Here is a 57,671-nt window from a genome sequence, read left to right on the forward strand (position 1 = left end):
TTCAGTACAGTGAATGTTCTGAAAACAACAAAGATTGGGATGAATTGGAGAAGACATTGTTAAATGTCTAAGTTATAATAAAACTAAAGGAGTGATTTGTATGCAAATAGATTCAACAATGATAAGTATCATTGAAGATATTTGTACTAATGGAAGCCTAAGCATCTTGGAACTGGAATCAAAATATAATTTTACAAAGAGACAGCTCAGATATTGTATAGAAAAGATAGATGAATATTTAATGTCAGAAGGATTTAATTTGATAGTAAATGATAGTGAAGGATTTTTCGCAATTAATCATGAAAGATGTAATGAGCTCATGGGAAAGATAAGCAGTATCAAAGTCAAAAATTATTATTTCAGTAAAGAGGAAAGAATTAGGCTTATAATACTTTTTATTATCAGTAAAGAAGAGGAATTATCACTCCAGCATTTTATTAGTGCCTTAAAGGTAAGCAAAAATACAATATTAAATGATATCAAGGCTGCTCAGCAAAAAGCTTTTCGTGGTTAATCTTCCATTAACGCAAAACGGGAAAAACAAGCTCAGAAATATGGTTACGAGAGAAGTATATGGCAGCAGTTCAGTTGTACTGAACGTAGATAGAATATTAGAAATAATCGATGAAAGCTCTGAAATAAAGGACAGAAAAAAACTGAAAGCAGATATAAAGAAATATCTATTTGATGAATTAGGTGCGGAGGACGTTTCTGCAGAGGAAAACGAAACCCCCAATTTATCAGGTTTTATAACAGATAACCATATACAAATAACAGAACAGGTTATAGATTGGAAGCAGGCTATAGAAATTGCATCTATGCCGTTGTTAAAAGAAGGTTACATTAATCAAAGTTATGTACAAGCAATGCTCGATCAATATAGTTGGGATAGCCGCACAGTGATATGGGGATATGATATGGCTTTGGTTCATTCTAAGCCAAGTGCCGGAGGAAACCGGGTAGGTATGGCATTGCTTAAACTGAAAAAAGGGGTTGCCAGGTCCCATATATGATATTGCCGTACCCCATACTGATCCCGATTATGTTGTTAAACCGTTTATAGCAGTTGCAAGAACAAAGGAAGGAATTCCCTTTGTACAAATGGGAACCAGAGATTTACACCTTAAGACAAGGATAGTTTTTGTTTTGGGTTTTAAAACAGGCAAATATCAAGTAAAAATTTTGCAGACCCTTGTGGACTTGTTCATTCAGGGAACCATGGCTGAAGAATTTATGAAGGTTAATGACGAAGATGAAGCTTTAGAATTATTAAAAAATATAAAAATCGAGGGAAATTAAAAAGGACTCTATTATAAGCATCTTTTAATGCTTGATTATAATAAATAGTACGGCCGTACAGGAATTGTTTAACAAGCTTAGGAGTAATGCCCATATAGATATATAAATTCAGGAGGTGTTAATTGTGAAAAAATTTATTGTTGCATGTAATAATGGAGTTGCTACATCACAGACAATTGCCAGTAAAGTCAATAGCTTGCTGGAAGAGAGAGGAGTGAAAAATGCAAGGGTTGAAGCTGTAGATATAAAATCAATTGATACCTATTTATCTACTGCAGATGCTTATATCTGTGTTATAGCTCCCGATAAGGAATATGATTTGCCTGTAATTAACGGAGTTTCATTTTTAACTGGTGTGGGAGCTGAAGAAGAACTTCAGAAATTAATTGATATAGCAAATAGTTAAATAAAAAACCGTTTATGAGATATGATTGATGATTATTAAATTACGAAGGGAGTGTATTTAATGAGTACTATTATCAATATTTTTAATTTTATAGTAAACGATCTGGGTTCAACTTTGTTCTTACCGGCTTTAATGATGATTTTAGGATTGTGTATGGGAATGAAGGTTAAGAAAGCCTTTTCAGCAGCTATTACCTTTGGCGTGGCTCTTGCTGCCATGTCTTTGGTTATAGGTTATATGACCGGTGCAATTTCACCTGCAGCCCAGGCTATGTCAAAGACTGTAGGTAAAACGTTTGATGTGGTAGATGGCGGCTGGGTGACATTAGCCTCAATAACATGGTCATGGAAGTATGCATTTTTACTTTTCCCATTTCAAATTGTAATAAACCTATTGATGTTTTTCATGGGTAAAACAAAAACTATAAATGTTGACCTGTGGAATGTCTGGGGAAAGGTATTTCAAACTATAGTTATTAAAGCTATCACAGGGAGCATATTGTTAGGTTTAGTTGTGGCTGCATTGAGAATAGTTCTTGAATTGATACTCGGTGATGCATTACAGCCTAGGGTTCTTGAAAAGTCAGGAGTTCCCGGAGTTACTTGTCCTCATAGTTTATTTTTATTCGGCAGCGTTATATATCCTATAGATATGCTTTTAAGAAAAATTCCGGCTTTAAGCAGGAGAAAGTTTGATGCCGCATATTTAAAGGAAAAGATAGGGATATTTGCCGAAAACCATGTAATGGGATTTATTTTAGGTGTTCTTTTTGGACTAGTTGCTAAGTACAGTGTTGTTAAGTCTTTAACTTTGGGGATCACCTGTGCCGCCGCTATGACCTTATTGCCAATGGCCACAAAGTTATTTATGCAAGCCTTGGCTCCTATATCGGACGCTTGCACATCTTTTATGAAGAAGAAGGTTAAAGGCAGAGAGGTATTTATTGGTCTTGATGCACCTATAATCTTAGGTAATCCCGAAATCTGGGTCTCATGTATGATTACCATACCGTTTCTTTTAATCTGGGCAGTAGCATTACCTCAGAACAGGATGCTTCCTTTTGCAGGGATAGTTAACTTAGCATTGGCATTATGTGCTTTCTATGTTTGTGACGGGAATCTTGTCAGAATGTTGATAATAATGTGCGGTGTCGGCGCTCCGATATTCCTTCTTTGCGGTACTGCTATGGCTCCTATGATTTCCGAACTTGCTGTGCAAAATGGGTTCATTGCTGCCGGGACACTTGTTTCTAACTCTGCTTTAGATGCACCGGTCTTTTGCTATGCGTTCTCGTTTATATGGAAGATTACGAAAGGTAATTTATTACCGTTAATCTGTGTAATATACTATATTTTCGGATATATATTGATGATCCGTGATTTAAGAAAAACTTATGCTAAACAAGATTCAACCAATGTAGTAAGTGATTAAAAAATGCAAGTAATATATAAATTTATCAGAAGTTTCGCAGCTAAATTCCAGTAAAATTTCATTTTTACTGGAATTGCCAATTCTTACATTCATTTAAATGACTGGTAATGCCGCAGACCAATAAGTCATGATAATGAATATATCTTCCCCTTACCCCAAAATTTATTCATATTTATTTTTCCAGTTCAAATCATAGTCATCCCGTTTCAAATATGGGATTTATCCAATTATTTATTATGACAAGTTCATCTTTTATATCTTCAATAAAATCTATTTGAAGCAAATGTTTCTTCCTAAAGTTTCTTATACATCTAAAAAAATATAACTGCATTAAATTAAAAGCAATGATTATAAACATTAATACCGTCTCAACTCCTGTAGAGCTATGAAGAAAGCAATAATCCAAATGCCATTCAGTTTTCAATTGGTGAAATGCATTATTTTCGATATGCCATCTATTATGTATTATTTTCCATAGAGTCTCTAATGGTGTAAATTTGTCTGTTGTTATAATCCATGTTTCTTTGAATTCTATTTTATCCCCGGTATGGATTTCTTCTACAAACTTTAAAAATCTAGCTTTAATATTCGAATCTGACATTTCAAAGTTATCTTCATCCCAGACTTTAATTATCGTATATTTTTTATTACCTTGTTTTATAAGCAATTCTTTATCTGCCTCACGGCATTTAAATAAGGCTAATGCATCTTTAATAATATGGAGTCTTTCTTCCTTAACTCTTATAACTGCATCCATGCCTATTGAAAGGACCTCTTTAATCCAAGTAGATTTACAATATAAAGCGTCAGCAACAATAATGTCAGCAAAGTGATGGAACTCTCCATATAGTTTTTTTATAAGTCTTTTTGCACCTGTAATTTCACCTTCGTTTTTATCTGAACTATCTTTCTTTGGGTTCAGCATTTCTTGCCCCATAATAATATGTGGATCGGAGCCTACTGCAGCACATACAATGGATGTATGAAAATAATGCTTGGTTCCATTTTTATCATTACGCGTAAGGCATTTATCGCAACATTTTTTAGTACTTTCAAATAGTTCTGTCCCGTCTATTGCAACTACCTTTAGGCCATCAATAGTTCCATTCCTGAAAACTTTATTTTTAATAGTATTTTTTACTATATGACTATGAAAATTCTTTAATCCATCCAACTCGAAATCACTAAGTGATCGTCTAACTGCATCAATGTAGGGCATTTTTGTTTTCTTAGGCAGCAACTTTTTAAATCTATTTCTTTTAAGCAAGTGTTCTAATCTATTAAAACTTCTAATTTGAATCATAAATCCAAACAATACGATAAATGAAATAGTAGAAATTTTCACTGGCGATTTGTTTTTATTTTTCAAGCTATTGATTTTTTCACCAACATCGTATACATTATTAATGTAGGTGAGAATTTGTTTCAAACAATTTCTTCCCATATTTAAGCATCCTTTTATTTTTAGTTTGTAGCAAAACCATTATAGAAAGGATGCTTTTATTATGCAAATTTTTTCTCTATAATTTCCAGTAAAAATCGGAATTAATCACTTTTTCTAAACCTGATACAAATTCTTATAAATCAACGGACTATCGTCCTAAAAAATTTTTAAGTGCGAAACTTCTGATGTATCAGCTCTATTATGATATTAAATATCGTCCCAATATAGTTGAAAATGCAGAATCATTGTTATTTATTCCGGATTTGTTCAGCTATGCCCTCACAGGGAAGAAATACAGTGAATATACAATAGCATCCACATCTCAAATGTTAGATGCAAGAAAGAAGGACTGGGCAAGGGAATTACTTGAAAAAATTAATCTCCCGGTAAGATTATTACAGCCGATTATTGAACCGGGAAGGGTGTGGGGAAATCTTAAAAAGGAGATTCAGGATGAAGTGGGACTGCCCTCTATACCTGTAATTGCCGTAGGAAGTCACGATACGGCATCTGCTGTTGCCGCCACGCCGTTAAATAGTAAAAACAGCGCCTATTTAAGCTGCGGAACTTGGTCTTTATTAGGGATGGAATTGGATAAGCCGATAATTGATAAGGATTCCTATAGTTATAATTTTACCAATGAAGGTGGAGTTGAAGGAAAGATTAGATATTTAAAGAATATAACAGGACTTTGGATCATTCAACAACTTAGAAAGAAATGGCTGCATTTTAATCCGGATATAGATTTTAAAGAAATAAGCAGAATCGCCAAAGAGTCAACATGTGATTATATGATCGAACCAAACCATGAATATTTTGTGTCACCTTTTGATATGGAAGATGCGGTTATAAAATATTGTGAAGAAAAATTGAATAAAAGACCGGAGACTATAGGAGAAATAGCCAGAGCATCTTATAATGGAATTGTAACAGAATATAAAAAGGCTGTGAAAGCTATTGAAAAGACCTGCGGAAAAACTATAGATTGTATTAATATGGTAGGTGGGGGAATACAAGACGAATTCCTATGTCAATTGACAGCCAATGTCACTGGGAAACCCGTAGCGGCAGGTCCGGCAGAGGCTTCTGTATTAGGAAATATATTAATGCAGCTCAAAGCATTAAATTATATAGAGAATCTGGATCAGGGAAGAAAGATAGTCAAGGATTCCTTTGAAATTAAGGAGTATGAATCCAAATAAAAAATATATGAATTAGAATACCGTCAGTACTTTGCGTAGAATAAATACAATATTTTTAAATCGCATATGACAAAAAGGTAAAGAAACAGTTCTCTACATTTATGATATTAGCAAATGCCTCATAAATTAATATTTAGTCGGCGCAGAGTACTGATTTTATTCATTTATATTCGAATCCTTTTTCAGCTTTCTTATTTTCAGATTGAATCTTAAAAGATTTATAACCAATAATATTTCAGCAATTCCGAGAACTATTAAAGAAATTAATTTGTTTGTTTCGGCGTTCAAAAAAGATGATCCTGATTGAGAACCAAAATTTACAACAATCATCATTACTCCTATAAAAATTAACATAGAAATGGTGGGTTTTCTCATAATCTCCAAAGCATTAATTTGGTCTTTAATATTTGTATAGATTTCAAAAGGACCGTCATTTCCTTTTTCCAATATTAAAAATTCTTTTTTTATCATTCCCTTTGAGGTTGCTAATTTTCCTCCCTTGTCAGCATAAGGCCTCCACCTTATGTTTCCGAAAGAAATTTTTCCTACGCTTCCCGGTTTTTCTATATACCTTATGTTTGAGCCTTTTAAAAATCTCTCATAATCATTTAAACTTTCATATGATCGATTTGCAACATAATCCACGGCATATCTGTATTTGCCTCTTTCACATTCTTCAAAGTAAAAGAATGTATTATCCACTTTTATCAATCTGTAACCTTTATCCGACATTTTATTTAACCACTTGGTTAATCCATCAATTGGATTAAAAAAGAATTTAAATTTTCTAATCATAATTAATTCCCCTTTTCTCTAAAACTTTGACCCCTATATCATAGACTTCTTTTAATCTTGAAAGTTCTTGTTTTACTTGGTTTAGTCCATCTTCGGTTATAACATAATCCTTTTTTCGTTCTTCCGGATCAGTTGGATAAGGTTCAATCCATCCTTTTCTATGGAGGTTATTTATTGCACCATAAAGTGTACCCGGACCCAAGATAACCCTGCCTTTAGTCTTTTCCTCTACGAATTGCATTACCCCATAACCATGATTTGGTTCAATCATAGCTAATAATATTAGAAAAGCAGCTTCGGTTAAGGGACTGTTTGTTTCTAATTTTTTCATCATTTGTCTCCTTTTTATATCTATTTCAAATCAGCAATTTTCTCATATTTAATTATATCGCCTTACGTACTACGTTTCAAGTAGTAATTTGATAAATTTCTTCGTTTAAGCCCGGCTGATAAAATGTACTTTCCTGTTTTAGCCATAATGTTTAAATTGCAACATATCGAAGGAATAGATTCAATATTTACTATATTGTTTTATAGCGATTATAATGTAATTAAGTTCTGATGATATCTACTATACAAATTATACAAAACGTTATTCCTATAGAATTTTTAAAGAAAACGGTTAATTGAAAATAAATAATAAATTTATTTAAGGTGAAAGGTGAAATAATATTAAGATGGAACGAAAAAGTTTTACTGGAAATTAAGAAGCTACTCCATATAAATATTAAATTACAAGGGTGATAACATGAAAACACTTACTGAAAGGCAATTTGAAATTTTATCGTTTCTTATTAATAAAGAAAAACCTGTCTCAGCAAAAAATTTAGCAAAAAAATTTGGGGTTAGCACAAGAACTGTTAGATATGATCTTGATGACATAGAGTACTTCTTAAAGGGAAGTACAGTTAAATTGCAAAAAAGAAACAAGGTAGGTATTTGGATTGATAGCCCAAAAGAAGCAAAGAAAATGTTTTTATTGGAGGCACCTCGGGAAGAAAAAACCTTATGGAAAGTGGTATCTAAAGAGGACAGAAAAAAAGGTATCATTGAAACATTGTTAAAGTGCGAAGGTTATACTACAATAAGTGAGCTGTCGAATATTCTTGAAGTAAGCTATTCAACAGTTAGAAAGGATTTAAATGAAGCTGATAAGTGGTTTGAGCAAAGAGAAATAAAGATAATCAGAAAGAAAAAACATGGTATTTGCATTTCAGGAAATGAATCAAATGTAAGAAAAGCAATATCCGAAGTTCTGGAATATAGAAATTTGGAAGATGCGGAATTCAAGATTTTTGACGAATGGTTATTTTCTGATGTTTCCATAAACGTATTATACAATTATATAAATAAAGTGAGCAAAGAACTTAAAGTAATTTATTCCGACGAATTTTCAACAAAGTTATTAATTCATATAGGTATATGTATAAAGAGATTGAGACAGGGAAAGAAAATAAATGTGAAAAAAGAGGATATAGATGTATTAAAAGACACTAAGGAATTTATTGCAGTAAAGAAATATATTCCTGATATTGAAATGTATCTCGGATTCAGAGTACCCATCGGAGAAATATGGTATATAACAACTCACGTAATTTGCACTAAGATTATTGAAACCTACAGGGATAAAAACAATGCTTCTTTATATACAAAAGAAGAATTGGAAATTACTCAGAGATATATTTCAAAGATTAGTGATGCTTTATCACTAAACTTAAGAAAAGACAATATCCTTATAAAAAATCTTTTAATGCATATCAAACCTACTTTAAATAGGTTAAAATACAAAATGCCTATAGAAAATCCGATTTTAGAGGAAATTAAGAGATGCTATCCTAAAATTTTTGGACTAGTAAAAAAAATATCAAATGAAATATCTGAAGAGAAAGGGATAATAATAAATGATGATGAAATAGGTTTCATAGTAATGCACATATGTGCATCTGTAGAAAGAGTACAAAAAAATATGAATAAAAAGAAGTTTCGAATTTTGGTTGTCTGCGGCGGGAGTATTGGTACCTCTAAACTATTATCTTCCAGACTGAATAGTGAGTTTGAAGAATTAGAAATATCTTATGAGATCCCGGTTAGTCAAATTAGCAGTTATATAAATGGCAGCATTGATTTTTTAATATCAACTGTTCCGATAGATGAGGTCCTTATAAAACCTGTTATAACAGTTAGCCCCCTTTTACCGGAAGAGGATATTGCTAGAATAAAAAGCCTAATGAAAGTTTTGAGAGGAGAAAAAATAAAAACAGAAAACCAAACAGTAGATGAAATCATGTTTATTATTAATCAATTTTGTAATGTTGAAAACACACATGAGCTGAAAAATGCATTAGAAAAATCCTTTGATGAAAAATCAAATTATTATAAAAATATCGAGGAACAAAAATTGTTAACAGAAATGATTGACTTAAAGAGAATCGAAGTAAAAGTAAAATGCAGCGATAAATATGAAGCAATAAGAAAAGTAGGTAGTATGCTCCTGAAAGAAGGATATATAGAGGAACCTTATATTGATGCCATGATAAAGTTATGCGAAGAGTTAAATTCATATATAGTTATAGCACCAAAGGTGGCGATGCCTCATGCAAAACCGGAATCCGGAGCAAAAAAAACAGGGTTTTCGATAATTACATTAAAAGAACCGATAGTTTTTGGCCATAAGAAAAATGATCCTGTTAGCTTGGTGATAGGGTTTTCGGCAATAAACAATACGGGGCATATTAAAGCCATGCGAGAGTTATTATCTATGCTCTGTGAGAAAGAAACGATTGAAAAAGTTATAAATAGTACTTCGAAAGAAGAACTTTATAAGAATATTCAGCAATTTGAAAAGGTTTATCTACAGTAAGTGAATTTATAATTATTAAAGAAAGAAGGTGAAAATATGGCTAACAAAAGACTTACGGTTCTTACGGTTTGTGGTGCAGGAATAGGTTCATCATTAATGGTTAAGATGAATGCGGAGGATGTGTTAAACAAGCATGGTATAAAAGCTAAAATAATTAATTCCGATGTTACAAGTGCAAAGGGGAATAAAGTTGATGTAGTAATAGCAACATCAATGGATATTTGTAAGCTTATTAAGGGAATAGATGCAAAGCAAATAGTTGTACTTGATAATCCGGTTAGTATGAAAGAATTAGAAGAAAAACTTATTCCCGCTTGCAAAGAAATAATATCCCAGGAATAAAGAGTATTTCTAATTAAGGGTGTGATTTAGAAGATTAGAAATAAATAAATGATATTTAAAAAATATTTAAGGAGGAATGAGAATGGGAGTTATAAACTTTATTTCTACACAGATTTTTGGAAATGCAGCTTTTTTATTTGGAATTATTTCCTTGATAGGCTTACTATTACTCAAAAAATCATTTGAAGATGTAATAACAGGCACTGTCAAAACTATAGTGGGAGTTCTGATACTTTTTGCTGGATGTGATGTACTTTCTGCTTCTGTTACTCCCTTAGGTGAATGGATCAAATCCGTTCTTGGAGTTCAAGGAGTTTTACCTAACGCACTTATGATGATGAGTATGGTCATGTCCAAATATGGGGCAATTTTGGGAGCAGTAGTTGTTGTGGGATTTTTAGTTAATATCATTATGGCAAGGATTACAAAATTGAAGTATATAGCTTTAGTAGGTCACTTGTTTTTAAATTGGGGTGCATTTGTAGTAGGAACGTTGGTAGCATTAAATGTTTCTCCTGCCAAAATTATTTTAATAGGTGGAATATTTTGTGGGATATATTTTTGGTTATGTACGGCGGCAACCCACCATTTTATGAAAAAGAATGAGAACCTTACCAAAGATTTTGCTTTGTATATTCCGGAAGCAACGGGTATTGCATTTACAAGTTGGTTTTCATCAAAAGTAGGAAATAAAGAAAATCGTTGTGATGATATAAAGGTTCCTGAAAAACTTGAATGGTTAAGGGATAATGTGGTTGGTATTGCAGTTTTAGGAGCAATTTTATGGGTTTTATTCGGTATTTTAGTTGGAAAAGATGTCATTGCTAAGAGTGCCGGTAGTACAAACTGGATATTATACTTGGTTACATTAGGAATTAAATTTTCAGTAGGACTTAGCATTGTGCTTTATGGTGTAAGAATGATGCTTGCAGAGATTGTTCCGGCATTCAGAGGTATAGCTACTAAAGTTGTACCGGGAGCTATTCCCGGACTTGATTATCCGACGATATTTCAATTTTCACCCAATGCAGTATTTGTTGGATTTATAGCTAACCTAATTGGTGGAATATTAGGAACGTTAGTACTTGTTTACCTTAAAGCTCCGGTTGTTGTTATACCTTCGGTTTGGACAAACTTCTGGATGGGCTCTGTCCTTGGAGTTTTTGGTGACGCATATGGAGGTAGAAGAGGAGCAATATTATCAAATATAATAGTAGGTTTCGTAATAACATTCCTTTGGGCTGTTGCTTACCCGATGTCAGGATGGTGTACTACGACGGGGCTGTTACCTGATTATACGGATTATGGAGTTATAGGAACAATATTTGAATTTATTGCAAAATTAATAGCTAAATAATTGACTTAAGCAATATAAGAGACTTGTAAAAAATATATACAAGTCTCTTGAATTTTATCAAGTAAATTATTTATTATTTTTCTTTTCTTGATATTTAATATATTACCCGATGCTTTATATCTGTTGCCCTGCAATAATTATTTTAACACATAAGGAAAATATATGCCTGTTTTGCAACATTTATAGTGAAACGAAATCAAGTTTACTTGCTTATTGAACTGAATATATAATTAAGATGAAATATAAGTTATTAAAAAATTTAGAGAAATGATTATTGTCTTATATCAGATATAAGATAATAAAAAAATTAATTTATAAGGATATGGAGGAGAACAATTGCTAACAGATATGATCAGCTTAAATAGGATTGCAGTGAATGTTGCCTGCAAGAATAAGGACGAAGCTATAAAGGTAGCAGGTAAACTGCTGTTAAAAGACGGCTATATAAAAGAAAATTATATTGAGAGTATGATAGAGCTTTCAGAAGAATTAAATGCTTATATAGTTTTGATACCAAAAGTTGCTATGCCCCATGCAAGGCCGGAGGACGGAGCATTAAAAACAGGATTTTCTATAGTAACTTTAAAAGAACCTGTTTGCTTCGGTAACAAAAAAAATGATCCTGTATACTTGGTAATAGGTCTTTCGGCAGTTGACAATGTAAGTCATCTTGAAACTATGAAACAGTTATCAATGATGCTTTGTGATGATGACGTGGTTAATAATATAATTAAAAGTCAATCATGCGAGGAATTGTATAAGTATATTGAAGACTTTGAGAAGAAGACATTGAAGTGTTAAATTAGTAAATTAATAAAATATTTTTATGTTGTAGATAAAAGGAGAAATCTTAATGAAGAATTTTAAACTGTTGATAACATCTCATTCTTTTGGTAGCTGTGAGAAAGAGGTGTTTACAGAATTAGAAAATGCAGGAATATCGTACAATTTAATAAAAAGTAATACAATTTTAAAAGAAAATGATTTGATTGACGTTATAGGCGATTACGATGCTGTAATTGTTGGAGCGGACATAATATCCGAGAAAGTCATTGATGCGGCAAAAAATTTAAAAATCATATCAAAACATGGAGTAGGTTTAGATAATATTGATTTGGAAGCTGCAAAGAAAAATGATATAAAGGTTACTGCAGCTAAAGGGTCCAATAGTTTAGCCGTGGCAGAATTAGCGGTTTCAATGATGACTGCATTAGCCAGAAATATAACTCAATCCACTGATGAAATTAAGAAGGGAATTTGGAACAGGAAAAAAGGAACGGAATTGTCCGGCAGAACCTTAGGAGTTGTAGGAACCGGTGCTATAGGAAAGAAAGTTATTGAACTTTTGTATGGATATCACATGAATATATTAGCATATGACCTTTATCAGGACAATAAATTTATAGATAGTCATAACGGAAGATATGTCAGCTTGGATGATTTATGTAGGGAATCAGACTTTATAACTTTACATTTACCTCTTATGAAGGATACAGAAAATCTTATAGACGAACGCAGGTTTAGTCTTATGAAAGACGGTGTATTTTTAGTAAACGCTGCAAGAGGAGGGCTTGTAGATGAAGCCGCGTTATATAAATTTTTGCAGTCCGGTAAATTAGCCGGAGCAGCTATAGATACTTTTGCAGAAGAACCTCCTGATAAGGACAGCCCTCTTCTTAAATTAAACAATTTAATTTGTACACCCCATATAGGAGCTTATACCTATGATGCTATAAATAAAATGAGTAAGTACTCTGCAAAATCGGTAATCGAGTTTAAAAAACAGCTTTACAAATAATATTTATGAGAAAGACAATAAAGAGAAATTTTGGGGAGGCGGCAAATGGCAACGTTAAGTTCAGAGGAAATATATAGTATTGTTAAAGAATCATTGAGAGCCGTTGGTACTAGCAAAGCTGCTGCGGAAGCAGTAGCTGAAACAACATGCCAAGCTGAGCTGAGAGGCATATCTTCACATGGATTACAGATGATACCGGTATATGTAGAAAGAATCTTAGAAGGAGGAATTCAGGGTAAGGCAGAACCAACTGTTTCAACTGGTGGGGACAATATCCATATAATTGACGGTAATGGATGCTGCGGTCAGCTTGCGGCTAAAAAAGCTATGGAACTGGTTATTGAAGAAGTTAAAAAAAACAGAGTATCAGTGGTAGGAGTTAAAAATACTAACCATTGCGGTATGCTGGCGTATTATACTGAAAATATTTCTAAAGAATACTCTATAGCTTTTATGTGTACCAATACAAATCCAAATGTCGCAGCATTTGGAGGGGCAGAGAAAGTTTTAGGAACTAATCCCTTTTCTGTGGCATTACCGTGGGATAAGGAATCTATAGTTATAGATATGGCTACGACTTCCATTGCCAAAGGGAAAATATATGAGTATGCGATGAAAGGGATAAGTATTCCCGAAGGATATGCCTTAGATAAAGACGGCAAAGCTACTACAGATGCAAATGAAGCTTTAAATGGAACATTGCTTCCCTTTGGAGGTCATAAAGGTTATGCATTATCTATTCTTGTAGAGATATTGGCAGGAGTTATTACCGGCGGAGGATTTTCTAAAAATGTATTTTCACTGCACTCAGATATAAGTAAACAACAGAATGTCGGAATGTTTCTGATGGGTATACCCATAGAGCCTTTAATGGGAGAAAAAATGTATAAGGAAAGAATCAAGGAATTTGTATCGATAATTAAAGGAAGCAAATTGGCAGTAGGATTTAATGAGATATACATGCCGGGAGAAATTGAGGCAAATAGAAGAAAAGATAGACTTCGTAATGGAATTGAAGTCAATGATGATATCATAGAAAAACTGAAACAAATAATAAATAGCAAAAAAATACTGTAAAATAGGGAGGATGATTATTATGTATAAAATGAAGGGATGTATTCCGCCTATGGTAACTCCTTTTAAGGAAAATGGTGATTTGGACAAGGAATCCTTAGAAAAATTAGTAAGCTTTCTGTCGGATAATGTTCAGGGGTTGTTTATTAACGGCTCTTATGGAGCGGGAGCTCTTATGACTTTGGAAGAAAGAAAGGAAGTAGCAGAGATTACAAAGAAAACAGCAGGCAATAAAGTTCAGGTTGTTGTACAAGTAGGAACAACTTCCAACAGAAGTTCGGCTGAGCTTGCATCTCATGCAAACAGTATAGGAGTCGATGCTGTAGCTGCGGTCGGTCCGTATTACTATAAGTATAATGACGATAGCATTTTATATTTCTTTGATGATATTATAAAAGCTTCAAAGGGTACACCGGTGTATGTATATAACAATCCGCAGTTTCAAGGTTATCCCATGTCCTTAAATCTTATAAAAAGACTTAGAGATATAGGCGTTCACGGCATTAAAGATGCTACTTTTGATATTATGACCCATGCACAATATCATAGAATTTTAGGGCCCGATGGTTTTGATATAGTTTTAGGTACCGAGGCAATGTGGCTTTCGGCTTGCGCTTTAGGGACCAAAGCCTTTATACCCGGGTTAGCTAACGCATTTCCGGAAATAAACGTTCAGATGTACCAAGAAGGCATAAACGGAGAGTTTGATAAATGCAGGAATACACAGTTTAAGATTAATAAGATGAGAGATATTATGTATTTGGCGGGATCCACACAACTGGCTATATATGCCATGTTAGAGATTAGGGGAATAATTAAAGCTTATCCCCGTGCACCGTTTATTCCTGCAGGAGAGAAAGAAAAAGAGGCTATCAAGAAAGAACTGATTAAGTTAAACGTGCTATAAACTAATTATACGAGGCCTATAAATAAAAATATAGGCCTATTTTTCAATATGGAGGCTATATAGATGAAAATACATGATATATCGGTAAAAATAGAAAAAAACATGATGAAATATTATTCTTTGAGAGATGTGATTCATACTTTCGAAAGGGATTATTCGAAAGGTGATAATATGTCATTATCATCGATTTCTATGCAAATGCATTTGGGTACCCATTTAGATTCGCCATATCACTATATTAAAGAAGGAAAAAGAATTGATGAAATACCTTTGGAAAAATTTTGCGGAAAAGTACAAGTTATAGAAATAAATGAAAAAGAAATAAAAGCAGAAGATATTAAAACCAAAGGGATAAAATGTGATAAGCTGTTGTTTAAAACCCCTTATTCAAAGGATCTGAACAATAAAAACAAAGATGCATCTCTCAGCTATTTTTCTGAAGATGCCGCCGATTATTTAGCTGATACAAATGTGGATTTAATCGGAATAGACAGTTTTTCTATTGACAGAAGCGGTGCTAAAGAGAAATATGTTCACAAGAAGATATTAGGTGCAGGTAAGATTGCTTTAGAGGGAATCAATTTATATGATATAGATGAAGGATTTTATTATTTATATGCCTTTCCTCTAAATATAAAAGGTGCCGAAGGGGCACCGTGCAGAGCAGTGCTTATAGAAGGAGAGATATTATGAAGGTTTTAATAACGGGAGCAACAGGACTTTTCGGAGAGGACATAACAAGGGTATTTGCCGAAAAGCATGAAGTTATTGCGGTAATGGGGAAAAAGGAATTAGATATTACCAATGCCCAAGAAGTGTTTTCTTATATTGAAAAAGCAGAACCCGATTTAGTTATTCACAGTGCAGGATTTAGGATGGTGGATGAAGCTGAAAAAAATCCGACTAAGACAATTGCGATAAATTCTTTGGGGACTAAAAATGTGGCGCTGGCAGCTTCGAGATGCGGTGCAAAACTTATATATATAAGCAGTGATTCGGTTTTTGATGGAGAAAAAAATACTCCTTATAATGAATACGATAAAAGAAATCCGGTAAATGTGTATGGTTATAGTAAGCTTATGGCAGAAGAGGAAGTAAGGTGTTATAATAAAAAACATTTTATTGTAAGAGTACCGCTACTTTTTGGCGCATCGGGGCATAGGGAGAATAATTATATTTATATTATGCGAAATAAAATATTGAATGGACAAACATTGGAATATACAACCGATCAAATGTGTTCGCCGACTTATACGACAGATGCGGCAAAAGCTCTTTTGGATATGGCTGATACAGAATTCTACGGAGTATATCATATAGCCAATGAAGGCAAAGCATCAAGATATGAATTTTATAAAAAATGTGCTGAATTATTGGGGTTGAATACACAAAATATTATACCTGTGTTACAAAGTGAAAAGGCTGTAAGAAGGCCTAAAAATACCATGTTTGAAAGTATTGCATATAAAATGACTTACAACACTACGCTGAGAAAATGGGAATATGCCCTTGAGGATTGCATAGAGGAAATAAAAAATAATATTAAAAAATAATATTAAAAAATAATATATCCCTACCTTAAAAAAGTAGGGATATATTATTTTTTGCATCCTTGACATTATAACAATAAGTAATATAATATATCGTATAACGATTATATCTATATAAGATATATTTAAGGAGGTCAATATGGATAAAGAAGAAAAGATACAAAAAATAATTCGATATAAAAATAAAATCGATACTCTTATGCATGAGAAATATCATAAATTGGCCTATAAATACGGATTGAGCTTAGGGCAGTACCATCTATTAATAGAATTGGATGAACTTATGCTGGACGTTGATGACGAGCTTAAAGGGCCTACTGTCGGAGAGATAGCAAAAAATATCAATAATTCACAAAATACAATGTCGGAAAAGATAACAAGGCTTGAAAATAGGGGGCTTGTAAAGAGAATAAAGGATAGTGAGGATAGAAGAATAAGCAGAATTGTTTTAACTGAAGAGGGAAGGAATTTAATTGATTCAATAGATAAGGAAGCAAACAGCAAATTCTTATTTAATTCGATATCTAAAATGGAAGACAAAGATATAAATAATTTGCTCAGCTGTTTAGAAAATCTTATAGAGCAGATGAATGGCATTGAATAAAATTGTATAAAGGAGAATATTATTATGGATTTCAATAAGATTAATTTATACATTAACGATATATACAAGAAAAGTACAGAACTGACTAAAAGGGAATTTATCAATAAAACCCAATTAAAGGATTTTGTACCCGTTATTGATGATGATGTCGCAAGATTTCTGAAATTGATAATTAAGATTACGAAACCGGAGAACATCTTGGAAATAGGGACGAGCATAGGATATTCAACTACATCAATGGCTCAAATAGTGAAAGAATACGGAGGGAAAATAACTACCATTGAATATGATGAAAAAGTCGCGGCTCAAGCTAAACTAAATTTTATTAGTGCAGGTGTGGAAGATTTTATTGAATTGAAAATCGGAAATGCAGAAAAGATAATCCCCGATATGGAAGAAAAATTCGATTTGATATTTCAGGATGTAGATAAGAGGCTATATCCATTATTATTTGATGATTGCCTAAGGATTCTAAAGACAGGAGGACTTTTAATAGCTGAAGATACTCTTTTCCCCGTATTGGACTTGGATGAAAGATGGCATTGTTTGATTGAACCAATCGAACAGTTTAATGAATTAGTCGTTAACTGTTTAAAACTTGACAGTACTTTCTTGCCTATTGGAGACGGGCTTATTGTTGCAGTAAAAAAAGATGGGAGGCGGCTTTAATGAAAAATTATGTTTTGGGAATACTGACGGAGAACTATGCTAAGGAGATTTGTGATTGGAAATATGAAGGAGATTATTCCGTTTATAATTTTTCGGATTGGGGTACTGTAGTTAAAAACGGTTGGGACTTATCTTTAAGAGATAAAAGAGAAAAAGAATTTTTATCCATATTGCTTGATGGAGAGCTGATTGCTTACGGAAGGATAATTGAAGATAGGGGAAAGACATTTATCGGCGTTGGATTAAAGCCATCCTGGTGCGGAAAAGGATACGGAAAGGACATTATGAACTTATTGATTGAAGAATGTAAAAAAAGATTTCCGGATAATCCGATAGCCCTTGAAGTTAGGATTTTCAACAAAAGAGCAGTTAAATGCTACCAGACCGTAGGGTTTCGTATTAAAGATAAGTATATAAAAAATACTTTCAATGGTAAAGATGAATTTTATTATATGGAGTATGAAAAAGAGCCTGCAAGAAAATTTGTGTAAACAGTATAATAAAATAATGCTCTTCTTTAGCTATAATTGTTATAAATAACAACCAATAGATTATAGAAAGAAGAGCATTTATTTTCACAAAAGCACAGATTATTTTACACTACTTATTCTTCTAATTCTTTTATTTGTTCCTCATTTAAACCAGTTGCTTCCATTATCTGTTTTAAGGGAATATTCATTTTTAGCAGTTTTTTTGCTATTTCTGTTTCTTTTTGTTTCATGCCTTGTTTCATGCCTTGTTTCATGCCTTGTTTCATGCCTTGTTCCGTTGCTTTCCTTTCCGCATATTTAATTCTTGATATTTCGTCCAACCTTGCTTTCTCTCTTGCCCATGCTATTTCTCTCATTCTATCGTCTTCACTTATTTTCCCTAAATTTTCTACTGCGTCCTTCATAATATCACTCCTTTCCATCAATTCTTTTATTTTCTTTTCGCTTCCTTCTTTGCCTGCTTCCTTTAAAAATTCCGCCCACAATTCTATTCCGCTTAATTCTTTTATTTCCTTTTGTTTTAACTTCGGCAGTTCCAAAAAGTGAATCTGAAGGTCTTCCGTCAGCGGAAAATATTCGCCCTTTTCCAATATCTTAAAACTGCTGTGAAGTTTTTTACTTTCAGGAATCGCATTGTAATCCGTTATATTCACGGATATTGTTTTCTTTAAAGCAGAATAATCTTCCGATTTCTTTATTGTTTCCCCATAAATTTTTGACCAATAATATAATATCCTTTTTCTGTAGTTATAATCATTTTTGACCTGCACCTCTACATTTATTAATTCTTCTTTTTCCGTTTTTGCCTTTATGTCCAATATAGACAATTTATCATCCATAAAGTCCCTATAGTTGAATGGATTCAAATATGTTATGCTCGTTATTCTGTCCTCTCCCGCACTGACGAATATGTCATTTAACAGGGATATCAATAATTTTTTGCTTATATTGTCTTCTTTCCCGAATAAAGCCTTAAAGACAAAATCAAGCATTGGGTTTAACATCTTCAAATACATCATCCTCCATTCATATTGTTATTTCTTTATATATATTTTATCATATTATTCAGAATTTTTATATTGAAGTTTTTATATAATAAATTTTAGAATTATGAATAGAATACAAGAACCCTTTTTTATAATTGAATATTGTTTACAGTTATAATATAATATGAACTAACTCTATAGTTAAATGAGGTGTAAAATTATGAAAAGCGTTAAGCCGGGCCGTGGACCTTCCGGGATGTCCTTTATAGGGTCCATATTTGCGGTGATATTTGGAATATTTTGGACTGCTATAGCTTTTAGTATGACCGAATCAATTTTATTTCCTATGTTTGGAGTATTGTTTATAATAATGGGAATTATTCAAGCTGTTTATCATTTCAAAAATGCTACGGGAAAAAATCGATTTTCGGAATTCGATATAACCGATTCTTCCGAAGAAGAAGATCCCATGGGAAAATGGGTGGATAATAAATCGAAAATATTATATTGTCCTTATTGCGGAGCTAAAATAGATAAAGAATTTTCATTCTGTCCTAAATGCGGTAAAAAATTGGACAATATTAAATGAAAGTGGTGTGGAAATGGTAGGAATTTTATTTTCTCTCCTTACGGGGATATTGGTAAGCCTTCAGGTAGTATTTAACAATCGCGTAAGTGACAAAATAGGGTTGTGGGAAACGACCGTAATTGTTCATGCTGTGGGACTTATTTTCGGAATTATACTTATGGCTGTCTTTGGCGACGGGAATTTAGGCAAGATAGGTGAGGTAAAAAAGCTGTACTTAATAGGCGGAATGTTTGGAGTAATTATAGTATACAGTTCTATGGTAGGAATAATCCTATTGGGAGCTGCTTTTTCGACTTCGGTGATGCTCATAGCTCAATTGATAGTGGCAACAGCTATTGATGCCTTCGGACTTTTTGGAGCATCTCGGATAGAATTTGATTTTACAAAGCTATTGGGAGTTTTGATTATGATAATTGGGATTATCGTATTTAAATTGAGAGGATGAAAATAAGGGAAACAGAGAAACTAATTAGTTTCTCTGTTCTTTTCCTATATCTTTTCTGTAAGCCATGTTTTCAAAATGTATTTTGTCTATATTTTTATATACTTTATTCCGTCCTTCATTGAAATTGCCTGCAAGAGTGCCTACAGTGAGGACTCTTCCTCCGTTTGTAACTATTTTATCGGTTTTTTTCGTTCCCGCATGGAATACCAATATGTCCTTATCCAATGAATCCAGTCCGTATATGGCGTTTCCCTTTTCGTAGAATTCGGGATATCCGCCTGAAGTCAGAACAGTACAGATGCATACTTTATCTGTCCATTTTAAATCCTCTTCCGAGATGGTTCCGTCTATAGTCTTTAAAAATATACTGAACAGATCACTTTCCAATCGGGGGAGAAGAACCTCCGTTTCCGGGTCCCCAAATCTCACATTAAATTCTAAAACTTTTACATCATCCGATGTAATCATAAGGCCCACATATAATATTCCTTTATAATAAATTTTTTCTTCGTGAAGACCTATTAGTATCCTGTCTAATATCTCGGTTTTTATTTTATTCATTAACTCTTCGTTTAATATTTTATTGGGGGAAATAGAACCCATTCCTCCGGTATTAAGGCCCTTGTCATTGTCCAATGCTTTCTTATAATCCTTGGCACTCTCTAAAGGTATAATCTTTTTGTTATCAACCAAGCACATAAGAGATGCTTCAGTTCCTTTAAGATATTCCTCAATTATAATTTCATTTCCCGAATCGCCGAATTTTTTATTTTTGAGGATATCTTCAATTGCTTTTTTAGCATCATCAATATTTTCGCATATAATGACACCTTTTCCTGCCGCCAGACCGTCGGCTTTTATTACTAAAGGAAAGGCAAATTGACTTAATCCATTTATTGCATCTTCTGCTTGATTGTATGTGGAATATCTTGCTGTAGGTATTTGATATTTTTCCATAAATTTTTTGGCATATTTTTTACTTCCTTCGAGCATTGCACCTTTTTTATTCGGACCAAATATCTTCATACCATTTTCAGTAAATTTATCTGTTATTCCCAATACTAAAGGTACTTCCGGACCGACAACCGTCAGATCTATTTTTTCTTGGATTGCAAAGGATAAAAGAGTATCAATGTCATTGGGATTTATATTGACGCATTGGGCAAGTTGAGCGATACCTTCATTTCCGGGAGCACAAAATATTTTTGATACATTGGGACTTTGAGATAATTTCCAAACGATGGCATGTTCTCTTCCGCCTCCGCCTATAACAAGAACTTTCATGTTTTTACCTCCATCTATCTTAATGTTTGAAATGTCTCATGCCTGTAAATAGCATTGCTATTTTATACTTATCAGCCATATCTATTGAATCCTTATCCCTTACTGAACCGCCTGGCTGAATAACTGCAGTGATTCCGGCTTTTGCGGCTGCTTCAATACAGTCGGAAAAAGGGAAAAAGGCATCCGATGCCATTACACTTCCGCGAACACTTTCTTCACCTTGCTTTATGGCGTTTTCCAATGCCCATATTCTGCTGACCTGTCCGGGGCCTACAGCTACGGTTCCTTGATTTTTAGCCAATACTATGGCATTTGATTTGGTATTTTTGACTACCTTCCATGCAAACAATAAATCCTTCAATTCTTCATCGGAAGGTTTTCTTTGAGTAACTATTTTTAAATCCTCATACATTTTTCCCTGATTTCTGTCTTGAAGGAGAACTCCTCCCAATATTTTTTTCATATCATAAGTTGAATATTTGTTATAGTTTATATGAGGCAATCTTAATAATCTGATATTTTTCTTAGCTTCTAAAATTTCCAAAGCAGATTCAGAATAAGAAGGTGCTATAACAACTTCTATAAAAATATCTTTTATCATCTTTGCGGTATCAACATCTATTTCATCATTTGCGGCTATTATTCCTCCAAATATAGACTGTTTATCCGATTCGTAGGCTTTTTTAAATGCTTCGGCTATATTTTTTCCGCTTCCTACTCCGCATGGATTGGCATGTTTTACGGCTACAACGGTTGGAAGGGTAAATTCCTTAAGGATTTCCAATGCTCCGTTTCCATCACCGATATTATTGTAGGATAATTCTTTCCCATGAAGTTTAACTGCTTCCGAAAGTGTACCTGTGGTTTCCAGTTCTTCAGTATAAAATGCAGCCTCTTGATGAGGATTTTCTCCGTATCTCAAATCCTGTTTTTTTTCAAAGGTTAGAGTTATAGTATCTGGGAATTTAATATTCGTTTTTTCATTAAAATAGTGAGAAATCAATGCATCATAGTTACTTGTATGCTGAAAGACTTTGGCGGCAAGATATTCTCTTGTTTTATATGATACTTCGCCTTTATTTTCAAGCTCATCTATTATTGTATTATAATCCTTCGGATCTACTATTACCGTTACGAATTTATAATTTTTTGCAGCAGCTCTTAACATGGAAGGTCCGCCTATATCAATATTTTCTATTATATTTTCATGAGTCGATTCTGTCTTTAGAATGGTTTCTTTAAAAGGATATAAATTATTCACCACCATATCTATAGGCTTTATGTCCAATTCTTTCATAGTCTTTAAATGGTTTTCATCATCCCTTAATGCTAAGATACCACCATGTATTTTAGGATGAAGAGTTTTTACCCTTCCGTTAAAACATTCAGGAAAGCCTGTAACATCTGAGACATCAGTGACTTTTAGTCCTGAATCGGAAAGAATCCTTGATGTTCCTCCCGTAGAAATAATCTCCCATCCCATATGGGAAAGCTTTTTAGCAAATTCTATTATTCCTTTCTTATCATAAACACTTATCAATGCCCTTTTCATATTTTCACTCCTTTATCGATACTTTTCTTCCGTCTATGGTTATTCTGCCTTCACAATATAATTTTACTGCTTCCGGAAGAAGTGTATGTTCTATTTTTAATACTTTATTTTGAAGAGAACCTACGGTATCACTTTCATCTATCATCACCGGCCTTTGAAGTATTATAGGGCCGGCATCTGCTTCTTCGTTTACAAAATGGACAGTAGCTCCTGTAACTTTTGCTCCGTAATCCAACACAGCCTTATGGACCTTTTCTCCATAGTAGCCCTTTCCGCAGAAACTTGGGATTAAAGAAGGATGGATATTTATTATCTTATTTTTGTATTCATTAATAAATTTGCTGCTCAAAATTTTTAAATATCCTGCCAATACAACAAGGTCCACATCTCTTTTTTTAAGCTCATACATAATCGCCCTGTTGAATTCTTCTTCATCTTTAAAGATTTTTTTGTCGATATAAGCGGTATCTATTCCGTTATTTTTAGCCCTTATAAGCCCGTAAGCATTTTTTCTGTTGGATATGACTACTTTGATTTTTGCGTTTATGTTTCCGGCATTTATATGGTCGATTAACGACTGGAGATTCGTTCCGTTACCGGATATGAGTACTCCCATACTTACCGGCGACATATTGACAGACCCCCGTTTCCTTCAATAACGCTTCCTATTATATAGGCCTCTTCATTTTTACATTTTAAAAATTTTATTATATTGTCAGCGTCTTTTTCGTCAACTGCCATTACTATTCCTATTCCCATGTTGAATGTGGAATACATCTCATCGATATCGATATTTCCAAGTTCTTGGATGAGTTGAAAGATAGGAGGGATACTGACATGGTTTCTGTCTATAAAGCCTGTCAATCCTTCAGGGAACATTCTCGGTATATTTTCATAGAATCCTCCTCCGGTTATATGGCTGATTCCCTTTATATCGAATTTATCATTCAGTTCCGTTAAAGGGTCATAATATATTCTTGTGGGCTTCAGGAGTTCTTCTCCCAAGGTGGTACCCAAATCCTCTATATATTGATCAATTTTATATTTTTTAATATCAAAGAACAGCTTCCTTACCAAAGAAAATCCGTTACTGTGCAATCCGCTGGAGGGAAGGCCTATAAGAACATCACCTTTCTTAATTTTTTCTCCCGTTATGATTTTTTTCTTGTCCGCTATTCCTACGGCAAATCCTGCCAAATCATATTCGTCTTCTTTGTACAATCCGGGCATTTCCGCTGTTTCTCCTCCTATAAGAGCACATTTTGCCTTTATGCATCCGGTGGAAATACCTGATACTATTTTTTCTATTTTTTCGGGATTTAATATTCCTGAGGCTACATAATCCAAGAAAAATAGCGGCCTTGCTCCTTGACACAATATATCGTTTACACACATGGCCACACAATCCTGTCCAATTGTATCATGCTTATCCATCATGAAAGCAATCATCAGTTTGGTTCCCACACCGTCGGTGCCTGATAACAATACAGGTTCTTCAAATTCATTTTTATTTAATGCAAACATTCCGCTGAATCCGCCTATGTCCGACAAAACTCCTTCCGTAAATGTGCTGTGTACGTGGGCTTTCATGCGTTTAACTGCTTCATATCCCGCATTTATATTTACTCCCGAATCCTTATAAGTCAGTCCTTTATTATTCATCTAATTCCAACCCCTCTCTTGGTATTTCCATAGGATAATCTCCGTTGAAGCAGGCAGAACAGAACTGGTCGCTTTTCCCCGTGGATTTAATAAGACCTTCTTGAGATAGAAATCCTAAACTGTCCGCATTAATCATTTCACATATTTCATCAGAGGTCTTATTTGCACCTATCAGATATTTTCTGTAAGGAGTATCAATGCCGAAATAACAAGGGTATGATACCGACGGAGAGCTTACTCTTAAGTGAACTTCTTTAGCTCCTGCTTTTTTAAGCATATTTACGATTCTTTTACTCGTTGTCCCTCTTACGATTGAATCATCTACAAGAACTACCCTTTTTCCTTCAATATTTTCTTTTATAACATTTAATTTTATTTCTACTCCTTTTTCTCTTGCCTTTTGATTTGGACTTATAAATGTTCTTCCTATATATCTGTTTTTTATTAAGCCTATGCTGTAGGGTATGCCTGATTCTTCCGCATATCCTATGGCAGCGGGAGTACCGGAGTCCGGAACGGAGATTACCACATCGGCGTCTACCGGATATTCACTTGAAAGTATTTTTCCGGCTTCTTTTCTTGCGGAATAAACGTTTATACCGTCTATTATACTGTCAGGTCTGGCAAAATAGATAATTTCAAATATGCATAATTTTTTTCTGTTCCATTTATCGTTGAATATACTTCTTATGCCGTTTTTATCTATTATGACTATTTCTCCGGGTTCAATATCCCTTACAAGTTCCGCTCCTATAGCATCCAACCCGCAGCTTTCCGAAGAGAGAACGTATCCGTCATCTGTTTTTCCAAGGCAGAGAGGCCTTATACCCTGATTGTCTCTTACACCTATGAGTTTATCTTCCGTCATTATTATAAGGGCGTAAGAACCTTTTACTATTTCCATTACTCCCTTTATGGCTTTTTCTATATCATCTTTATAATACCTTGCTATCATATTAGCCATGACTTCACTGTCGTTTGTGGTTTGAAAAGACACTCCTTCTGATTCAAGGATCTTTCGTATACTTCCGGCATTTACTATATTACCGTTGTGAACCAGTGCCATTTCTCCGTTTTTACATTTGACAATCAGAGGCTGAGCATTTACCGCTAAACTTTCTCCTGTTGTAGAATATCTTACATGACCTACCCCTATATTTCCCTCTAATCTTTCCAATTTATTTTTATCGCTGAATACCTGAGATACAAGGCCCATATCTTTATAGCAGTCTATTTTACTATCTTTGCTTACGGCAATTCCGGCACTTTCCTGACCTCTGTGTTGAAGGGCATAAAGACCGTAATAGATCATATGGGAAACATTTTGCACTTTTGAATATACTCCCATAACTCCGCATTCTTCTTTTAACTTATCTTCATCCATCAAATCGAAACCCATTTTATGTTCCTCCTGACTGCTGCTTCTATTTAGATAACCTGGATAATACTTCCTCATAGGCTTCCTCCACATTTCCCAGATCTCTTCTGAACCTGTCTTTGTCTAATTTTTCATTAGTCTCAACATCCCAAAGTCTGCATGTATCGGGAGATATTTCGTCTGCAAGAATTACTTTTCCGTCATATAATCCGAATTCCAATTTAAAATCAATTAACTTCATCTTTTTTTCTCTGAAAAATTTAATCAATATATCGTTAATTTTAAAAGCGTAATCTTTTATTATATTCAACTGTTCATCCGTTGCAAGTTCCATGGCTTTTATGTGATAATCATTAACAAGGGGATCTCCGAGTTCGTCGTTTTTGTAGCTGAATTCAAGAACGGTACTTTTTAATTCGGTCCCTTCCTTAAGTCCGAGCCTTTTTGACAGAGAACCTGCCGCAACGTTTCTTACTATAACCTCCAAAGGAAGTATTTTTACGGCCTTCACGAGCATTTCCCGGTCGCTTAAAAGTCTTTCAAAATGAGTGGGGATATTTTCTTTTTCAAGGAGTGTAAATAATTGAGCCGACATTTTATTGTTTATTACTCCTTTTCCTACTATGGTTCCTTTTTTTACTCCGTTGAAAGCAGTAGCATCGTCTTTATATTCTACAATATACTTTTTATCATCATCGGTTTTAAATACCTTTTTAGCTTTACCTTCATATAACATTTCAAGTTTTTCCATCCCGACTACCTCCATTAAATTAATTTTTGTTGAATTTCTTTATCTTTTTCGTTGATTTCTTCCGCCATTTTTTTTCTGTATTCTCTAAGTTTTATTTTTAAATTTTCATCCTTTACGGATAATATTTGAATTGCTAAGAGAGCAGCATTTTCCGCTCCGTCTATTGCCACGGTAGCCACGGGAATACCTTTAGGCATTTGAACCGTAGATAACAGAGAATCCAGTCCGTCCAAAGTCGATGATTTTATCGGCAATCCGATAACCGGTACAATACTTACTGCCGCTATTATTCCTCCAAGATGGGCAGCCTTTCCTGCAGCCGCTATTATTACATCAAAGCCGTTTTTTTCTGCATTTTTTCCGAATTCAACTGCTTCATCCGGAGTTCTGTGAGCCGATATAACTCTTACTTCCGTGCCGACTCCGAATTCCTTTAAAATTCTAAAACTTCTTTCCACTACGGGAAGATCAGAATCACTTCCCATAATTATTGCGACTTTCATAATACTTCCTCCCTTATTTAAAATAGCTGATTCCGGCCTCAAACAATCTTTGATCCGATTTGCCGGCGATGTTTTTATATAGATGCTTTCCTATTCTTTCCGAATGTCCCATCTTGCCTAATATTCTCCCATCAGGGCTGGTTATTCCTTCTATACATTGGAAAGACCCGTTGGGATTGAAGCTGCCGTCATAATTGGCGTTTCCGTAGAAGTCAACGTACTGAGTAGCTATTTGCCCATTTTTTGTCATTTCTTTAAATATTTTTTCGTTTGAGATCAATCGTCCTTCTCCATGGGATATAGGAATGGTAAATATATCTCCTACTTTTACATTGCTGAACCAAGGAGAAAGATTGGAAACCACTTTTGTTTGAACCATACGGGATATATGCCTTCCGATTTTGTTAAAGGTCAATGTAGGAGATTCCTCATCCATTTCTCTTATTTCCCCGTAAGGAAGGAGGCCTAACTTTATAAGGGCCTGAAATCCGTTACATATTCCCAATATGAGGCCATCTCTATTATTTAAGAAATTAGTTACTTCTTCTGCTATATATGGATTTTTGAATACAGTTGCTATAAATTTTCCGGAACCGTCAGGCTCGTCTCCTGCACTGAATCCTCCAGGCAGAGCTATAATTTGGCTGTTTTTGATCTTTTCTGCCATTGATTTTATAGAGTCCTTTATATCCTGAGGAGCTAAATTTTTGAATACGAAGATGTCAACATCGCCTCCCGCCTTTTCAAAAGCTCTTTTCATATCGTATTCACAATTTGTTCCGGGGAATACGGGGATGAAAACTTTTGGCTTTGATGTTGAAAATTTTGCCTTAAATGTATTCTCCCTTTCATAGCTGATATTTTCAGCACTATCATTTATGCTTCTTCTTATGGGAAATACATTGTTTAAAGGTTCTTCCCATTTTTTTATGGCACATTCCAAGTCTATCTTGGTGCTATTTATATTTATTACCGAATTTTTATTTGTACGTCCGATTATTTCATATTTTAAATTTCCCAATAGTTCATTTAAATTTTCTTTTTCATCTATTTCCAAGATTATTGAGCCGTAGTCGGGAGAAAATAATTTTTTTCTTGTCATTTCACGGGTAAATACCATCCCTATCTTGTTTCCGAAGGCCATTTTGCTTATTGATGCAGCTATTCCGCCGATCCCTATGGTATAAGCCGAGAGTATTTTTTTATTTATAATCAATTCATGTATTGCCGAAAAATTTTTATTGAGTGTTTCAAAGTCCGGCAACTGATTTTCTTTTCGCGGAGATTTGATTATAACAATTTGACTTCCGACTTTTTTAAACTCCGGCGATATTATGTTTTTCGCATTGCCTACACATACGGCAAAGCTCACTAAGGTAGGAGGAACATTTAAATCGTTGAAACTTCCCGACATGCTGTCCTTTCCTCCTATGGCTGCAACTTTAAGATTTTTCTGTGCTTCGTAAGCTCCCAATAGAGCAGACAGAGGCTTTCCCCATTTTTTATCATCAGTTAATTTTTCAAAGTATTCCTGAAAGGTAAGTTTTATATTTTTGTGATTTCCTCCCATTGCCACAATTTTTGCGACTGAATCAACTACCGCATACATTCCGCCATGGAATGGACTCCAAGTGGAAAGTTCGGAATCGAATCCGTAAGCCATGAGGGTACATGTATCTGTATATCCTCTTAGAACGGGAATTTTAGCCGTCATTCCCAAAGAAGGGGTGAGCTGATATTTTCCTCCGAAAGGCATCAATATAGTACCGGCACCTATGGTGGAGTCGAATCTTTCGACTAATCCCTTTTGGCTTGCTACATTGATGCTTTTTAAATTATCTATAAAAGCAGTTTTTAAAGAATTTTTATTTAAACATTCGGGGATTGTATTAAAATAATTTTCAGAATCGGGTTCTTCCACATAGACATCAGTGTTTTGCTGAGCGCCGTTGGTATCTAAAAATTTTCTGTCTATATCCAATATTTTTTTGTTTTTCCACATCATCTTTAATCTGTTGTCGTCCGTTACTTTTCCTACTATTGTTGCTTCGAGATTTTCTTCTTCCACATATTTTTTCATCAATTCTAAATCTTCTTTGTTTATTACTACTGCCATTCTTTCTTGAGATTCGGATATGGCAAGTTCGGTTCCGTCAAGACCTTCATATTTCTTCAATACATTATCCAAATTGATTTCTATACTGTCAGTCAGTTCCCCTACAGCCACCGAAACTCCTCCGGCTCCAAAGTCATTACACCTTTTTACTATTTTACTGAATTGAGGATTTCTGAATAATCTTAACAGTTTCCTTTCTGTTGGAGCATTTCCTTTTTGTACCTCTGAGCCGCAGGTCAATATGGATTTGTCCGTATGGGATTTAGACGAACCGGTAGCTCCGCCGCAACCGTCTCTCCCTGTTCTTCCTCCTATTAAGATGATTAGATCTCCTGTTTTTGGCTTTTTTCTTATTACATTTTCTTTTTTGACAGCTGCTATTACCGCTCCTATTTCCATTCTCTTTGCTACATATCCTTCGTTGTATATTTCAGATACATGACCTGTAGCTATGCCGATTTGATTTCCGTAGGAGCTGTATCCTCTGGCGGCTTCCGTAGTTATTTTTCTTTGGGGAAGTTTTCCGGGAAGAGTGTCTTCTATACTTTTTCTCGGATCTCCGCTTCCTGTAACTCTCATTGCCTGATATACATAGGCTCTCCCTGATAGGGGGTCTCTTATAGCTCCTCCCAAACATGTTGCAGCGCCGCCGAAAGGTTCTATTTCGGTAGGATGATTGTGAGTTTCGTTTTTAAACATTACAAGCCATTTTTCTATTTTACCGTCTACATCCACATCTACATTTATACTGCAGGCGTTTATTTCGTCGGAATCGTCCAAATCATTTAACAATCCTCTTTTTTTAAGTTCTTTCATTCCGATAACTGCAATATCCATCAGACAGACATTTTTTTTACTGTTGCCGTAAACATATTCCCTTGTACTGAGATATTCTTCATATGCTTTTTTGATAGAATCACAATAAAAGCCCTTATCGAAATTTACGGAATTTATTTTTGTCTGGAAGGTGGTATGCCTGCAGTGATCCGACCAATAAGTATCTATGACTTTTATTTCAGTTATAGTGGGATTTCTCTTTTCCGTGAGCTTAAAATATTCCTGGCAGAACTTAATATCCTCGATGCTCATGGCAAGACCCAAAGTATTTTTAAATTCTTCCAACTCTTTGGGGGATTTTTCGATGAACCCGTCTAATGTTATTACATTGTCGGGAGAAATTATTTCATTTTCCAGATTATCAGGTTTGGTTAATTCTGCTTCTCTGCGGTCTACAGGATTTATACAATAATGTTTAATCTTTTTAAATTCTTCATTTGTAATATTTCCCTTAAGAATTATTATTTTTGCCGTATTTATAATCGGTTTTTCTTTTTCCGTCAGTATTTCGATGCATTGGACGGCAGAATCCGCTCTCTGGTCGTATTGACCGGGCAGATATTCTATCCCAAATATTTTCCATTCATCTTTTGTTTCTATTTTTTCTTCATATACCGTATCCACATTTGGTTCAGAGAATATGGTTTTTAATGATTTTAGGTATGCATCATCGGAAATTTCCTGGATATCATATCTGTTTAAAATTCTTACTTCTTCCAATCCTTTTATGGATAAATTTTGTTTTAAATCATTATATAGCCGTTCTGCTTCTATGTTGAACTTTCTTTTCTTTTCTACAAATATTCTTCTTACCGGACTATTCACAATTATACCTCCTAAAAAATAATAAACCCAGGCAGAGTAAGATCACTACAAGTGAAACCTACCCCCTGGGTTTTATCCTGAAGGCATTACATAAGCAATACAAATAAGCACCTTCGGAATCCTAAGTGCATTTTCATTCATAGTCAAGTAATTTACGGTCACTTGGTAGAGACTTCTCAGCCATATTGTGAGATTTATATGAACGTACATTATATAAAATTGTCTTACAATGACATAATATCAGTAAAAAAAAGATAAGTCAATAGAAAATTATTCATATAATAATAAACAATAAAAGTTTTTTTATATTTATTGTTTTTTTATTGACAAGAAATCCGTATACCTCTAAAATTAGAGATGTATATTGGATATATTGATTTTAATGTTTTTTATCTTCACTTTAAGTTAAGGTAAATAGGTTAAGCTGTGGGAGCATATCGCCGGTTAAACAGGTGATATGAGGGGAGAAGTATTACTGCTTATTGATGAAGTTCTCATATAACTTAATTTTGGAGGAAATGAGTATGAATTTGATGGAATATATGAATGGTGGAATTGAACGAATTGTTCGGAAGGCATTAAAGTCGTCTTTAAAAAATCCTCGTGAAAGTGCTTTTCTCTTAAGATATATGATTGCGCAGAAAGATGCCGTAAAAAAACGTAATCAGTTGGAATCACAAGGTACACATATTCCGTCTTTTCTGATTGCAAGTATTACGACACAATGTAATATGTTTTGTAAGGGGTGTTATGCAAGGGCAAATCAATCCTGCAGTACTTACCCTCAACAAGAGAAGCTGACTTGTGATCAATGGAAACGAATTTTTCAGGAAGCCAATCAGCTCGGGATCTCGTTTATTCTTCTTGCAGGAGGAGAACCCCTTTTGTCCAGATGTATTATAGAAACAGCAGCTGAATTTCCCGATGTTATTTTTCCTATATTCACGAATGGAACTATTATGGATGAATCGTATATTGATTTATTTGACAAGAATAGAAATCTTGTTCCGGTCTTCAGCATGGAAGGCGGCCTTATTGAAACGGATAAAAGGCGGGGAGAAGGAGTATATACGTCATTGGTCGGGAAAATGAAGCAAATGAATACTCGGGGAATATTTTATGGTACTTCTATTACCGTCACTATGGAAAATTTGGATGTTGTAACGAGTAAGGAATTTATCGACACATTATATAAAGAAGGATGCGGCGTTGTATTTTATATTGAATATGTTCCGGCTGAACCTTCAACTGAAAATCTTGTTTTGACCGAAGGAGGAAGAAAGATCTTAGAAGAACGGCAGGATATTTTAAGAAAACAGTACGAAGATATCATCTACTTATCATTTCCGGGAGATGAAAAATACATGGGAGGATGCTTGGCCGCAGGCAGGGGATTCTTCCATATAAATACTGCAGGCAGAGCAGAACCTTGTCCTTTTTCTCCTTATTCTGATATGAATTTAAAAGATTGTTCCTTGTTAGAAGCACTTCAATCTCCCCTTTTTCAAAAGCTGAACACCCAAGGATTGATGAATGAAGAGCATGAGGGAGGTTGTGTACTGTTTGGGAAACAGGATGAGATAAGGAAATTGCTGGGATATAACGACACAAATATAAAATAAATCTTATCAATAAAAAAGAAGTATCTTAATACTTCTTTTTTTAGATATCTTGAGATGCCTTTATTAGCCTGCCGATGTTTTGGCTTGTTGTTTCAACATTTTGAGAACCGTCTTTAAGAGCATGTTCTAATGTGGTGACTTTGGAGAGTATATTAAATATTGCCGTTATGCCGTGATCATACAGTTTTTCATATCCCTTTCCGATTCTGCCCGCAAGGACTATGACGGGAACATTGTATTTCTTTGCCACGGAAGCTACTCCAAAAGGGGTTTTCCCAAAGAGAGTCTGAGAATCTATGCTGCCTTCTCCCGTAAATACAAAATCTGCATCTTTTATATGAGATTCCAAATTGGTGTAATGAATAATGAGATCTACTCCCCTGACCAATTTTGTATCGAGAAAAGCTAAAAGGCCTGCTCCTAATCCTCCTGCTGCCCCTGCTCCGGAAATATTTTCAACATCCTTTCCGATTTGTTCTCTTATCACTTTAGCATAATGTTTTAAATTATTATCCAATTCTTTCACCATTTCTTCAGTTGCCCCCTTTTGGGGACCGAATATATAGGAAGCCCCTTCTTTTCCTGTTAAAGGATTGGTTACATCGCAGGCAACTTCTACTTTGACCTTTGATAATCTGGAATCTAAATTGCTTATATCAATTTTGTGAATTAAATTCAAATTTTTCCCGCCTCTTGGAATTTCCTCATTATTTTTCGTCAGAAACCTTACGCCGAGAGCCTGAAGCATTCCGGCGCCTCCGTCATTAGTTCCGCTTCCTCCGATTCCGATTATCAGATGATTTGCGCCTTTCTCAAGGGCGGCTTTAATTAATTCGCCGGTACCGTAAGTAGTGGTTACAGATGGATTTCTTTTATCTTGGGGAACCAATTGGATACCGCTGGCTGATGCCATCTCTATTACAGCTGTCTTTTTGTCTCCAAGGATTCCAAAGTTTGCAACAACAGGATTTCCTAATGGATCCGTAACTGATACATTATAAATTTTTCCCGATGTTGCTTCAACTAAAGATTCAACTGTGCCTTCTCCTCCGTCAGCCATTGGGATTTTTATATACTGGGCCTGAGGGAAAACAACCTTTAATCCTCGTTCCATGGATTCGGCAACTTCCTTAGCACTCATGCTTTCTTTAAAAGAATCCGGAGATAATACAAATTTCATCTATTTATTTCACATCCTTTTTCGTCATTCTCTATTCTTTTCCGCAATATTGCTTTACTTGTCGCATAATTTATACAATTATTATATAATATTACTGAAGTAATGTCACTTAAAACAACAAAAGTTTTAAAGTGATGGACTGCTGCTTAGTATTACAATTAAGTTATATTATAATATAATTTGATATTATTAAAAATTAATAGTATATAACTGATTTAAAAATTTTTGATATTAAATATATAATATTAAAATTAGGAGGTAATATTATGGTATTTGACGGACATTCGGATATTCTAACAGATGTAGCTATTAAAAGGCTTAATGGTGAAAAAAATGTTTTTAGAAATCATCATCTTGAAAGATTAAAAAAAGGGGAAGTGAACGGAAGCATATTTGTAGTTTGGGTAGATCCTCCTTATACGGACGAAAATCCCGCTTGGAGAATGCTGGAGATTTTAGGAGCACTGTCCGAGGAAATTAAAGATATGAAGGATTATGCAGAGATCGCCCATAATTATGAAGATATGAAGAGGATACAAGACCAAGGAAAATTTGCGATAATTCTTGGAATAGAAGGAATGAGCGGGCTTAGAGGAAATACAAGTTTAATAACAATGTTATATGAATTTGGAATAAGACACGGGATGCTTACTTGGAATGAAGAAAATGAGTTTGCTACCGGAAGCAACGGAAATCCTGAAAGGGGCATAACCCAATTGGGAATTAAAGCACTTCATAAGATGGAGGAACTGGGAATGATAATTGATGTATCCCATGGAAATGAGAAAACTTTTTGGGATATATGTAATCATACACGAAAACCTTTTATCGCTTCTCATTCTAATGTTTATAATTTATGCCAATCCAAAAGAAACTTAAAAGATGACCAGATAAAAGCTATTGCGGAACGTAATGGAGTTATAGGAATGAATTCATGGCCGGACTTTATAGATAAAAAAAATCCGACGGTAGAAAGATTGGCAGATCATATAGATTATATAGTAAATTTGGTAGGAATAGATTATGTCGGATTCGGATTTGATTTTTGTGACTTCTTATCTGGAGATACCACCAATAGTTTTCAAGAAAGTGAAACTACAATGGCAAAGGGAATCGAAGATGCATCAAAGATACCCCAACTGATTAAGATATTATCAGATAGGGGATATGGTCAAGAACAGATAGAGAAGATTACCCATAAAAATTTTGAAAGAGTAATAAAGGAAATACTGAAATAAACTATTTATAGTAGTTAAATATTATAGTGTAAATTTTAAAAGTATATCTTCTTTTCAGAAAGGATAGAATTCCGATAGTTTAAATGAAATATTTTGTGCTATAATATATATAAATTATGAATAATTTTTTTAGTAATATTTTTTAGAAAAATATTACTAAAAAGGGAGGGAAAAAGGCATGACCCTTGAAAAAAAAATTGAACAAATATTAAAAGACGAATTGAGGCCGGAGAATATTAAAACCATTATTGACATGGCTGAATTTCTAAAATTTAAAGAGACTCAGGATAAATGGAATGAAATAAACGAACAGGAGCATGAATATATAACTGAAGAAGAACGTCTTCAGTTAGAGAAGATTAAATTAAAAGGTGAATTTATCGATCAAGATGACATTTTAAAAGAATTAAAGGTTAATAAAAATGAGATATAATATTAAATATGAGAAAAATTGTCTCAAGTATCTAAAAAAATTAGATAAAAATACACAGTTAAGGATAATTAAATCTATAAATCAGCTTCCATTTGGAGATGTTAAAAAATTGCATGGGAATATGGAAGATTACAGATTGAGAGTTGGTAAATATAGAATTATATTTAGCAAAGATGAAAAAAATTTAATCATAAATATTATTCAAATTGCATCTCGAGGAGAAGTTTACAGTAAATTATAAATTAATTTTCTGTTTCTTAATAATATTGCAATAAGAGCAGTAGGTTTTATGTGGAAAAGCTTACTGCTTTAATTTTTATATTATTTATTGAAGAATGTTGTTAGGTATGACATACTATAGTTAAAATGAATTTGAATAAAATTAAAGGGGAGGGTTAAAAATGATTCGTGATTTGATATTAAAAAATCGTTCTTATAGGAGATTTTATCAGGATGAAAAAATTGAAAGAAAAACTATTGAAGAACTAATCGATTTGGCCAGATTATCATCTTCAGGAGGAAACCTCCAGTCTTTAAAGTATATTATTTCCTGTGACGATGATAAGAATAAAATCGTATTTTCCCATTTAAAATGGGCGGCATATTTTAAAGATTGGGAAGGGCCGGAAGAAGGGGAAAGACCTTCGGCATATATTATAATGCTGAGGGATAATAAAATCAGTAATAATCAACTTTGGGATCATGGAATTGCTTGTCAGAGCATACTTTTGGGAGCAGCTGAAAGAGGGCTTGGAGGCTGTATGTTTGGTTCGGCAGATAAACAAGGATTGAGAAAAGATCTCCGTATACCTGAGGAATATGAAGTATTGCTTGTGATTGCTTTAGGAAAGCCGAAGGAAAAGGTTGTTCTCGAGGAGCTGAGGGAGCCTAATGATGTTAAATATTGGAGGGACGAAAATCAAGTTCACCATGTTCCAAAAAGAAAATTGAAGGATATAATATTGGATTAACACAAGGGGACGGTTCTTTTGTGCTGTTCTTATTTAGGAAAAGAGGTCATCCACGGAACTCTTTTCCTATTTTTTTCTTTGACATTATAGAAATTAAATAATATTATGTATTTGAACATTTTCTATTACAGAAAGGGGAATAATTGTGAATAAAACAGCAATTATAACAGGAGCATCTAAAGGAATCGGAAAACAGATGGCGAAAACTTTTGCTGAAAACGGATATAACTTATTAATAAATTACAATAATTCTAAAAAAGAAGCGGAAGAACTGTGCCAGCAATTGAATTCAAAAGGAATAATAGCTTATGCTTACAGAGCCGATGTTTCAGATAGAAAACAGGTGGATTCCATGGTTGAATTTTGTATAAAAAGATTCAGAAACATAGATTTACTCATTAATAATGCAGGTGTTGCTCAATCTATACTTTTTACAGATATTACTCAGGATGATTGGAAGAGGATGATTGATATCAATTTAACCGGAGTTTTTAATTGTACTCAAAGTGTGGCTAAATATATGATATCCGAGAAAAAAGGAAAGATCATTAATATTTCTTCCATATGGGGAATGGTAGGAGGATCATGTGAGGTTCACTATTCCACAGTAAAGGCAGGAATTATAGGATTTACAAAAGCATTAGCTAAAGAACTCGGCCCTTCTAATATTCAGGTTAATTCCATAGCTCCGGGAGTAATACAGACCGATATGTTAAAAGGGCTAAATGATAAGGATTTGGAAGAATTAAAATATGATACGCCCCTTATGAGACTGGGAACGGCTGATGATATTGCAGAATGTGCTTTGTTTTTGGCATCCGATAAAGCGGATTTTATAACAGGCCAGGTAATAAGCCCTAACGGAGGATTTGTAATATAATACACCAGCAAATCCTATTTTTTCCTTAATATAATTTCACCATAAGCGAATTTCCAAAAAGGCCTCCTTATTATTAATTTTTAATAGAAGTTTTTTTTATAAAAATATAAATATTTTTGTTTACAAATATAAATATTGTGATATAATTAACAATAAGAAATAGTTTATTATTTATCAAAGTATTATGGTTAAGAAGGATTATGTTTATTATTTTTTTAGAAAGCAACCTTAAGTATTAGAAGGTATTTTGAAAAAAACTTATTCTTTAATATCAGGTATTCAGATGTAGTCTGGAAAGATTATCTTATAGCATATGGGACTTATTCGGTCCATATATGGATATATTTTTTCCGATTTATAGTTTGTTATTTAACAATCTAATACTAAAATTTATTGTTGAGGTGAATGAGATGGAAGTTAAAAATAAGGAAGAATTATTACAAAAATTAAAAGAAGTGAAAAAAGCTCAAAAACAATTTTCGCGTTTTACTCAGGAACAGGTGGATGAAATATTTTTTAAAGCTTCCATAGCTGCCAATAATAAAAGAATTGAATTGGCAAAGATGGCTGTAGAAGAAACAGGAATGGGGGTAGTTGAAGATAAGGTTATTAAAAACCACTATGCTTCGGAATATATTTATAATACTTACAAAAACGAAAAAACCTGTGGGATAATAGAGGAAGATAAATTTTTCGGTACTGCAAAAATAGCAGAACCTCTTGGGGTCATTGCAGCTATAATACCTACAACTAATCCTACTTCAACAACGATATTTAAAGCATTGATTGCCCTAAAAACTCGAAACGGAATAATTTTTTCTCCCCATCCGAGAGCTAAAAAATCTACTATAGCCGCGGCTAAGTTAGTTCTTGATGCAGCAGTTAAGGCAGGAGCGCCTGAAGGAATTATAGGCTGGATAGATGAACCTTCCATTGAACTTTCCCAGTTATTAATGAAGGAAGCTGATTTTGTTCTTGCAACGGGAGGACCTGCAATGGTTAAAGCTGCTTATTCATCAGGAAAACCTGCAATTGGAGTAGGACCTGGGAACGCTCCTGCGGTTATTGACGAAACTGCTGACATTAAAATGGCCGTGAGCTCAATTCTTATGTCAAAAACTTTTGATAACGGCGTTGTATGCGCATCGGAACAATCTGTAATAGTAGTCGGTAAAATATATGATGAGGTTAAAGAAGAATTTAAAAGAAGAGGAGCTTATATATTAAATAAGGAAGAAATTGACAAGGCAAGAAATATAATCTTAAAAAACGGACAGGTAAATGCAGATATAGTTGGGCAGTCGGCATATAAGATTGCCAATATGGCAGGGATAACAGTACCAGAAGAATCCAAAGTACTTATAGGAGAAGTAGAATCTGTAGGAATAGAAGAACCATTTGCCCATGAGAAACTTTCCCCTGTATTGGCAATGTATAGGGCTGAAGATTTTGAAGATGCTGTATCAAAGGCTGAAATACTGGTGGAACACGGAGGATTCGGACATACTTCTTCATTATATACAGATCCCATAAAGTCCAAGGATAGGATAGAAAAATTCGGGCTGCTGATGAAAACGGGGAGAGTCATAGTTAATATGCCTTCTGCCCTCGGAGCCATAGGAGATATATATAATTTCAAACTTACCCCTTCATTGACCTTAGGATGTGGATCTTGGGGAGGAAATTCCGTATCTGAAAATGTTGGTGTAAAACACCTGCTTAATATTAAGACTGTTGCAGAAAGGAGAGAGAATATGCTTTGGTTCAAAGTTCCGGAAAAAATTTATTTTAAATATGGCTGCCTTCCCGTAGCATTAAAAGAATTAAAGGACATGAATAAAAAAAGAGCATTTATTGTTACTGATAAAGTTATTTATAACCTTGGATATACCTCTGAGATTACAAAAACTTTGGAGGAATGCGGAATCAGTTATGACATATTTTATGATGTTAACCCTGATCCTACATTGGAAACAGCAAAAAAAGGTGCTGAAAGAATGAAAGATTTTAAACCGGATGTGATAATAGCATTGGGAGGGGGTTCTCCCATGGATGCGGCAAAGATTATGTGGGTTCTGTATGAGCATCCGGAAGCAGAATTTGAAGATCTGGCCATGAGATTTATGGATATAAGGAAGAGAGTATATAAGTTTCCCCACATGGGAGAAAAGGCAACTATGGTGGCAATACCCACATCTTCCGGAACAGGATCGGAAGTAACTCCTTTTGCTGTAATAACTGATGAAGAAACAGACATAAAATATCCTCTTGCAGACTATGAATTGACTCCGGACATGGCAGTAATAGATACAAAACTCATGATGAATATGCCGAGAGGTTTGACGGCGGCTTCGGGAATAGATGCATTAACTCATGCTATTGAAGCCTATGTTTCTGTTTTATCTACGGAATATACCGATGGATTATGTTTGCAGGCTATTGATTTGATATTTAAGTATCTTCCCATTGCTTATAATGAAGGGCCTTCTAATGTGGAAGCGAGGGAAAAAATGGCTCATGCATCAACTATTGCAGGAATGGCCTTTGCCAATGCTTTCTTAGGTGTATGTCATTCTATGGCTCACAAGTTAGGTTCAATGCATCATGTGCCTCACGGTATTGCCAATGCACTGCTGATAAATGAGACAATAAAATTTAATAGTTCAGATGCTCCAAGAAAACAGGCATCATTTCCTCAGTATAAATATCCACATGCTAAGTCTAAGTATGCTCAGATATCGGATTATTTAAAATTGGGAGGAAATACTGAAGAAGAAAAAGTAGAACTTTTAATTAAAGCAATAGACGAATTAAAGAAAAAAATAGGGATTCCTAAATTTATCTGTGAATTTGGGATATCCAAAGAGAATTTTTACAGTACTTTGGATGAAATGTCGGAAAGAGCTTTCGATGACCAATGTACGGGCTCCAATCCGAGATATCCTCTAATAAGTGAAATAAAACAAATGTATATAAATGCTTTTGAATAAGGGCTAGCATATGCTTACAGCTCAAAAAAATAAAGGCAGAATTTAATCTGCCTTTATTTTTTTGAGATATTCTATTTTAAAACGGTGAAAACTATATCTACATTCATACTTTTCCCATTTCTTATAATATTTAAACTTGCCTTGTCGCCTTTATTGTATTTATAAAGTATTTTTTTCAGCTGACTCATATTTTCTACTTCCTGATTGTCGATTTTTGTTAACACGTCTCCGTTTTCAAGCCCTGCTTTTTTTGCAGGAGAACTGGGATCTATTTCTAAAATTATTACACCCTTGTCTACATTTAAATTTACTCCTAACTGAGCTTCATATTTTTCTACTTCCACTCCGGTTATTCCCATGTAGACAATTTTATAGGATCCATCTTTTATTACTTGTTCGATTATAGGTTTTGCCACATTAATTGGTATGGAAAATCCCAATCCCTCTGCTGTTTGAATCTTTGCAGTATTTATACCTATTACCTGCCCTTTTTCATTTAACAGAGGACCTCCGCTGTTTCCAGAGTTAATCGCCGCATCTGTCTGTATCAGATCTTCAATTACGTTATATTCATCTACCTGAATTGTTCTATGAAGACCGCTGATTATACCTGACGTAACGCTTCTCTGAAAATCCAAACCTAATGGATTTCCTATTGCAACAGCTAATTGTCCTATTTCAAGGTTGTTGGAATCTCCAAGCTCTGCGGCATTTAATCCTGTGGCATCTACTTTAACTATTGCTAAGTCCAAAGCAGTATCGTACCATAATACCTTGCCCGATTTTTTGGTGCCGTCTTCAAACAAAACGGTTATTTTTTTAGCATTTCCGTCTCCGATTACATGAGAATTGGTAAGAATATAACCGTTGCTGTCTACTATGATTCCTGAACCGACACCTTCCACTTCTCTCTGCCAAAACATATCATTTTGTATTTCTACTGTTGTAATTCCTACGACAGAACTTATTGTTTTTTCTGCGACGGCCGTTACGCTGCTGACATTACTATTTGGAGTTATATTTATTTTTTGTGCTGTATTTGTTCCGTTTTTTCCCTGCGTATAAATGGCAGGTACGGGAAGTATTTTTCCATATAAATAATTTGGGGCTATATATGATGTTACGATTCCTCCAATAATAGCTGCAACTATAGCTACAATAAAGTAGGAAAGAAAATTTTTCTTTTTTGGTTTTTTACTATTATCCTGAGAATAATAGATGATATCCGGTTTGTTCTCATCCATTTAAATTACCTCCTTATTCATTTTTCGTATTCTATACATATATAGTAAAAAACAAATATCGAAGAAATATGGTAAAAGTGAATTTTTTTATAAAAAAATTTTTTCAAGATTTCCCACAAAGTCTTGATAATAATTACATATTTTTTTCAGATACTATAAACAAGGAGGTATTCAAAAATGTATAAAGAAAGGAGTGTTCTTAATTAAATTGTTGAAAAAAATTTCGATTATTACTGTTGCATTGGTTCTTTCTATGTCTACATTAGTATTCGCAGATACGGAAGAATATTCTAACACCAAGATTGAACAAAATACACAAGAAGAAGATTCTAAGAAGATAAGATCAGATATTAAAGAAGACTTGCCGGCAGAAACGAAGGCACAAATTAAAGAATTACGAGAAAAATTAAAGAGTGGCGAGATAACAGAAGAAGAATTTAAAGAAAAATTGAAAGAAATATTGCCGGAAGGATTTGAATTCAAAGAGAGAAAAGAATTACCGGAAGAAGTAAAGACCCAAGTTAAAGAATTACGGGAAAAGTTAAAAAAAGGTGAGATAACAGAAGAAGAATTTGAAAAACAAATGGAAAAGATAATGCCGGAAGGCTTCAAATTCAAAATGAGAATTAAAAATGGGAAAGAATTACCAGAAGAAGTAAAAACCGAGATTAAAGAATTACGAGAAAAGCTAAAAAATGGAAAAATAACCAAGGAAGAATTTAAAGAACAAATGGAAAAGATCATTCCGTCGGATTCAAAATAGAAAATATACAAATTAAATAGAATACCTCCTTTCCCCCTCTGATATTATTTTAGTTAAACCCCAAAAAAGGTATGGTGAAATTCCATACCTTTTTGCTATAATATATTTAATATTATATAATTTTGAACATAGGGAGATTGATTTATATGTCTTTTAAAATATATTTAGTAGAAGATGACAGCAATTTAAATTTGGTCTTAACTACTTATTTAAAAAAAGAAGGATGGGAAGTAAGTCCTTTCTTAACTGGTAAAGACGCTCAAAAAGCTATTTCAAATCCGCCGGATTTATGGATATTGGATATCATGCTTCCGGATATAGACGGATATCATCTTCTTCAGGAAATCAGGGAGGCTTCTTTAAATATTCCTGTTATATTTATATCTGCAAGAGATGCGGATATAGATAGGGTTGTCGGTTTGGAATTGGGAAGTGACGATTATTTGCCTAAACCTTTTCTCCCCCGGGAATTGGTTATTCGTACCCGGAATCTTCTAGAAAGAGTATATGGAAGCGGCAGCAGAAACTTGAATATTTCTCCTTACAGTATAGATGAGTCCAGTAGAACAGTAAAATTAAACGATGAAGTTATTGAATTAACCTCAAAGGAATTTGATCTTTTGGTATTTTTCGCTAAGAATAAAGACAGAGCCCTTTCAAGAGAACAGGTACTCAATTATGTTTGGGGAGAAAATTATTTTGGAACGGATAGAGCTGTGGATGATTTAATAAGAAGACTCAGGAAGAAGCTTCCTCTTTTAAACGTAGAAACTATATACGGATATGGATATAGGGTGATGGACTCATGAAAAATTATCCTTTATCAATACAGATTTGGATGGTATTTGCTTTGATTACATTATGTATATCAATACTATTGGTCTTTGTTTTACCGTTGACTTTAAGAGATTTTTTTACTAAAGAAATTTATGAAACTATAGAAAGTGCTCAGGATTTATTAATTAATAGAATTGACAGAGATTATTCCGAAGATGATTTTAGTTCCGACAGTTTCTCTGAAAAGAAACAAATAGCAAATATTCGAACAGTAAATCATTTTATGATATATGGCAATAATACTATATTTATTACTTCCCCCACAATTTCTATAGACTTTCTAAGTGAAGTAAGAGAAAAGATAGAAACGCAAAACGCCAGCAGCCAAAGATACAGCGGACAAATCAACAACAGAAAAATGTTTTATGTAATCTCAAGGGGCAAGATATGGGACCATGATGTGTACCTTGTATCTTATATGTGGGACTCCTATAGAGATGATTTAGTTCATACCTTATTCAGAAGATTAGTTGTAGTTATGACTTTTATTCTTCTTTTAAGTTGGATCCCAGCTATTTTTCTGTCAAGATATTTGTCCAAACCCTTAGTGGCATTGGAAAGAAGAGTCAAAAAATTGGCAAATCATGAGTGGGATGAGTCATTTCAGCTTGACCGAAAGGATGAGATAGGGGAACTGGGAGACTCCATAGAACAGTTAAGAAATCAGCTTCTTAAGCAGGACGAATCCCAGCAGTCATTTTTACAACATGTATCTCACGAGTTAAAGACTCCTGTCATGGTTATCAGAAGCTATTCCCAAGCCATAAGAGACGGCATATATCCAAAAGGAAATTTGGATTGTACTCTTCAGGTTATTGATAACGAATCGGAACGATTGGAAAAGAGAATAGGAAATCTCCTTTATTTGACTAAATTGGATTATCTGTCTTTGCACAATACTTCTAAAGAGATATTTTCATTAGACGAATTGATAAAAGAAGTTGTAGAAAGGCTCAGGTGGCGTAGAAATGAATTGGATTGGTTTGTAAAATTGGAACCTATAAAAATAAAGGGTGATATAGAACAGTGGATTGTGGTGTTAGAAAATTTGTTGGATAATCAAATCAGATATTCTGATACAAAGATATCTGTTTTCTTGACTAAATCGATAGAAGATGATAAGGAGAAAGCATTGCTGAAAATGTGGAACGACGGAGATCCCATTGAAGATAAGATCATGGAAAGACTCTTTGATAAATTCAACAAGGGATACAAAGGGCAATTCGGATTGGGGCTTGCAATTGTTTACCGTATAGTGACTCTTCATGATTCCAAAATCTGGGCGGAAAACGAAGAAGATGGGGTTTCTTTTTATGTAGAAATTCCATTAAGTGAAAATAAAGATTAAAATTCTTAAAAAATTAGTTGAAATATTTTTGAGTAGGTGCTAATATGGGTTTGGATAATTAAATATGTTCAGATGAGGATAATGAGAGATATTCATTTGGAATGGCCGAAGAAGAAATATAGTGATTTTGTCGAATGACTATAGAAGCTTTCAGGCAAAGGGATTGTTATCCGATGGATCTCTGGAAAGATGGAAATCACCGTAGGAGCAAGTGCATCATTTACGATGCTGCAACTCTCAGGTAAAAATACAGAGATATAATGACACCTATATTGTAGTGTCATTATATCTCTGTATTTTTTTGTTTTTTATTATTAAAATTTGGAGGTGAATGTATTTGGAAAATTTAAAGAAGACCCCATTATATGAATGCCATCTGAACCTTAATGGAGAAATGGTTGATTTTGCGGGATGGAATCTTCCTTTGCAATATAAAGGAATAATCCAGGAACATGAAAAAGTAAGAAATGATGCAGGAATTTTTGATGTTTCTCATATGGGGGAAATTACTGTAAAGGGGCAAGATGCCTTTAATTATTTGCAGTACATTGTTACAAATGATATTTCCAAGCTTCAGAATAATGATGTCATATATACCTTTATGTGCAATCCTCATGGCGGAGTGGTTGATGACCTTCTTGTATATAAGTTTGAGGAAGATTATTTCATGCTTGTCGTAAATGCGGGAAATATTGACAAGGATTTTCAATGGCTGGTCAGCAATAAGGAACATTTTTATGTTAATATTTGCAATGTTTCGGCTGGGATAGCTCAAGTTGCTGTTCAGGGGCCTAAAGCCCAAGACGTGCTTCAGAAAATTGCCGGCTTTGATCTTAATGAACTCAAATTTTTCAAATTCAAAAGGGATGCATATATAGGCGGTAATAAGTGTATGATTTCAAGAACCGGCTATACAGGTGAAGACGGATTCGAAATATATTCCGGCAATGAAAGTATAATTTCTATTTGGAAAAGTACAATTGAGGCGGGAAAAGAATATGGTATTCTTCCGGCAGGTCTCGGTGCGAGAGATACTTTGAGATTTGAAGCAAACCTTCCTCTTTACGGCAATGAACTTTCCGAAGATATAAGCCCTATTGAGGCAGGGTACGGCTTTTTTGTAAAAACTAATAAAGAAGATTTTGTAGGAAAAGATGCCCTGCTAAGGCAGAAAAAAGATGGAATTAAAAGAAAAATAGTGGGATTTAAAATGACAGGAAGAGGAATACCCAGAAAGGGATATGAAGTTAAAAAGAACAACAAAAATATAGGGTTTGTAACGACCGGATATTTTTCTCCTACTTTAAAGAAAAGCATAGGTCTTGCAATGATATATACCGATTATACTGATTTAAATACGGAAATAGATGTAATGATAAGAAATAAACCTATAAAAGCAGCAGTAATCAGCAGAAAATTTTATACAAAAAATTATCGGGAGGAATGAAAAATGAAAGTATTGAAAGATTTGCTTTATACGAAAGATCATGAATGGGTGAAGGCTCAAGGCAATGAAGCGTACATCGGGATTACAGATTATGCGCAGCATGCCCTTGGAGATATAGTCTTTGTAGATCTGCCCGAAATAGGTCAGGAATTTGAGGCTGGAGATAATTTCAGCGCAGTGGAGTCGGTAAAGGCAGCTTCCGATATTTATATTCCCATAAGTGGGAAAATATTAAATATAAATGAAGCTTTATCCGATGATCCCGCTCTTATAAATCAAGATCCCTATGAAAATTGGCTTGTATTAATTGAAATTAAAGATGAATCCCAATTGAATGATTTAATGAATTCCGAGGAATATGAAATTCATTGCAAAAAGGAGGATTAATTGATGTATCCCTATATACCAAATACCCCGGAAGATGAAAAAATTATGTTAGATTCTATAGGGTTATCCTCTGTCGATGATCTTTTTGACGATATACCGGAAGAAGTGAAATTAAAGAGAAGACTCAACATAAATTTTCCCATGTCTGAAATGGAAGTTTTAAATCGTTTAAAAGCTCTTTCCAAAAAAAATATCAGTACCGAAGATATGGTATGTTTTCTTGGAGCGGGAGCTTATGATCACTATATTCCGTCAGTAGTGAAATATGTAATTTCAAAGCCGGAATTTTATACTGCCTATACGCCTTACCAGGCAGAAATAAGTCAGGGAACTCTTCAATCTGTATTTGAATATCAGAGCATGATATGCAGCCTGACCGGAATGGACGCAGCCAATGCTTCAATGTATGATGTAGGTACGGCCGCTCAGGAAGCTGGATTTATGGCTTGCGAAATTACAAGAAGGAAGTCTGTGGTTGTTTCCAAATCGGTTCATCCCGAAGTACGTAAAGTACTTAAGACTTATATGAAATTCAGACAAATTGAAGTTGTGGAAGCGGACCTAAAAGACGGAGTTACGGATATTGAAAAGCTCCAAAAAATTATAAATGAGAATACAGCAGGAATTATAGTTCAAAATCCTAATTTCTTCGGAATAATAGAAGATTTTTCCGAAATCGAAAATATAATTCATAGAAACAAGGGATTAATGATTATGAGCGTTGATCCCATATCTTTGGGAATTCTTAAAACCCCTGGGGAATGGGGAGCGGATATTGCTATAGGGGATGGACAAAGTTTGGGAAACAGTCTGAATTTTGGAGGCCCCTATTTGGGATTTATGGCAACAAAATCAAAATTCATGAGGAAACTTCCGGGAAGAATTGTAGGGCAGACGGAAGACAAAGACGGAAAGAGAGCTTTTGTCTTAACTCTTCAGGCAAGGGAGCAGCATATAAGAAGAGAAAAGGCAAGTTCAAATATATGCTCCAACGAACAATTAAATGCCTTAGCTGCAACAGTGTATATGACTGCAATGGGCAAGGAGGGCTTAAGAGAAGTAGCTCTGCAGTGTATAAGTAAATCTCATTATGCCTTAAAAAAGATAATTGACACGGGAAAATTTCAGTTGCTGTTCGACAAACCATTTTTCATGGAGTTCTGCCTAAAGAGTAAATATGACGGAACAAAAATAAACGAAGAACTTTTGAAGAAAAATATTATAGGAGGATATGAATTGGAAAGGGAATATCCTGAATATAAAAATTCCGTTCTTTTATGTGTAACGGAAAAGAGAACAAAAGATGAAATAGATATTCTTGCTGATGCATTGGAGGGAATAAAGTAAAATGAAGGAATACAATAAACTTATATTTGAAATTTCAAGGAAAGGCAGAAAAGGGTATTCTCTTCCAGAAAATGATGTTCCCCATCTAAAAGCAGATGATATAATTCCGGAGAATTTGTTAAGCAAAAATGAAATTAATCTGCCGGAAGTAAGTGAAGTAGATATAGTCAGACATTATACCCAATTAGGAAATAAAAACTATGGAGTGGATACGGGATTTTATCCTCTCGGTTCTTGTACAATGAAATATAATCCTAAGGTAAATGAAGAAGTTGCAGCTCTTTCGGGATTTACAAATATTCATCCCTATGAAAATGAGGAGAAGGTTCAGGGAGCTTTGGAGCTTATGTATGATTTATCGAAGAAACTTGCCGAAATAGGGGGAATGGAAGAAGTTACACTTCAGCCTGCTGCCGGCGCTCACGGAGAAGTTACAGGACTCATGATTATAAAATCATACCATGAATATAGGAATGATTACAAAAGAAGGAATATAATAATCCCCGATTCTGCTCATGGAACTAATCCGGCATCCGCCGCAACCGTAGGATTTAATGTAATACAAGTGGAATCAAATTCCGAAGGGAGAATAGATATAGCAAAGCTGAAAGAGGTCATTAATGATGAAACGGCAGGACTTATGCTTACTAATCCCAATACCTTAGGCCTATTTGAAGATGATATATTAGAAATATCCCGTCTGATTCATGAATCAGGAGGCCTTCTGTATTATGACGGAGCAAATATGAATGCTGTGATGGGTATGGCAAGACCGGGAGATATGGGATTTGACGTAGTTCATTTTAATCTTCACAAGACCTTTTCAACCCCTCATGGCGGAGGTGGACCGGGGAGCGGTCCTGTAGGAGTAAAAAAGGATTTGGTTAAATTTCTTCCTGTGCCGATAATAGAAAAAAAGAATAATAAATATCGTTTGGACTATAACAGACCGGAATCGATAGGAAAAGTAAAGTGCTTCTATGGCAACTTTGGAGTTATGGTCAGGGCATATGCTTATATTCTTTCAATGGGAGGAGAAGGTCTCAAACAAGCAAGCAAAATGGCTGTATTGAATTCCAATTATATAAAATCGAAACTGAAAGGATATTATAATATTCCTTTTGATCATCTATGCAAGCATGAGTTCGTTTTGGGAGGACTTAAAAATGGAAACGGAGTTACTACATTAGATGTGGCCAAAAGATTGTTAGACTACGGTTACCATCCTCCAACCATATATTTTCCTCTTATTGTTAAGGAGAGTATAATGATTGAACCGACAGAGACCGAAAGCAAGGAAACGTTAGATGAATTCATTGATGCCATGATTGAGATTGCCAATGAGGCTGAAAAAGATCCTGAGATCCTGAAAAATGCGCCTTACAATACGATAATTAAGAGAGTTGATGAAGTCAAAGCCGCAAGAAGGCCAATTGTTAAAGGGATATAAACTGGGAGGTGATGAATATTATGGAAAAAGATGTTGTGGTAATAGGAGGAGGACCTGCAGGATATGCTGCAGCTATAAGAACAGCTCAAATGGGGGGGACTTCCCTGCTTATAGAAAAGAATAATCTTGGAGGTACATGCCTTAATGAGGGATGTATTCCCACAAAAGTGTTATACAGAAATGCAGAGATTTTAAAAACCTTAAAGAATATAGAGAATTTTGGGATACATGTGGACGGATATTCCATAGATATAGAAAAAATTCAGGAAAGAAAAAATAATGTGATAGATAAGCTCAGAAATGGCATTTTACAATTATTGAAGAAAAATAAAGTTGAAGTACTTTATGGGATAGGGAAAATACAAGATAAAAATACGGTTGAAGTTATATTAAATAATGGGGAAATAAGAAATATTCGGACTAAAAATATAGTAATAGCAACAGGGTCAACCTCTGCCCGATTACCCATAGAGGGGAGCAATAATCCTCAGATTTTCAACAATAAAACTTTACTGGATTTTAACAAGGTTAGCAAAAGCTTATTTATAATAGGCGGCGGAGTTATAGGAATGGAATTTGCCAATATATTTAATGAAATGGGTTCGGAAGTAACGGTTGCGGAATTTATGCCTGCAATATTACAACAAGTAGATGAAGATTTAATTAAGAGATATAAAATACTTGCCAAAAAAAGAGGGATTCACATTCATACGTCGGTTAAAATAAATAAAATTGAAAAAGATGAAAAAGAGTTTATAATAACCGGAGAAAATAAAGACGGCGAAGTAATATTTAAATCGGAAGACGTACTTTTGGCAGCAGGGAGGACACCGAATCTTCGGAGATTAAATATTGAAGAAATGGGAATAAATTTTGATAAAAAAGGGATAAAAGTGGATGAAAGATATATGACCAATATTCCCGGAATATATGCCGTGGGAGATGTAAACGGCATATCAATGCTTGCTCATTCAGGTTCATATCAGGGTATACAGGTGGCAGAAAGAATAATGGGAAATGAAGACACTTTAATTTTGCCTCCTATTCCAAGTTGTATTTTTGTCTTCCCCGAGATTTCTTCTGTGGGCATTACAGAAAAAGAGGCTAAGGACAAAGGGATAAAATACAAAACGAGTAAATTTATGTTCGGGGGGAACGGCAAAGCTCTCGCTATGGGAGAAGAAGAAGGATTGATAAAGATAATAGCCGATTCGGAAGACGATACAATCCTCGGAGTTCATATTATGGGAGCCCATGCCTCTGATTTAATTCACGAAGGAATGATCGCGGTATATAAGAAAATGAAATGCAGTGAATTTTCTCATACAATTCATGCTCACCCCACTTTGTCGGAAGTACTATCGGAAGCGATAATGACTGTAAATAAAGAGTCAATATATTCGTAGAACAGACCTTTTTATCCATGTATATCCCCTTGATCTTTTGTTAATAATTACTAATAAAGGAACGGGGGGATATTATGGATTATAAAGAAAGAGGAAAAAGAATAATTAAGTTGGCAAATGTATTATCTTTTAAACCTATTGAAGAAAAATATACGGCAGAATATGAAAAAAAGGAACTTATTGAAGATTTAAAAGCAGCTCATAGGGAATGGAAAGACAAGGAATCTCATTTTAATGATGTCACGGACCCGGACTTGATAGATCACGCTATATACGAAATAGAAGCTTCCAAGATAAAATATTTCTATTTTTTAAAAAAGATAAAAGAAAATCATCCGTTATAGCCCATAGGTAAATCATGTTCTTCCTCAATATAAATTTTCCGTAAAGTGGGTTTCAAAAAAAGCTTCCTTAAAATTCTACTTCATATAAAAGCCTTTTTTATAACCCATAGGGAAATTAAGATTTCCTTAATATAGATTTCCCGTTAAATGGGTTTCAAAAAAGACTTCCTTAATTTCTATTTCATATAAAAGTCTTTTTTATTATATAATAATATTAATATATAGTAGGGAGGATAATATTATGGGAATTGATTTTGGGGTAATACTTGCTTACGGAATTGGGCTGATTCTTCTTTATCTTATAGGTATGCTTCTTGTAATACCTATAAAAATGATAATCAGACTTGTTATAAATGGAGTACTGGGTGGAATACTTCTTTTGATTGTAAACTTAATAGGAGGATTTATAGGGATAAATATAACCATAAATCCTTTGACGGCAATATTGACGGGATTTCTGGGAATTCCGGGAGTTATACTGTTAATAATCCTTCAATATATTTTATAATCCATGGAAAATCCCATTTATCTTAATTTATATTTGACCTGAAATGGGTTTCAAAAAAGGCTTCCTTAATTTATAAGGTCTCAATAGAAGCCTTTTTTATTACTCATGGGGAAGTCATATTTTATTATTTGCATTTACATGATTTTTTTGATATAACATTATTAGTAAATAAAAAACCAAGGATAGGAGGAACTATATATATGGTAACCGAAAAATTGAAAGTCGAAACCAGAGAAGAAATAGGAAAAAATAAAGTCAATAAAATTAGAAAAGCTGAATATATTCCAGGAGTTATATATGGAAAAGACCAGAATACTTACCATGTGAAAATAAAAGAAAATGAGTTTTATAAAACTTTAAGAAAATTTGGGCGTTCTTCTATGCTCAACTTAGACCTTGACGGCGAAACAGTTCCGGTTATAATTAAGGAAATTCAAAGTGATGTTATAAATAATAAAGTTGTTCATGTGGATTTTCAGAAATTAGTTATGACAGAGAAGATCAAGATGAACATACCTATAAATTTAATTGGGAAAGATAATATAAAAATTCAACCTTCTATGGTAGTTCAACAATTGGATGAAATAGAAATTGAATGTCTTCCTGGAGATATTCCTGAAGTAATAGAAGGAGACGTATCGAATATTGATTTCAAAACTCCTCTTTTAGTTAAGAATTTAAATATTTTTGGAAACGAGAAGATTACAATACTTAAAAATGAAAATGATGCAGTAGCCATTTTGGTAGAACCTTCAAGATATACTGAAGAAGAACCTGCAGAAACTACTGAAGAAACTCCGGAAGAAACAGCGGAGGACGAAAAAGAATAAAAAAATATGTAGAAAAAGGTGTTAATTCTTGGTATAATGTTGTATAATTTAATAAAATGTTGGATATCAAAATACCTGTGGTGGGAGTTGGTATTGATGACTAAGATTATACTTCTTATACTAGTGATAATACCTGTATTTATTTTTGAATTCTATATTCTTACAGATTTAATAAAGGACTATTATTCTCAAAGAGATAAGAAAAAAACCAATATTAAAAAATTTCATGGGTTGCAGAGAAACGACTTATATATGAAAATGAAATAAGTACCTTTTTAGGTGCTTATTTTTTTAAAAAAGAAATTTAAAAGGGAGTGGACAAAATGGGTAGAATATTAGGATTTTATTTGTTTCCTCATCCTCCCGTTGTTATTGAAGAAATAGGAGGAGAGGAGAGACTTAAAGCTCAACAAACCATAACGGGGGTCGAGAAGCTGTCGGAGGATATTGAAAAGAAAAAACCTCAGACTATTATTATAATAACACCTCACGGTCCCATGTTTTCTAACGCAGTTTCTATTTCAACAGAAAAGAACCTTAAAGGGGATCTGAAAAAATTCGGAAATAATAATCTGGAATTTAACTTTGAAAATAATCTGGATTTAGTTGACAAAATAGTGGGAAAAGCTCAAAAGGAAGGAATACCCACGGCTAAAATAGATGAAAGGTTTGGATCCCTTTATAACGTAGATCCAAATATTGACCATGGTACATTAATCCCGTTATACTTTGTTAATAAAAAATATTCGGACTATAAGCTGGTCCATATAACATATGGGCTTATTTCTCCTTTAAAATTATATAAATTCGGAATTCTTATTAAAGAAGCAGTATTGGAATCCAATGAAGATATAGTGTTTATAGCAAGTGGGGATCTATCTCACAGGCTTTCCGACGAAGGACCATATAACTATGCCCCTGAAGGGAAGATATTTGACAGAGAAATAGTTGAATTTTTGAAAGAAGGTAATTTTGAAGATATTGCTTCCTATGATTTAAATTTCGGAGAAAAAGCGGGAGAATGTGCATTAAGAAGTTTAATTGTTCTGTCAGGATTTTTGGACGGTTTAAAATTAAAGACAGAAGTTGTATCCTATGAAGGGCCTTTCGGAGTGGGATACTGTACTATGAAAGGGTCCGTGGAAGGGGAGAAAGGCGAAGGCTCCACATATGAAAAGATATTGAAAAAACAACAGGATAGAATTGAAGATATAAGAGCAAAGGAAGACTCTTATGTAAAACTTGCAAGGCAGAGTTTGGAATATTACGTATCAACGGGAGAGACCATGAAAATTCCGAAGGATCTTTCAAAAGAATTATTGAATGAAAGAGCAGGAGTATTTGTAACGATTAAAAAGGATAATCTTCTCAGAGGATGCATAGGGACCATAGATCCGGAAGAAAGTTCAATAGCGGGAGAAATAATAAGGAATGCTGTAAGTGCGGGAACAAAAGATCCCAGATTTAATCCTGTTCGTAAAGATGAATTAAAGGATATTGTATATTCGGTAGATGTTCTCGGGAAAGCAGAGATTATAAAATCGATTGATGAACTGGATATAAAAGAATACGGAGTAATAGTATCCAAAGGGTTTAAAATGGGATTGCTGCTGCCCGATATTGAAGGAGTGGATACTCCGGAAGATCAAGTTAATATTGCTATGCAAAAAGCCGGCATAAAAGATATCAAAGGCTGTACTCTTGAGAGATTCCAAGTAGTAAGGCATTTTTAGGGGATGAAAAATTAAGATTGTTAGAGGTAGAAAGAAGTTTGTTGTGGGAGATGAAATATATGCGTGATTTTAAGGAAGCCATGTATTATGAAAAAATGAATAACGGCAGAGTTAAATGTTTTTTGTGCCCTCACCGATGTACAATAAAAGACGGATATTCGGGGATATGCGGAGTCAGGAAAAATAAAAACGGGATTTTAAATACAATAAATTATGGGAAAATATCGTCCTATGCCTATGATCCTATTGAAAAGAAACCATTACGCAATTTTTATCCCAATACAAGGATATTTTCCATAGGAAGCTTCGGATGCAATTTAAAATGTCGATTTTGTCAGAACTGGCAGATTTCTCAACAGCTTCCCCCTACGATAGAAATTCCGGATAAGGATATTTTGGCTCTTGCAGGAGAAAATTCCATAGGAATTGCCTATACTTATAATGAGCCTACAATATGGTACGAATATGTTTTCCATATAGCAAAGAAGATAAGGGAAATAGGGTTAAAGAACGTATTGGTAACTAACGGGTATATTGAGCAAGAACCCTTGAAAGAACTTCTTCCGTTTATAGATGCATTAAATATAGACCTGAAATCCTACGATGACGAATACTATAGAGAACTATGCGGAGGGAATATAGGACCGATACTTGAAACAATTAAAATGTCCGCAGAAAAGTCTCATGTGGAAATAACTACTCTTATTGTTGAAGGAGAAAATGATTCTCCTGAAAAAATTGGGAGTATGGCTTATTGGATTTCTCAGATTGATAAGAATATTCCTCTTCATATTACAAGGTATTTCCCCGCATATAAGATGAACAATCCCCCTACATCTTTGGATATATTGACGGAGCTGAAAGAACAAGCAGATAAGTACCTAAAATATGTTTATTTAGGTAATGTATAAAGAAGGAGATGTCTTATGAATACTCCCATATTTAATGCACTGACAGAATATATGGATAAAAAAGGAGTATCTTTTCATATGCCCGGACATAAAGGGAAAAATACTCTCATAGATTGGGGAAAATATATTCCATATATAGATGTAACCGAAATTGAAGGAATGGATAACCTGCATAATCCTACCGGTATAATAGAGGAAAGTCAGAGACTATCGGCAAAAGCATTCCATTCTAAAGAAACTTTCTTTTCCGTGAACGGAACTACGGGAGGAATATATATAGCATTAGCAGCAGCGACCGATCCTGGGGATAAGATTTTGATTCAAAGGAACTGCCATAAATCCGTATATAATGGAATAATACTTAACAGACTTATTCCCGAATATATTTATCCTCATTATAATAAAAAATATAACTTAATAACAGGAATAAATCCGGAAGATATAGAATTAATATTAAGTAAGGATTCCGATATAAAGGCAGTAGTTGTCACATACCCTACTTATTATGGGATATGTTCAAACGTTGAAGAGATTTCAAGAATAGTCCATAAATATAACAAGATCTTGATAGTGGATGAAGCCCATGGAAGTCATTTCGTTTTTTCTCCCCATCTTCCCATATCATCTTTGGAGGCGGGAGCGGATATTGTAGTTCAAAGTACTCATAAGACTCTTCCAAGTTTTACTCAAACTTCCATGATTCATGTAGGAACAGACAGGGTAAATATAGATAAATTAAAAACCATGTCCTCCTTGTATCAAACCACAAGTCCTTCTTATATATTTATGGCTTCTTTGGATATAGCAAGAGAATATATGGAGACAAAGGGAGAGGAAAAACTGAACTCTCTTTTTGAAAATATTGACTATACTTTAAATAGGATACGACATATGAATAATGTATTTGTTTTCGAAGGGGATGCTGAAGATGATACGATATGGGATTTTGATAAGACAAAGATTATTTTAAGAATTAACGGAATGAAGGGAACGGAGCTCCAAAGAGTACTGAACAAAAAATATAATATACAATTGGAAATGGCTGATTATTATTATGGACTGATTTTAACTACGTTAATGAATGATAGGGAGGATTTTGAAAAATTAATATCTGCATTGACAAATATAAAAAAAATTGACAAGAATATTCCGACCTTATCTGTAGATTTCCCACCTGTTAATCAAATTCTTAGTCCCTGGGAAGCCTTTTATGGGAATAAAGAGGAATGTAAATTAAAAGATGCAGTGGGAAAAATTTCAGGAGAATTTGTAGTACCGTATCCCCCGGGTGTCCCCTTGATATGTCCTGGGGAAGAGATAACACCGGAAATCTACGAAAAAATTAGATTTTTAAAAGAAAATTCAGTGGAAATAATCGGGTTATTAGATTATAATATAGAAAAGATACGAACAATTAAATAGAAAGGAAGACTTAATATGAGGGGATTATTCATAACTTTGGAAGGACCTGATGGTTCGGGTAAGAGTACGGTTATCAAACTATTGTCAACATGGCTTAAAGAAAAAAATGTAGAATTTATAACAACCAGAGAACCAGGAGGAACCAATATAGGAGAAGATATAAGAAAAATTATATTGGATAAAAAAAACAACTCAATGTCTCCTCAAACAGAAGCTCTTCTTTATGCGGCAGCCAGAAGTCAGCATGTTTCGGAGAAGATACTTCCAGCATTAAAGGAAGGAAAGGTAGTTATTTGTGAAAGGTTTGTTTTATCCAGTCTTGCATATCAGGGAATTGGAAGAGATTTAGGAATAGATGAAGTGAAAAAGATAAATGATTTTGCAACAATGGGAATAGAGCCGGATTTAATTTTATTTTTCAATGTAAATCCCAGGTATTCTCTTAAAAGAAAAACCATAAGACATGGAGGGGATAGGCTGGAAAAAGAAGGAGAAAACTTTCACCAAAAGGTTTATGAAGGGTATCTGAAACTTTTAAAGATATACCCTAAAAATGTTAAAGTGATAGATGCTACAAGTACATTGGAGGAAGTTTTTTATGAAGTCAAGGAGAGCATGAAAAATATTCTTAAAGGAGGGGGAATTACAAAGTGAAGTTAATAATTGCCATAGTTCAGGATCAGGATGTTGTTACTCTTATAGATGAATTAACTGAAAAAAATTTTAGGGTTACAAAGTTGTCTTCAACGGGAGGATTTTTAAAATCGGGAAATACCACGCTTCTGATTGGAGTAGAAAACGAGAAGACACAAGAAGTATTGAAAGTTATCGAATACAGTTGTAAGACCAGAGAAATTACCACTTCTTTATTGACGATGTCTATGCCGGGAGAAAGCTATATTCCATATCCTATGCAGGTAAAAATAGGAGGAGCTACGGTATTTGTTGTAGATGTAGAACAGTATATAAGAGTGTAAATAAAGGGGGAGATAATATGAAGCTGATAATAGTCATTATTCATAATGAAGATGAAAATAGACTGATAAAAGAGTTAATCAAAAATAGATATCAAGCTACAAAGTTATCTTCAACAGGGGGATTTTTAAAGTCAGGAAATACTACTCTTCTTGTAGGGGCGGAAGATGAAAAGGTAGAAGAAATAGTGGATATAATTAAATCTGTATGCAGAAAAGAAACTAAAAACAAAGAAAACAGGAAAGACG

At 34.1% G+C, this 57,671-nt stretch carries 59 protein-coding genes and 3 riboswitches (1 of these 62 running past the window's edge); of the genes, 45 read left to right on the forward strand and 14 right to left on the reverse strand.

Annotation, left to right across the window (positions count from 1 at the left end; translation table 11 throughout):
- Positions 1–100 precede the first annotated feature (100 nt).
- The 5 genes from EQM13_RS02270 (at position 101) to EQM13_RS02290 (ending at position 3,136) form a co-directional block, all read left to right on the forward strand.
- Entirely contained in the window at positions 101–514 is a 414-nt protein-coding gene (locus tag EQM13_RS02270) for a hypothetical protein (protein WP_114218365.1), read from the forward strand.
- 40 nt (positions 515–554) lie between these two features.
- Entirely contained in the window at positions 555–1,013 is a 459-nt protein-coding gene (locus EQM13_RS18805; protein WP_161567154.1) for a PTS sugar transporter subunit IIA, read from the forward strand.
- Positions 994–1,299 carry a PTS sugar transporter subunit IIA gene (locus EQM13_RS18810; RefSeq protein ID WP_114218363.1) on the forward strand — a complete coding sequence of 102 codons (306 nt, stop codon included), beginning with the start codon at positions 994–996 and terminating at the stop codon, positions 1,297–1,299. Before EQM13_RS18805 ends, EQM13_RS18810 begins: the two co-directional genes overlap by 20 nt.
- A gap of 124 nt (positions 1,300–1,423) precedes the next feature.
- A complete protein-coding gene (locus EQM13_RS02285; protein WP_071139818.1) occupies positions 1,424–1,705 on the forward strand; it encodes a PTS sugar transporter subunit IIB in 282 nt (93 codons plus the stop codon).
- Positions 1,706–1,765: 60 nt separating this feature from the next.
- The gene (locus EQM13_RS02290; RefSeq protein ID WP_071139817.1) at positions 1,766–3,136 is read left to right on the forward strand and encodes a PTS galactitol transporter subunit IIC; all 1,371 of its coding nucleotides are present in this window, start codon (positions 1,766–1,768) and stop codon (positions 3,134–3,136) included.
- A 196-nt stretch (positions 3,137–3,332) separates the two neighbouring features.
- Here the strand turns inward: EQM13_RS02290 and EQM13_RS02295 are convergent, their stop codons facing one another.
- Positions 3,333–4,580, reverse strand: a complete 1,248-nt coding sequence (locus EQM13_RS02295; protein ID WP_128751844.1) for a transposase — start codon at positions 4,578–4,580, stop codon at positions 3,333–3,335.
- A 185-nt stretch (positions 4,581–4,765) separates the two neighbouring features.
- On the opposite strand from EQM13_RS02295, the gene EQM13_RS02300 reads away from it, so the two are divergent.
- Positions 4,766–5,782: a rhamnulokinase gene (locus EQM13_RS02300; RefSeq protein WP_128751845.1), complete on the forward strand. Its 1,017-nt coding sequence runs from the start codon at positions 4,766–4,768 to the stop codon at positions 5,780–5,782.
- 156 nt (positions 5,783–5,938) lie between these two features.
- Here EQM13_RS02300 and EQM13_RS02305 read toward each other — a convergent pair whose 3' ends face one another.
- Both EQM13_RS02305 and EQM13_RS02310 read right to left on the reverse strand, forming a co-directional pair.
- On the reverse strand, positions 5,939–6,577 hold the full coding sequence (locus tag EQM13_RS02305; protein ID WP_128751846.1) for a DUF2812 domain-containing protein: 639 nt from the start codon (positions 6,575–6,577) through the stop codon (positions 5,939–5,941).
- Complete coding sequence (locus tag EQM13_RS02310; RefSeq protein WP_128751847.1) at positions 6,570–6,908, reverse strand: PadR family transcriptional regulator; 339 nt, start codon at positions 6,906–6,908, stop codon at positions 6,570–6,572. The genes EQM13_RS02305 and EQM13_RS02310 overlap by 8 nt, the downstream gene beginning before the upstream one ends.
- Before the next feature lie 417 nt (positions 6,909–7,325).
- On the opposite strand from EQM13_RS02310, the gene EQM13_RS02315 reads away from it, so the two are divergent.
- The 12 genes from EQM13_RS02315 (at position 7,326) to EQM13_RS02370 (ending at position 18,229) form a co-directional block, all read left to right on the forward strand.
- Positions 7,326–9,437, forward strand: a complete 2,112-nt coding sequence (locus tag EQM13_RS02315) for a BglG family transcription antiterminator (protein ID WP_128751848.1) — start codon at positions 7,326–7,328, stop codon at positions 9,435–9,437.
- Positions 9,438–9,473: 36 nt separating this feature from the next.
- The gene (locus EQM13_RS02320; protein WP_128751849.1) at positions 9,474–9,779 is read left to right on the forward strand and encodes a PTS sugar transporter subunit IIB; all 306 of its coding nucleotides are present in this window, start codon (positions 9,474–9,476) and stop codon (positions 9,777–9,779) included.
- An 82-nt stretch (positions 9,780–9,861) separates the two neighbouring features.
- Positions 9,862–11,136 carry a PTS ascorbate transporter subunit IIC gene (locus tag EQM13_RS02325; protein WP_161567155.1) on the forward strand — a complete coding sequence of 425 codons (1,275 nt, stop codon included), beginning with the start codon at positions 9,862–9,864 and terminating at the stop codon, positions 11,134–11,136.
- 336 nt (positions 11,137–11,472) lie between these two features.
- A complete protein-coding gene (locus EQM13_RS02330) occupies positions 11,473–11,937 on the forward strand; it encodes a PTS sugar transporter subunit IIA (RefSeq protein WP_071139808.1) in 465 nt (154 codons plus the stop codon).
- Between the two features lie 52 nt (positions 11,938–11,989).
- Positions 11,990–12,934 (forward strand): phosphoglycerate dehydrogenase, encoded by a 945-nt coding sequence (locus EQM13_RS02335; protein ID WP_071139807.1) that lies wholly within the window; start codon positions 11,990–11,992, stop codon positions 12,932–12,934.
- Positions 12,935–12,979: 45 nt separating this feature from the next.
- Positions 12,980–14,011, forward strand: a complete 1,032-nt coding sequence (locus EQM13_RS02340) for an Ldh family oxidoreductase (protein WP_128751851.1) — start codon at positions 12,980–12,982, stop codon at positions 14,009–14,011.
- A 19-nt stretch (positions 14,012–14,030) separates the two neighbouring features.
- Positions 14,031–14,915: a dihydrodipicolinate synthase family protein gene (locus EQM13_RS02345; protein ID WP_071139805.1), complete on the forward strand. Its 885-nt coding sequence runs from the start codon at positions 14,031–14,033 to the stop codon at positions 14,913–14,915.
- Positions 14,916–14,978: 63 nt separating this feature from the next.
- Positions 14,979–15,608: a cyclase family protein gene (locus EQM13_RS02350; protein WP_071139804.1), complete on the forward strand. Its 630-nt coding sequence runs from the start codon at positions 14,979–14,981 to the stop codon at positions 15,606–15,608.
- Entirely contained in the window at positions 15,605–16,468 is an 864-nt protein-coding gene (gene rfbD / locus EQM13_RS02355; protein WP_128751852.1) for a dTDP-4-dehydrorhamnose reductase, read from the forward strand. The genes EQM13_RS02350 and rfbD overlap by 4 nt, the downstream gene beginning before the upstream one ends.
- Before the next feature lie 136 nt (positions 16,469–16,604).
- Entirely contained in the window at positions 16,605–17,069 is a 465-nt protein-coding gene (locus EQM13_RS02360; protein ID WP_128751853.1) for a MarR family winged helix-turn-helix transcriptional regulator, read from the forward strand.
- A gap of 24 nt (positions 17,070–17,093) precedes the next feature.
- Positions 17,094–17,738, forward strand: a complete 645-nt coding sequence (locus tag EQM13_RS02365; RefSeq protein WP_128751854.1) for an O-methyltransferase — start codon at positions 17,094–17,096, stop codon at positions 17,736–17,738.
- Positions 17,738–18,229, forward strand: a complete 492-nt coding sequence (locus EQM13_RS02370) for a GNAT family N-acetyltransferase (RefSeq protein ID WP_128751855.1) — start codon at positions 17,738–17,740, stop codon at positions 18,227–18,229. Before EQM13_RS02365 ends, EQM13_RS02370 begins: the two co-directional genes overlap by 1 nt.
- 113 nt (positions 18,230–18,342) lie before the next feature.
- Here EQM13_RS02370 and EQM13_RS02375 read toward each other — a convergent pair whose 3' ends face one another.
- Complete coding sequence (locus EQM13_RS02375; RefSeq protein ID WP_240663019.1) at positions 18,343–19,233, reverse strand: Rpn family recombination-promoting nuclease/putative transposase; 891 nt, start codon at positions 19,231–19,233, stop codon at positions 18,343–18,345.
- 202 nt (positions 19,234–19,435) lie between these two features.
- On the opposite strand from EQM13_RS02375, the gene EQM13_RS02380 reads away from it, so the two are divergent.
- Positions 19,436–19,804: a zinc ribbon domain-containing protein gene (locus EQM13_RS02380; protein WP_114218355.1), complete on the forward strand. Its 369-nt coding sequence runs from the start codon at positions 19,436–19,438 to the stop codon at positions 19,802–19,804.
- Positions 19,805–19,817: 13 nt separating this feature from the next.
- The gene (locus tag EQM13_RS02385; RefSeq protein ID WP_114218354.1) at positions 19,818–20,249 is read left to right on the forward strand and encodes a DMT family transporter; all 432 of its coding nucleotides are present in this window, start codon (positions 19,818–19,820) and stop codon (positions 20,247–20,249) included.
- 24 nt (positions 20,250–20,273) lie between these two features.
- Here the strand turns inward: EQM13_RS02385 and purD are convergent, their stop codons facing one another.
- The 8 genes from purD to EQM13_RS02425 are packed head-to-tail and all read right to left on the reverse strand — an operon-like array spanning position 20,274 to position 31,157.
- Positions 20,274–21,533, reverse strand: a complete 1,260-nt coding sequence (gene purD / locus EQM13_RS02390) for a phosphoribosylamine--glycine ligase (protein ID WP_114218353.1) — start codon at positions 21,531–21,533, stop codon at positions 20,274–20,276.
- A 19-nt stretch (positions 21,534–21,552) separates the two neighbouring features.
- The gene (gene purH / locus EQM13_RS02395; protein ID WP_128751857.1) at positions 21,553–23,085 is read right to left on the reverse strand and encodes a bifunctional phosphoribosylaminoimidazolecarboxamide formyltransferase/IMP cyclohydrolase; all 1,533 of its coding nucleotides are present in this window, start codon (positions 23,083–23,085) and stop codon (positions 21,553–21,555) included.
- Positions 23,086–23,089: 4 nt separating this feature from the next.
- Complete coding sequence (gene purN, locus EQM13_RS02400) at positions 23,090–23,716, reverse strand: phosphoribosylglycinamide formyltransferase (RefSeq protein WP_128751858.1); 627 nt, start codon at positions 23,714–23,716, stop codon at positions 23,090–23,092.
- Complete coding sequence (gene purM / locus EQM13_RS02405; protein ID WP_128751859.1) at positions 23,704–24,747, reverse strand: phosphoribosylformylglycinamidine cyclo-ligase; 1,044 nt, start codon at positions 24,745–24,747, stop codon at positions 23,704–23,706. The genes purN and purM overlap by 13 nt, the downstream gene beginning before the upstream one ends.
- Positions 24,740–26,146: an amidophosphoribosyltransferase gene (gene purF, locus EQM13_RS02410; protein ID WP_240662985.1), complete on the reverse strand. Its 1,407-nt coding sequence runs from the start codon at positions 26,144–26,146 to the stop codon at positions 24,740–24,742. The genes purM and purF overlap by 8 nt, the downstream gene beginning before the upstream one ends.
- A 25-nt stretch (positions 26,147–26,171) precedes the next feature.
- Positions 26,172–26,876, reverse strand: coding sequence for a phosphoribosylaminoimidazolesuccinocarboxamide synthase (gene purC, locus EQM13_RS02415; protein WP_071139795.1), 705 nt, complete (start codon positions 26,874–26,876; stop codon positions 26,172–26,174).
- Positions 26,877–26,890: 14 nt separating this feature from the next.
- A complete protein-coding gene (gene purE, locus EQM13_RS02420; RefSeq protein WP_071139794.1) occupies positions 26,891–27,379 on the reverse strand; it encodes a 5-(carboxyamino)imidazole ribonucleotide mutase in 489 nt (162 codons plus the stop codon).
- 13 nt (positions 27,380–27,392) lie between these two features.
- Positions 27,393–31,157, reverse strand: a complete 3,765-nt coding sequence (locus tag EQM13_RS02425) for a phosphoribosylformylglycinamidine synthase (RefSeq protein WP_071139793.1) — start codon at positions 31,155–31,157, stop codon at positions 27,393–27,395.
- 120 nt (positions 31,158–31,277) lie between these two features.
- Positions 31,278–31,379: riboswitch (purine riboswitch) on the reverse strand.
- Between the two features lie 302 nt (positions 31,380–31,681).
- Between EQM13_RS02425 and EQM13_RS02430 the strand changes: the two genes are divergently transcribed.
- Entirely contained in the window at positions 31,682–32,779 is a 1,098-nt protein-coding gene (locus tag EQM13_RS02430) for a radical SAM protein (protein ID WP_206172780.1), read from the forward strand.
- 40 nt (positions 32,780–32,819) lie between these two features.
- Here the strand turns inward: EQM13_RS02430 and EQM13_RS02435 are convergent, their stop codons facing one another.
- Positions 32,820–33,959 carry a glycerate kinase gene (locus EQM13_RS02435; protein WP_071139791.1) on the reverse strand — a complete coding sequence of 380 codons (1,140 nt, stop codon included), beginning with the start codon at positions 33,957–33,959 and terminating at the stop codon, positions 32,820–32,822.
- A gap of 266 nt (positions 33,960–34,225) precedes the next feature.
- Here EQM13_RS02435 and EQM13_RS02440 point away from each other — a divergent pair, with 266 nt between their 5' ends.
- The 6 genes from EQM13_RS02440 to adhE all read left to right on the forward strand — a co-directional run bounded on the left by EQM13_RS02440 (position 34,226) and on the right by adhE (position 40,471).
- Positions 34,226–35,197, forward strand: coding sequence for a dipeptidase (locus tag EQM13_RS02440; protein ID WP_071139790.1), 972 nt, complete (start codon positions 34,226–34,228; stop codon positions 35,195–35,197).
- Positions 35,198–35,375: 178 nt separating this feature from the next.
- A complete protein-coding gene (locus EQM13_RS02445) occupies positions 35,376–35,630 on the forward strand; it encodes a hypothetical protein (protein WP_071139789.1) in 255 nt (84 codons plus the stop codon).
- Entirely contained in the window at positions 35,620–35,871 is a 252-nt protein-coding gene (locus tag EQM13_RS02450; RefSeq protein ID WP_083381842.1) for a type II toxin-antitoxin system RelE family toxin, read from the forward strand. The genes EQM13_RS02445 and EQM13_RS02450 overlap by 11 nt, the downstream gene beginning before the upstream one ends.
- A 160-nt stretch (positions 35,872–36,031) precedes the next feature.
- Positions 36,032–36,601: a nitroreductase family protein gene (locus EQM13_RS02455; RefSeq protein ID WP_128751861.1), complete on the forward strand. Its 570-nt coding sequence runs from the start codon at positions 36,032–36,034 to the stop codon at positions 36,599–36,601.
- Between the two features lie 145 nt (positions 36,602–36,746).
- Complete coding sequence (gene ymfI, locus EQM13_RS02460) at positions 36,747–37,481, forward strand: elongation factor P 5-aminopentanone reductase (protein ID WP_240662986.1); 735 nt, start codon at positions 36,747–36,749, stop codon at positions 37,479–37,481.
- 410 nt (positions 37,482–37,891) lie between these two features.
- Positions 37,892–40,471 (forward strand): bifunctional acetaldehyde-CoA/alcohol dehydrogenase, encoded by a 2,580-nt coding sequence (gene adhE / locus EQM13_RS02465; RefSeq protein WP_128751863.1) that lies wholly within the window; start codon positions 37,892–37,894, stop codon positions 40,469–40,471.
- Positions 40,472–40,542: 71 nt separating this feature from the next.
- On the opposite strand, the gene htrA is transcribed toward adhE, so the two are convergent.
- Positions 40,543–41,715, reverse strand: a complete 1,173-nt coding sequence (gene htrA / locus EQM13_RS02470; RefSeq protein ID WP_114218341.1) for a serine protease HtrA — start codon at positions 41,713–41,715, stop codon at positions 40,543–40,545.
- A gap of 211 nt (positions 41,716–41,926) precedes the next feature.
- On the opposite strand from htrA, the gene EQM13_RS02475 reads away from it, so the two are divergent.
- From EQM13_RS02475 to EQM13_RS02555, 18 genes are all read left to right on the forward strand, one after another.
- Entirely contained in the window at positions 41,927–42,478 is a 552-nt protein-coding gene (locus EQM13_RS02475) for an SHOCT domain-containing protein (RefSeq protein ID WP_161567157.1), read from the forward strand.
- Positions 42,479–42,624: 146 nt separating this feature from the next.
- Entirely contained in the window at positions 42,625–43,287 is a 663-nt protein-coding gene (locus EQM13_RS02480) for a response regulator transcription factor (RefSeq protein WP_114218339.1), read from the forward strand.
- Complete coding sequence (locus EQM13_RS02485; RefSeq protein WP_128751865.1) at positions 43,284–44,663, forward strand: sensor histidine kinase; 1,380 nt, start codon at positions 43,284–43,286, stop codon at positions 44,661–44,663. The genes EQM13_RS02480 and EQM13_RS02485 overlap by 4 nt, the downstream gene beginning before the upstream one ends.
- A 72-nt stretch (positions 44,664–44,735) precedes the next feature.
- Positions 44,736–44,839, forward strand: a riboswitch (glycine riboswitch).
- A 1-nt stretch (position 44,840) separates the two neighbouring features.
- Positions 44,841–44,920, forward strand: a riboswitch (glycine riboswitch).
- 80 nt (positions 44,921–45,000) lie between these two features.
- Positions 45,001–46,110 (forward strand): glycine cleavage system aminomethyltransferase GcvT, encoded by a 1,110-nt coding sequence (gene gcvT / locus EQM13_RS02490; RefSeq protein WP_128751866.1) that lies wholly within the window; start codon positions 45,001–45,003, stop codon positions 46,108–46,110.
- A 3-nt stretch (positions 46,111–46,113) separates the two neighbouring features.
- Complete coding sequence (gene gcvH, locus EQM13_RS02495) at positions 46,114–46,497, forward strand: glycine cleavage system protein GcvH (RefSeq protein ID WP_128751867.1); 384 nt, start codon at positions 46,114–46,116, stop codon at positions 46,495–46,497.
- 3 nt (positions 46,498–46,500) lie between these two features.
- Positions 46,501–47,844 carry an aminomethyl-transferring glycine dehydrogenase subunit GcvPA gene (gene gcvPA, locus EQM13_RS02500; RefSeq protein WP_128751868.1) on the forward strand — a complete coding sequence of 448 codons (1,344 nt, stop codon included), beginning with the start codon at positions 46,501–46,503 and terminating at the stop codon, positions 47,842–47,844.
- Between the two features lies 1 nt (position 47,845).
- The gene (gene gcvPB / locus EQM13_RS02505) at positions 47,846–49,294 is read left to right on the forward strand and encodes an aminomethyl-transferring glycine dehydrogenase subunit GcvPB (RefSeq protein ID WP_128751869.1); all 1,449 of its coding nucleotides are present in this window, start codon (positions 47,846–47,848) and stop codon (positions 49,292–49,294) included.
- 20 nt (positions 49,295–49,314) lie between these two features.
- On the forward strand, positions 49,315–50,700 hold the full coding sequence (gene lpdA, locus EQM13_RS02510; RefSeq protein ID WP_083381810.1) for a dihydrolipoyl dehydrogenase: 1,386 nt from the start codon (positions 49,315–49,317) through the stop codon (positions 50,698–50,700).
- Positions 50,701–50,774: 74 nt separating this feature from the next.
- On the forward strand, positions 50,775–51,044 hold the full coding sequence (locus EQM13_RS02515; protein ID WP_083381811.1) for a DUF2508 family protein: 270 nt from the start codon (positions 50,775–50,777) through the stop codon (positions 51,042–51,044).
- 241 nt (positions 51,045–51,285) lie between these two features.
- Positions 51,286–51,552, forward strand: coding sequence for a pro-sigmaK processing inhibitor BofA family protein (locus EQM13_RS02520; RefSeq protein WP_071139480.1), 267 nt, complete (start codon positions 51,286–51,288; stop codon positions 51,550–51,552).
- A gap of 200 nt (positions 51,553–51,752) precedes the next feature.
- Positions 51,753–52,382 (forward strand): 50S ribosomal protein L25, encoded by a 630-nt coding sequence (locus tag EQM13_RS02525; protein WP_071139481.1) that lies wholly within the window; start codon positions 51,753–51,755, stop codon positions 52,380–52,382.
- 96 nt (positions 52,383–52,478) lie between these two features.
- Positions 52,479–52,649, forward strand: coding sequence for a hypothetical protein (locus tag EQM13_RS18140; protein WP_159429039.1), 171 nt, complete (start codon positions 52,479–52,481; stop codon positions 52,647–52,649).
- Between the two features lie 56 nt (positions 52,650–52,705).
- The gene (amrA, locus tag EQM13_RS02530; protein WP_128751870.1) at positions 52,706–54,115 is read left to right on the forward strand and encodes an AmmeMemoRadiSam system protein A; all 1,410 of its coding nucleotides are present in this window, start codon (positions 52,706–52,708) and stop codon (positions 54,113–54,115) included.
- A 59-nt stretch (positions 54,116–54,174) separates the two neighbouring features.
- The gene (amrS, locus tag EQM13_RS02535; protein ID WP_071139483.1) at positions 54,175–55,026 is read left to right on the forward strand and encodes an AmmeMemoRadiSam system radical SAM enzyme; all 852 of its coding nucleotides are present in this window, start codon (positions 54,175–54,177) and stop codon (positions 55,024–55,026) included.
- Between the two features lie 15 nt (positions 55,027–55,041).
- Positions 55,042–56,448 (forward strand): aminotransferase class I/II-fold pyridoxal phosphate-dependent enzyme, encoded by a 1,407-nt coding sequence (locus EQM13_RS02540; RefSeq protein WP_071139484.1) that lies wholly within the window; start codon positions 55,042–55,044, stop codon positions 56,446–56,448.
- A gap of 15 nt (positions 56,449–56,463) precedes the next feature.
- Positions 56,464–57,102, forward strand: a complete 639-nt coding sequence (gene tmk, locus EQM13_RS02545; RefSeq protein ID WP_071139485.1) for a dTMP kinase — start codon at positions 56,464–56,466, stop codon at positions 57,100–57,102.
- On the forward strand, positions 57,099–57,425 hold the full coding sequence (locus EQM13_RS02550; RefSeq protein WP_071139486.1) for a cyclic-di-AMP receptor: 327 nt from the start codon (positions 57,099–57,101) through the stop codon (positions 57,423–57,425). The genes tmk and EQM13_RS02550 overlap by 4 nt, the downstream gene beginning before the upstream one ends.
- A 17-nt stretch (positions 57,426–57,442) precedes the next feature.
- On the forward strand, positions 57,443–57,671 hold the 5' portion of the coding sequence (locus EQM13_RS02555; protein ID WP_071139487.1) for a cyclic-di-AMP receptor. 56 nt of this gene lie beyond the right edge of the window; 229 of the gene's 285 nt are visible here — the first part of the coding sequence; its start codon is at positions 57,443–57,445; its stop codon lies off the right edge, out of view.

The sequence above is a fragment of the Acidilutibacter cellobiosedens genome (genome assembly GCF_004103715.1).
Lineage (GTDB): Bacteria > Bacillota > Clostridia > Tissierellales > Acidilutibacteraceae > Acidilutibacter > Acidilutibacter cellobiosedens.

Coding starts and splice junctions, on each gene's coding strand:
- EQM13_RS02295 (WP_128751844.1), bottom strand. CDS start 4,580: ATGGGAAGAAATTGTTTGAAACAAATTCTCACCTACATTAATAATGTA.
- EQM13_RS02335 (WP_071139807.1), top strand. CDS start 11,990: ATGAAGAATTTTAAACTGTTGATAACATCTCATTCTTTTGGTAGCTGT.
- purH (WP_128751857.1), bottom strand. CDS start 23,085: ATGAAAAGGGCATTGATAAGTGTTTATGATAAGAAAGGAATAATAGAA.
- gcvPB (WP_128751869.1), top strand. CDS start 47,846: ATGAAGGAATACAATAAACTTATATTTGAAATTTCAAGGAAAGGCAGA.
- EQM13_RS02440 (WP_071139790.1), top strand. CDS start 34,226: ATGGTATTTGACGGACATTCGGATATTCTAACAGATGTAGCTATTAAA.
- EQM13_RS02430 (WP_206172780.1), top strand. CDS start 31,682: ATGAATTTGATGGAATATATGAATGGTGGAATTGAACGAATTGTTCGG.
- EQM13_RS02290 (WP_071139817.1), top strand. CDS start 1,766: ATGAGTACTATTATCAATATTTTTAATTTTATAGTAAACGATCTGGGT.
- EQM13_RS02525 (WP_071139481.1), top strand. CDS start 51,753: ATGGTAACCGAAAAATTGAAAGTCGAAACCAGAGAAGAAATAGGAAAA.
- amrA (WP_128751870.1), top strand. CDS start 52,706: ATGGGTAGAATATTAGGATTTTATTTGTTTCCTCATCCTCCCGTTGTT.
- rfbD (WP_128751852.1), top strand. CDS start 15,605: ATGAAGGTTTTAATAACGGGAGCAACAGGACTTTTCGGAGAGGACATA.
- EQM13_RS02485 (WP_128751865.1), top strand. CDS start 43,284: ATGAAAAATTATCCTTTATCAATACAGATTTGGATGGTATTTGCTTTG.
- EQM13_RS02305 (WP_128751846.1), bottom strand. CDS start 6,577: ATGATTAGAAAATTTAAATTCTTTTTTAATCCAATTGATGGATTAACC.
- EQM13_RS02450 (WP_083381842.1), top strand. CDS start 35,620: ATGAGATATAATATTAAATATGAGAAAAATTGTCTCAAGTATCTAAAA.
- purM (WP_128751859.1), bottom strand. CDS start 24,747: ATGAATAATAAAGGACTGACTTATAAGGATTCGGGAGTAAATATAAAT.
- EQM13_RS02380 (WP_114218355.1), top strand. CDS start 19,436: ATGAAAAGCGTTAAGCCGGGCCGTGGACCTTCCGGGATGTCCTTTATA.
- amrS (WP_071139483.1), top strand. CDS start 54,175: ATGCGTGATTTTAAGGAAGCCATGTATTATGAAAAAATGAATAACGGC.
- EQM13_RS02515 (WP_083381811.1), top strand. CDS start 50,775: ATGGATTATAAAGAAAGAGGAAAAAGAATAATTAAGTTGGCAAATGTA.
- purN (WP_128751858.1), bottom strand. CDS start 23,716: ATGTCGCCGGTAAGTATGGGAGTACTCATATCCGGTAACGGAACGAAT.
- EQM13_RS02300 (WP_128751845.1), top strand. CDS start 4,766: ATGTATCAGCTCTATTATGATATTAAATATCGTCCCAATATAGTTGAA.
- EQM13_RS02345 (WP_071139805.1), top strand. CDS start 14,031: ATGTATAAAATGAAGGGATGTATTCCGCCTATGGTAACTCCTTTTAAG.
- EQM13_RS02270 (WP_114218365.1), top strand. CDS start 101: ATGCAAATAGATTCAACAATGATAAGTATCATTGAAGATATTTGTACT.
- EQM13_RS02340 (WP_128751851.1), top strand. CDS start 12,980: ATGGCAACGTTAAGTTCAGAGGAAATATATAGTATTGTTAAAGAATCA.
- tmk (WP_071139485.1), top strand. CDS start 56,464: ATGAGGGGATTATTCATAACTTTGGAAGGACCTGATGGTTCGGGTAAG.
- EQM13_RS02455 (WP_128751861.1), top strand. CDS start 36,032: ATGATTCGTGATTTGATATTAAAAAATCGTTCTTATAGGAGATTTTAT.
- gcvPA (WP_128751868.1), top strand. CDS start 46,501: ATGTATCCCTATATACCAAATACCCCGGAAGATGAAAAAATTATGTTA.
- EQM13_RS02350 (WP_071139804.1), top strand. CDS start 14,979: ATGAAAATACATGATATATCGGTAAAAATAGAAAAAAACATGATGAAA.
- adhE (WP_128751863.1), top strand. CDS start 37,892: ATGGAAGTTAAAAATAAGGAAGAATTATTACAAAAATTAAAAGAAGTG.
- purD (WP_114218353.1), bottom strand. CDS start 21,533: ATGAAAGTTCTTGTTATAGGCGGAGGCGGAAGAGAACATGCCATCGTT.
- gcvH (WP_128751867.1), top strand. CDS start 46,114: ATGAAAGTATTGAAAGATTTGCTTTATACGAAAGATCATGAATGGGTG.
- EQM13_RS02315 (WP_128751848.1), top strand. CDS start 7,326: ATGAAAACACTTACTGAAAGGCAATTTGAAATTTTATCGTTTCTTATT.
- EQM13_RS02480 (WP_114218339.1), top strand. CDS start 42,625: ATGTCTTTTAAAATATATTTAGTAGAAGATGACAGCAATTTAAATTTG.
- EQM13_RS02540 (WP_071139484.1), top strand. CDS start 55,042: ATGAATACTCCCATATTTAATGCACTGACAGAATATATGGATAAAAAA.
- EQM13_RS02320 (WP_128751849.1), top strand. CDS start 9,474: ATGGCTAACAAAAGACTTACGGTTCTTACGGTTTGTGGTGCAGGAATA.
- purC (WP_071139795.1), bottom strand. CDS start 26,876: ATGGAAAAACTTGAAATGTTATATGAAGGTAAAGCTAAAAAGGTATTT.
- purF (WP_240662985.1), bottom strand. CDS start 26,146: ATGGGTTTCGATTTGATGGATGAAGATAAGTTAAAAGAAGAATGCGGA.
- EQM13_RS02445 (WP_071139789.1), top strand. CDS start 35,376: ATGACCCTTGAAAAAAAAATTGAACAAATATTAAAAGACGAATTGAGG.
- EQM13_RS02435 (WP_071139791.1), bottom strand. CDS start 33,959: ATGAAATTTGTATTATCTCCGGATTCTTTTAAAGAAAGCATGAGTGCT.
- EQM13_RS02310 (WP_128751847.1), bottom strand. CDS start 6,908: ATGAAAAAATTAGAAACAAACAGTCCCTTAACCGAAGCTGCTTTTCTA.
- EQM13_RS02520 (WP_071139480.1), top strand. CDS start 51,286: ATGGGAATTGATTTTGGGGTAATACTTGCTTACGGAATTGGGCTGATT.
- EQM13_RS02365 (WP_128751854.1), top strand. CDS start 17,094: ATGGATTTCAATAAGATTAATTTATACATTAACGATATATACAAGAAA.
- EQM13_RS02385 (WP_114218354.1), top strand. CDS start 19,818: ATGGTAGGAATTTTATTTTCTCTCCTTACGGGGATATTGGTAAGCCTT.
- EQM13_RS18140 (WP_159429039.1), top strand. CDS start 52,479: ATGACTAAGATTATACTTCTTATACTAGTGATAATACCTGTATTTATT.
- htrA (WP_114218341.1), bottom strand. CDS start 41,715: ATGGATGAGAACAAACCGGATATCATCTATTATTCTCAGGATAATAGT.
- EQM13_RS18805 (WP_161567154.1), top strand. CDS start 555: ATGGTTACGAGAGAAGTATATGGCAGCAGTTCAGTTGTACTGAACGTA.
- EQM13_RS02360 (WP_128751853.1), top strand. CDS start 16,605: ATGGATAAAGAAGAAAAGATACAAAAAATAATTCGATATAAAAATAAA.
- EQM13_RS02375 (WP_240663019.1), bottom strand. CDS start 19,233: ATGTTAAACCCAATGCTTGATTTTGTCTTTAAGGCTTTATTCGGGAAA.
- EQM13_RS02370 (WP_128751855.1), top strand. CDS start 17,738: ATGAAAAATTATGTTTTGGGAATACTGACGGAGAACTATGCTAAGGAG.
- EQM13_RS02325 (WP_161567155.1), top strand. CDS start 9,862: ATGGGAGTTATAAACTTTATTTCTACACAGATTTTTGGAAATGCAGCT.
- lpdA (WP_083381810.1), top strand. CDS start 49,315: ATGGAAAAAGATGTTGTGGTAATAGGAGGAGGACCTGCAGGATATGCT.
- purE (WP_071139794.1), bottom strand. CDS start 27,379: ATGAAAGTCGCAATAATTATGGGAAGTGATTCTGATCTTCCCGTAGTG.